Origin of the sequence: Halalkalibacterium ligniniphilum (assembly GCF_000334155.1) — a bacterium.
GTDB classification, from domain to species: domain Bacteria; phylum Bacillota; class Bacilli; order Bacillales; family Bacillaceae_D; genus Halalkalibacterium; species Halalkalibacterium ligniniphilum.
In genome coordinates, this window is record NZ_ANNK01000144.1 from 1 (window position 1) to 57671 (window position 57671).

56 protein-coding genes and 2 pseudogenes (1 of these 58 running past the window's edge) are annotated in these 57671 nt (G+C 40.5%); 19 read left to right on the forward strand and 39 right to left on the reverse strand.

The annotated features are described in order from the left end of the window. Positions 1–77: 77 nt before the first annotated feature. The 15 genes and pseudogenes from BLT_RS0117480 to BLT_RS0117545 form a co-directional block, all read right to left on the reverse strand. Entirely contained in the window at positions 78–1121 is a 1044-nt protein-coding gene (locus BLT_RS0117480) for a TRAP transporter substrate-binding protein (RefSeq protein WP_017729036.1), read from the reverse strand. 284 nt (positions 1122–1405) lie between these two features. Continuing rightward, on the reverse strand, positions 1406–2197 hold the full coding sequence (locus BLT_RS0117485; protein WP_017729037.1) for an enoyl-CoA hydratase/isomerase family protein: 792 nt from the start codon (positions 2195–2197) through the stop codon (positions 1406–1408). A 20-nt stretch (positions 2198–2217) separates the two neighbouring features. Next, the gene (locus BLT_RS0117490) at positions 2218–2703 is read right to left on the reverse strand and encodes a (2Fe-2S)-binding protein (RefSeq protein WP_017729038.1); all 486 of its coding nucleotides are present in this window, start codon (positions 2701–2703) and stop codon (positions 2218–2220) included. Positions 2704–2708: 5 nt separating this feature from the next. Next, positions 2709–3578 (reverse strand): FAD binding domain-containing protein, encoded by an 870-nt coding sequence (locus BLT_RS0117495; RefSeq protein ID WP_017729039.1) that lies wholly within the window; start codon positions 3576–3578, stop codon positions 2709–2711. Between the two features lie 52 nt (positions 3579–3630). Next, the gene (locus BLT_RS0117500) at positions 3631–6054 is read right to left on the reverse strand and encodes a xanthine dehydrogenase family protein molybdopterin-binding subunit (protein WP_017729040.1); all 2424 of its coding nucleotides are present in this window, start codon (positions 6052–6054) and stop codon (positions 3631–3633) included. Between the two features lies 1 nt (position 6055). Continuing rightward, the gene (locus BLT_RS0117505; protein ID WP_017729041.1) at positions 6056–6661 is read right to left on the reverse strand and encodes a nucleotidyltransferase family protein; all 606 of its coding nucleotides are present in this window, start codon (positions 6659–6661) and stop codon (positions 6056–6058) included. Then, complete coding sequence (locus BLT_RS22290) at positions 6658–7770, reverse strand: XdhC family protein (protein ID WP_017729042.1); 1113 nt, start codon at positions 7768–7770, stop codon at positions 6658–6660. Before BLT_RS22290 ends, BLT_RS0117505 begins: the two co-directional genes overlap by 4 nt. Before the next feature lie 37 nt (positions 7771–7807). Further along, positions 7808–8587 carry a response regulator transcription factor gene (locus BLT_RS0117515; protein ID WP_017729043.1) on the reverse strand — a complete coding sequence of 260 codons (780 nt, stop codon included), beginning with the start codon at positions 8585–8587 and terminating at the stop codon, positions 7808–7810. 419 nt (positions 8588–9006) lie between these two features. After that, positions 9007–9179, reverse strand: a pseudogene (locus BLT_RS24565) (transposase); the annotation flags it as partial. Between the two features lie 210 nt (positions 9180–9389). Beyond that, positions 9390–10181, reverse strand: coding sequence for an enoyl-CoA hydratase/isomerase family protein (locus BLT_RS0117520; protein WP_017729044.1), 792 nt, complete (start codon positions 10179–10181; stop codon positions 9390–9392). 41 nt (positions 10182–10222) lie between these two features. Beyond that, positions 10223–11782, reverse strand: a complete 1560-nt coding sequence (locus tag BLT_RS0117525; protein ID WP_017729045.1) for a class I adenylate-forming enzyme family protein — start codon at positions 11780–11782, stop codon at positions 10223–10225. Positions 11783–11818: 36 nt separating this feature from the next. Further along, a complete protein-coding gene (locus BLT_RS0117530; protein WP_017729046.1) occupies positions 11819–12274 on the reverse strand; it encodes an SRPBCC family protein in 456 nt (151 codons plus the stop codon). Between the two features lie 240 nt (positions 12275–12514). Next, a complete protein-coding gene (locus BLT_RS22295; RefSeq protein ID WP_017729047.1) occupies positions 12515–12919 on the reverse strand; it encodes a PaaI family thioesterase in 405 nt (134 codons plus the stop codon). Between the two features lie 484 nt (positions 12920–13403). Then, entirely contained in the window at positions 13404–13949 is a 546-nt protein-coding gene (locus BLT_RS0117540; RefSeq protein ID WP_017729048.1) for a chromate transporter, read from the reverse strand. 9 nt (positions 13950–13958) lie between these two features. Then, positions 13959–14525: a chromate transporter gene (locus tag BLT_RS0117545; RefSeq protein ID WP_017729049.1), complete on the reverse strand. Its 567-nt coding sequence runs from the start codon at positions 14523–14525 to the stop codon at positions 13959–13961. 244 nt (positions 14526–14769) lie between these two features. On the opposite strand from BLT_RS0117545, the gene BLT_RS0117550 reads away from it, so the two are divergent. Further along, the gene (locus BLT_RS0117550) at positions 14770–15219 is read left to right on the forward strand and encodes an Lrp/AsnC family transcriptional regulator (protein WP_017729050.1); all 450 of its coding nucleotides are present in this window, start codon (positions 14770–14772) and stop codon (positions 15217–15219) included. A gap of 254 nt (positions 15220–15473) precedes the next feature. Here the strand turns inward: BLT_RS0117550 and BLT_RS0117555 are convergent, their stop codons facing one another. Continuing rightward, positions 15474–17093, reverse strand: a complete 1620-nt coding sequence (locus BLT_RS0117555; protein WP_017729051.1) for a gamma-glutamyltransferase family protein — start codon at positions 17091–17093, stop codon at positions 15474–15476. A gap of 355 nt (positions 17094–17448) precedes the next feature. On the opposite strand from BLT_RS0117555, the gene ureA reads away from it, so the two are divergent. Genes ureA through BLT_RS22300 form a run of 7 tightly spaced genes read left to right on the forward strand, consistent with a single transcriptional unit; the run spans position 17449 to position 22487 of the window. Then, positions 17449–17751 (forward strand): urease subunit gamma, encoded by a 303-nt coding sequence (ureA, locus tag BLT_RS0117565; protein ID WP_017729053.1) that lies wholly within the window; start codon positions 17449–17451, stop codon positions 17749–17751. Between the two features lie 12 nt (positions 17752–17763). Further along, positions 17764–18132 carry an urease subunit beta gene (locus BLT_RS0117570; protein WP_017729054.1) on the forward strand — a complete coding sequence of 123 codons (369 nt, stop codon included), beginning with the start codon at positions 17764–17766 and terminating at the stop codon, positions 18130–18132. Then, positions 18132–19847 (forward strand): urease subunit alpha, encoded by a 1716-nt coding sequence (ureC, locus tag BLT_RS0117575; protein WP_017729055.1) that lies wholly within the window; start codon positions 18132–18134, stop codon positions 19845–19847. Before BLT_RS0117570 ends, ureC begins: the two co-directional genes overlap by 1 nt. An 11-nt stretch (positions 19848–19858) precedes the next feature. Beyond that, positions 19859–20308 (forward strand): urease accessory protein UreE, encoded by a 450-nt coding sequence (locus BLT_RS0117580; protein ID WP_017729056.1) that lies wholly within the window; start codon positions 19859–19861, stop codon positions 20306–20308. Further along, a complete protein-coding gene (locus tag BLT_RS0117585; protein WP_017729057.1) occupies positions 20241–20984 on the forward strand; it encodes an urease accessory protein UreF in 744 nt (247 codons plus the stop codon). The genes BLT_RS0117580 and BLT_RS0117585 overlap by 68 nt, the downstream gene beginning before the upstream one ends. A 19-nt stretch (positions 20985–21003) precedes the next feature. Then, positions 21004–21630, forward strand: coding sequence for an urease accessory protein UreG (gene ureG, locus BLT_RS0117590; protein WP_017729058.1), 627 nt, complete (start codon positions 21004–21006; stop codon positions 21628–21630). After that, positions 21627–22487, forward strand: coding sequence for an urease accessory protein UreD (locus tag BLT_RS22300; RefSeq protein WP_017729059.1), 861 nt, complete (start codon positions 21627–21629; stop codon positions 22485–22487). Before ureG ends, BLT_RS22300 begins: the two co-directional genes overlap by 4 nt. A gap of 311 nt (positions 22488–22798) precedes the next feature. On the opposite strand, the pseudogene BLT_RS23370 reads toward BLT_RS22300, so the two are convergent. The 3 genes and pseudogenes from BLT_RS23370 to rnhA all read right to left on the reverse strand — a co-directional run. Then, a pseudogene (locus tag BLT_RS23370) lies at positions 22799–23058 on the reverse strand (catalase); the annotation flags it as partial. 73 nt (positions 23059–23131) lie between these two features. Next, a complete protein-coding gene (locus BLT_RS0117605) occupies positions 23132–23521 on the reverse strand; it encodes a hypothetical protein (protein ID WP_017729061.1) in 390 nt (129 codons plus the stop codon). Positions 23522–23741: 220 nt separating this feature from the next. Then, a complete protein-coding gene (rnhA, locus tag BLT_RS0117610; RefSeq protein WP_017729062.1) occupies positions 23742–24362 on the reverse strand; it encodes a ribonuclease H in 621 nt (206 codons plus the stop codon). Positions 24363–24515: 153 nt separating this feature from the next. Between rnhA and BLT_RS0117615 the strand changes: the two genes are divergently transcribed. Continuing rightward, on the forward strand, positions 24516–24710 hold the full coding sequence (locus BLT_RS0117615; RefSeq protein WP_017729063.1) for a hypothetical protein: 195 nt from the start codon (positions 24516–24518) through the stop codon (positions 24708–24710). A gap of 177 nt (positions 24711–24887) precedes the next feature. Beyond that, positions 24888–25142 carry a hypothetical protein gene (locus BLT_RS0117620; protein WP_017729064.1) on the forward strand — a complete coding sequence of 85 codons (255 nt, stop codon included), beginning with the start codon at positions 24888–24890 and terminating at the stop codon, positions 25140–25142. Positions 25143–25299: 157 nt separating this feature from the next. Here the strand turns inward: BLT_RS0117620 and BLT_RS0117625 are convergent, their stop codons facing one another. Together BLT_RS0117625 and BLT_RS22305 are read right to left on the reverse strand one after the other, a co-directional pair. Further along, positions 25300–26661, reverse strand: a complete 1362-nt coding sequence (locus tag BLT_RS0117625) for an MATE family efflux transporter (RefSeq protein WP_017729065.1) — start codon at positions 26659–26661, stop codon at positions 25300–25302. Positions 26662–26818: 157 nt separating this feature from the next. Continuing rightward, positions 26819–28540 (reverse strand): putative bifunctional diguanylate cyclase/phosphodiesterase, encoded by a 1722-nt coding sequence (locus BLT_RS22305; RefSeq protein WP_017729066.1) that lies wholly within the window; start codon positions 28538–28540, stop codon positions 26819–26821. A 406-nt stretch (positions 28541–28946) separates the two neighbouring features. Between BLT_RS22305 and BLT_RS0117645 the strand changes: the two genes are divergently transcribed. Further along, positions 28947–29942 (forward strand): NADPH:quinone oxidoreductase family protein, encoded by a 996-nt coding sequence (locus BLT_RS0117645; protein WP_017729069.1) that lies wholly within the window; start codon positions 28947–28949, stop codon positions 29940–29942. 85 nt (positions 29943–30027) lie between these two features. Here the strand turns inward: BLT_RS0117645 and BLT_RS0117650 are convergent, their stop codons facing one another. Continuing rightward, positions 30028–30975: a bile acid:sodium symporter family protein gene (locus BLT_RS0117650; RefSeq protein WP_017729070.1), complete on the reverse strand. Its 948-nt coding sequence runs from the start codon at positions 30973–30975 to the stop codon at positions 30028–30030. A gap of 147 nt (positions 30976–31122) precedes the next feature. Here BLT_RS0117650 and BLT_RS0117655 point away from each other — a divergent pair, with 147 nt between their 5' ends. Continuing rightward, positions 31123–31314: a hypothetical protein gene (locus tag BLT_RS0117655; protein WP_017729071.1), complete on the forward strand. Its 192-nt coding sequence runs from the start codon at positions 31123–31125 to the stop codon at positions 31312–31314. Between the two features lie 196 nt (positions 31315–31510). Here BLT_RS0117655 and BLT_RS0117660 read toward each other — a convergent pair whose 3' ends face one another. Both BLT_RS0117660 and BLT_RS24125 read right to left on the reverse strand, forming a co-directional pair. Beyond that, positions 31511–32599, reverse strand: a complete 1089-nt coding sequence (locus BLT_RS0117660; protein ID WP_017729072.1) for a S8 family peptidase — start codon at positions 32597–32599, stop codon at positions 31511–31513. A 312-nt stretch (positions 32600–32911) separates the two neighbouring features. After that, a complete protein-coding gene (locus BLT_RS24125; protein WP_017729073.1) occupies positions 32912–33052 on the reverse strand; it encodes a hypothetical protein in 141 nt (46 codons plus the stop codon). 167 nt (positions 33053–33219) lie between these two features. Between BLT_RS24125 and BLT_RS0117670 the strand changes: the two genes are divergently transcribed. After that, on the forward strand, positions 33220–34125 hold the full coding sequence (locus BLT_RS0117670; protein ID WP_017729074.1) for a helix-turn-helix domain-containing protein: 906 nt from the start codon (positions 33220–33222) through the stop codon (positions 34123–34125). A 68-nt stretch (positions 34126–34193) separates the two neighbouring features. Here BLT_RS0117670 and BLT_RS0117675 read toward each other — a convergent pair whose 3' ends face one another. Both BLT_RS0117675 and BLT_RS0117680 read right to left on the reverse strand, forming a co-directional pair. Then, positions 34194–34538, reverse strand: coding sequence for a hypothetical protein (locus BLT_RS0117675; protein WP_017729075.1), 345 nt, complete (start codon positions 34536–34538; stop codon positions 34194–34196). A gap of 190 nt (positions 34539–34728) precedes the next feature. Then, positions 34729–35130 carry a thiol-disulfide oxidoreductase DCC family protein gene (locus BLT_RS0117680; RefSeq protein ID WP_017729076.1) on the reverse strand — a complete coding sequence of 134 codons (402 nt, stop codon included), beginning with the start codon at positions 35128–35130 and terminating at the stop codon, positions 34729–34731. A 564-nt stretch (positions 35131–35694) separates the two neighbouring features. On the opposite strand from BLT_RS0117680, the gene mreBH reads away from it, so the two are divergent. Next, a complete protein-coding gene (mreBH, locus tag BLT_RS0117685) occupies positions 35695–36702 on the forward strand; it encodes a rod-share determining protein MreBH (protein WP_017729077.1) in 1008 nt (335 codons plus the stop codon). A 200-nt stretch (positions 36703–36902) separates the two neighbouring features. Here the strand turns inward: mreBH and BLT_RS24770 are convergent, their stop codons facing one another. Continuing rightward, positions 36903–37028, reverse strand: a complete 126-nt coding sequence (locus BLT_RS24770) for a hypothetical protein (RefSeq protein ID WP_268871140.1) — start codon at positions 37026–37028, stop codon at positions 36903–36905. Positions 37029–37257: 229 nt separating this feature from the next. Between BLT_RS24770 and BLT_RS0117690 the strand changes: the two genes are divergently transcribed. Beyond that, the gene (locus BLT_RS0117690; RefSeq protein WP_017729078.1) at positions 37258–37581 is read left to right on the forward strand and encodes a YbjQ family protein; all 324 of its coding nucleotides are present in this window, start codon (positions 37258–37260) and stop codon (positions 37579–37581) included. 141 nt (positions 37582–37722) lie between these two features. On the opposite strand, the gene BLT_RS0117695 is transcribed toward BLT_RS0117690, so the two are convergent. Both BLT_RS0117695 and BLT_RS0117700 read right to left on the reverse strand, forming a co-directional pair. Continuing rightward, positions 37723–38451, reverse strand: coding sequence for a 5-formyltetrahydrofolate cyclo-ligase (locus BLT_RS0117695; RefSeq protein WP_017729079.1), 729 nt, complete (start codon positions 38449–38451; stop codon positions 37723–37725). Positions 38452–38546: 95 nt separating this feature from the next. Next, positions 38547–39041 (reverse strand): hypothetical protein, encoded by a 495-nt coding sequence (locus tag BLT_RS0117700; protein WP_017729080.1) that lies wholly within the window; start codon positions 39039–39041, stop codon positions 38547–38549. Between the two features lie 497 nt (positions 39042–39538). Between BLT_RS0117700 and BLT_RS0117705 the strand changes: the two genes are divergently transcribed. Beyond that, positions 39539–41959 (forward strand): S8 family serine peptidase, encoded by a 2421-nt coding sequence (locus BLT_RS0117705; RefSeq protein WP_017729081.1) that lies wholly within the window; start codon positions 39539–39541, stop codon positions 41957–41959. Between the two features lie 107 nt (positions 41960–42066). On the opposite strand, the gene tnpA is transcribed toward BLT_RS0117705, so the two are convergent. The 5 genes from tnpA to BLT_RS0117730 form a co-directional block, all read right to left on the reverse strand. Continuing rightward, the gene (gene tnpA, locus BLT_RS0117710; RefSeq protein WP_017729082.1) at positions 42067–42522 is read right to left on the reverse strand and encodes an IS200/IS605 family transposase; all 456 of its coding nucleotides are present in this window, start codon (positions 42520–42522) and stop codon (positions 42067–42069) included. 227 nt (positions 42523–42749) lie between these two features. Then, a complete protein-coding gene (locus BLT_RS0117715) occupies positions 42750–44633 on the reverse strand; it encodes a PTS fructose transporter subunit IIABC (protein WP_017729083.1) in 1884 nt (627 codons plus the stop codon). Positions 44634–44638: 5 nt separating this feature from the next. Then, a complete protein-coding gene (gene pfkB / locus BLT_RS0117720) occupies positions 44639–45559 on the reverse strand; it encodes a 1-phosphofructokinase (RefSeq protein WP_017729084.1) in 921 nt (306 codons plus the stop codon). Further along, positions 45556–46311 carry a DeoR/GlpR family DNA-binding transcription regulator gene (locus BLT_RS0117725; RefSeq protein ID WP_026105187.1) on the reverse strand — a complete coding sequence of 252 codons (756 nt, stop codon included), beginning with the start codon at positions 46309–46311 and terminating at the stop codon, positions 45556–45558. Before BLT_RS0117725 ends, pfkB begins: the two co-directional genes overlap by 4 nt. A gap of 313 nt (positions 46312–46624) precedes the next feature. Beyond that, entirely contained in the window at positions 46625–48535 is a 1911-nt protein-coding gene (locus BLT_RS0117730) for an ABC-F family ATP-binding cassette domain-containing protein (protein ID WP_017729086.1), read from the reverse strand. A gap of 239 nt (positions 48536–48774) precedes the next feature. Between BLT_RS0117730 and BLT_RS24775 the strand changes: the two genes are divergently transcribed. Next, the gene (locus tag BLT_RS24775; protein WP_017729087.1) at positions 48775–48906 is read left to right on the forward strand and encodes a hypothetical protein; all 132 of its coding nucleotides are present in this window, start codon (positions 48775–48777) and stop codon (positions 48904–48906) included. Between the two features lie 566 nt (positions 48907–49472). After that, complete coding sequence (locus tag BLT_RS25030; protein WP_081599691.1) at positions 49473–49730, forward strand: GNAT family N-acetyltransferase; 258 nt, start codon at positions 49473–49475, stop codon at positions 49728–49730. A 149-nt stretch (positions 49731–49879) separates the two neighbouring features. On the opposite strand, the gene BLT_RS0117740 is transcribed toward BLT_RS25030, so the two are convergent. Both BLT_RS0117740 and BLT_RS0117745 read right to left on the reverse strand, forming a co-directional pair. Then, the gene (locus BLT_RS0117740) at positions 49880–52021 is read right to left on the reverse strand and encodes a PAS domain-containing sensor histidine kinase (protein WP_017729088.1); all 2142 of its coding nucleotides are present in this window, start codon (positions 52019–52021) and stop codon (positions 49880–49882) included. A 318-nt stretch (positions 52022–52339) separates the two neighbouring features. Then, positions 52340–53662, reverse strand: a complete 1323-nt coding sequence (locus BLT_RS0117745; RefSeq protein ID WP_017729089.1) for a polysaccharide biosynthesis protein — start codon at positions 53660–53662, stop codon at positions 52340–52342. Between the two features lie 168 nt (positions 53663–53830). Here BLT_RS0117745 and BLT_RS0117750 point away from each other — a divergent pair, with 168 nt between their 5' ends. Further along, on the forward strand, positions 53831–54544 hold the full coding sequence (locus BLT_RS0117750) for a class I SAM-dependent methyltransferase (protein WP_017729090.1): 714 nt from the start codon (positions 53831–53833) through the stop codon (positions 54542–54544). A gap of 140 nt (positions 54545–54684) precedes the next feature. Here the strand turns inward: BLT_RS0117750 and BLT_RS0117755 are convergent, their stop codons facing one another. The 3 genes from BLT_RS0117755 to BLT_RS0117765 form a co-directional block, all read right to left on the reverse strand. Continuing rightward, positions 54685–55248 (reverse strand): FAD-dependent oxidoreductase, encoded by a 564-nt coding sequence (locus tag BLT_RS0117755; RefSeq protein WP_017729091.1) that lies wholly within the window; start codon positions 55246–55248, stop codon positions 54685–54687. A gap of 139 nt (positions 55249–55387) precedes the next feature. Further along, the gene (locus BLT_RS0117760) at positions 55388–57226 is read right to left on the reverse strand and encodes an ABC transporter ATP-binding protein (RefSeq protein WP_017729092.1); all 1839 of its coding nucleotides are present in this window, start codon (positions 57224–57226) and stop codon (positions 55388–55390) included. Continuing rightward, a protein-coding gene (locus BLT_RS0117765; RefSeq protein ID WP_017729093.1) for an ABC transporter ATP-binding protein crosses the window boundary here: on the reverse strand, positions 57207–57671 show its final stretch. Its footprint extends 1278 nt past the window's final position; 465 of the gene's 1743 nt are visible here — the last part of the coding sequence; its start codon lies off the right edge, out of view — the gene reads right to left on this strand; it ends in the stop codon at positions 57207–57209. Before BLT_RS0117765 ends, BLT_RS0117760 begins: the two co-directional genes overlap by 20 nt.

Below are 57671 nucleotides of genomic sequence, written 5' to 3' on the forward strand. Positions count from 1 at the left end.
GCCATGCATCAACGATCATGACGTTCGGATTTCTCATCAATAAAATCTCTTTTGTCCTAGACTCTAATTTAAAAAATTTATTGGTTTTTTATTTGATTCACCGTTTCAATAAATTCTGCAATAAGGGGGTCTTTTTCTGCATACTGTTCATAAATAGGTGTTACCATTTCAATAAATGGCTCAACGTTTTCAAGCTCAGCAATATTTTGTCCACTCTCTCTCAATGTCTCTAATGATCCATTATCCACTTCTACTAACTGCTCAACAATCCATAGCGATGTTTCCTTTCCAGCTTCCTGTAGAGCCGTTTGCTGCTCTTCAGTAAGCGATTGGAATGTAGCTAAATTCATTACATTAATATTTGGAAAAGGAAAATGATTTGTTAATGTAATGTATTCCGTCACTTCATAGAAATTTTCATCATTATAAGCTGGCAAATTCGCTTCGTGGGCATCAATGACCCCTGTTTGCAATGAACTATAAATTTCACCATATGGCATTGGTGTTGGGCTTGCTCCAAGTGAATTAAAGATGTCAAGCATTAACGGACTTTCCACTACTCGGATTTTTAATCCTTTAAAATCTTCTGGCGATTGAATCTCTGAAACATTGCTTCCGAGTTGGCGCATTCCACTCTCATTAATACCAAGACCCTTTAAACCAAGACTTTCTAAACTGTCTAACATTTTTTGCGCCGTTTCTGATTCCACAGCTTTCCCAAATGTTTCATAGCTATCAATTAAAAACGGTAACTGCAAACCATCCATAACTGGAGTAGAACCACTAAAGACACCAGACGTAATCAATCCAGCATCAAGTGATCCGTTTTGAATCATTTCAAGCATATCCAAATCTCCACCTAGCTGACGGGCAGGATAAATCTCAAAATTAATCGTCCCTCCCGTTTTCTCGTGAACAAGCTCAGCGAAATGCTCTGCAGCCATATGATATGGATGACTCGTTTGTGTAACGTGACCAAGCCGAAACGTTACTGCCTCTTCATTTTCTCCATCAGAAGCTGTCGCATCATTGGAACCGCTTTCATTTGTTAGCTCACTATTACATGCCATTAAAAAGATCAAGCCAAATAGTGCAATGAAACCCCACAATTTTTTTCTCATTTCTGCCCTTCTCCCCTTTATATTGTCTAAGTAGCTTTTTGAAAGACTTTTAAAAATTTTCTTACTTTTTAAATAATAAAATGAAATTATACACTTTGGTTTAAATTTTTTATTTTTGTATCTTTAAATTCATTCTTTATAAAAAAAATGAATCGCTATTTTTTTGTAAATCATCAACTAAAGAATCATTTTTCTAAGCCCTTCCTGTTCCTCCATGGAAGATCTGTCTCTTTTTCACCACAAAAAGAACTGCTGATATCATCAACAGTTCCTTTTTCAAATAATTATTTCCCTTTAAAAACAGGCTTGCGCTTCTCAATGAATGCATTGACGCCTTCTTTAAAGTCTTCAGTTGTCCGTAACAAGCCATATGCTTTTCCTTCAAGCTTAAGTCCTGAGCTGAGCGGGCTTTCCTCTGACGCATTCAGCACTTCCTTCGCCACTCGCTGAGCAATTGGTGAAAAACCGACTAGCTCTGTCACTAGAGCGTCTACGGTTGCTTCGAGCTCTTCTTTTGCCACAACCTTCGTCAACAGGCCCCATTGATACGCCTCATCAGCTGGAATTCTTCTTGCACGCATGATCATATCCTTCGCTCTTGTCAGACCGACGATTTTCGCAATCCGCTGCGTTCCACCGCTGCCCGGAATCATTCCAAGGTTCATTTCTGGTAGCGCCATCAACGTATCTTCTGCCGCAATCCGGAAATCACACGCCATCGCTAGCTCTAGACCTACGCCAAAGGTGTACCCTTGAAGCTGGGCGATCACAGGCTTTGGCGAACGTTCTGGTGCCGCAACGTTTTCTGCCAAATGAGAAAGCTTCTCTTGATGCGTCGTCATGAACTCTGGAATGCTTCCTCCTGCTGTAAAGCACACATCCCCTGCACCTTTAATGATGATCACTCGTACGTCGTCATCTTGGTTTAACTCATCGAAAATTTCAGCAAGCTGTTCCCGGCCAAGCATGCTGATGTAATTCATCTTCTCCGGCCGATCGAGGATAATGGTTCCCGTCTTCTTTTCTACATCTTTCTCTACTCGTATATGATCGTATTGTTTTTCTGTCACTGACATGTATTATACCCCTTTGCCTATTAAGATGAAACGGTCGTTTTATTGTCTTCGATTGTTTTTTCGATCGCTTTCACAATACCATCATATCCTGTGCAACGGCACAAATGTCCTGACAGCATCTCTTTAATTTCCTGGGTCGACGGCTCTGGTTTTTTCTTAAGGTAATCTTCAGTTGAGACGATGATTCCAGCTGTACAAAAACCACATTGCAGCCCGTGACATTCGATGAAATTCTTTTGTAATGTTGTCAACTCACCGTTCTCTGCAATACCTTCAATCGTCTTGATGTTCTGACCATCTGCTTGTACTGCAAACATAAGACAGCTTCTTACCGCTGCTCCCTCAACGTTCACTGTACAAGCTCCACAAACACCATGCTCACAACCTACATGAGTGCCTGTTAGTCCGCACACATCTCGAAGAAAGTCGCTTAGCAACATACGTGGTTCAACTTCTTCTTCATAAACCTTTCCGTTAATCGTTACTTTAATTGAATGGCGTGCCATATTCCTTACCCCCTTGCTCTTTCATACGCTTCTGTCAATGCACGTTTCGCTAAAACTTTCGCTAGATGAGTACGATATTCTGCTGATGCATGAAGGTCAGATTCTGGCTCTACTTCATTTTCAATCGCTTCTGCTACTTCCTCTAACAACTCATCAGATAATGTTTGACCAACTAAGACATCTTCGAAATCCGCGATCAGTAGAGGAACCGCTTCAACCCCTCCAAGCACGAGTCTTACAGAGGAAATCTGGTCTTCATCATCCACCGTCAAATGACAAGATGCTGCGACTAATGCGAAATCACCATGACGTCTCGCAATCTCTTGGAACGAGTAACCATTCCTGCCTTCCGTAATCGGGAACGAAATTTCGGTTACGATTTCGGTTGGCATAATATCCGTTGTCAAATAGGTGATAAAAAAGTCTTCCGCTTCAACCGTTCGATACTCATCCTTTGAGGCAATTTGAACCGTTCCATTTAGCGTGAGCAAAACAAGTGGTAATTCTGCGCTTGGGTCAGCATGAACAATGCTACCACCAAATGTTCCTCTGTTTCTTGTTTGTACGTGACCGATTTTAGGGATCGCTTCCGTAATCAAGCCACAATATTTTTTAACTTCCTCGGAAGTCTCTACAACACTTTGTCTTGTCAATGTACCAATTTTCAGGACATCGTCTTCTCTTTTAATATAGTCAAGCTCTTTGATTCCGTTAATATCAATCAAGCACTTAGGAGTGGCAAGGCGCATATTCATAATTGGAACAAGGCTTTGTCCACCAGCAATAATTTTACCATCATCGCCAACTTCTTCTAAGAGATCTAACGCTTCTTCAAGTGTTGCCGGTTTATAATAATCAAATTTTGGTGGTTTCATGATTTATCCCTTCCCTCTTCATGCTAGCAAACAAGCATGTTACATCTATCGTTTATAAAGTCGTCTCCACTTTCTCCTTTACCTCTTGAAGTCGTCCCCAAATGCGGTTAGGACTTAATGGTAATTCATCAATGACAATGTCAAATTGAGAGAGTGCATCATTCACAGCATTTGAGATTGCAACAGGCGCACTCATTGTATTTCCTTCTCCAAGTCCTTTCGCTCCTAATGGCGTGATAGGTGATGGGGATTCAGTGTGTTTGATCGTGACATTCGGAATTTCCGGAGCCGTTGGGCATAAGTAATCCATAAAGGACCCTGTTAAAAATTGACCTTTATTATCGTAAGCAAGCTCCTCATAAAGAGCTCCACCTAAACCGTGTGCTAATCCACCCATAATTTGTCCATCAACAATTAAAGGATTTAATAGCTTACCAGCATCGTGAATCGTAACATAATCAATGATTTTTGCTTCAGCTGTGTCAGGATCGATTTCAACAGTGACCATATCAGCAACAAATCCATATGTCACAGAAGAGTTAACTAAATCATTATCATCTGGTGGCTCAGCAACCGTTGCTGTATAGTAGTAGGTTTCATAGATGCCTGGCTCCATTCCACTTGGTAATGAAAGCGGATGCCAGTGAGCAAGCCCTGCCGCACGTTTAACGGACATTTTTTTCGATGGATCATTTTTAACAAAAATGCTTCCCTTATCTTGATCCAGTTCAGCTACGTCCACTCCGAATTCATGGGCCACAATGTTGAAAAGCTTTTGACGAACTTTGTGTGCTGCATAGTAAACTGCACTAGAACCTAATGAAGCAAAACGGCTAGAGTAGCTTCCTGATGCAATTGACCAAGCACTTGTTGATGTGTCAAGCTCAGCAACGACTTTAATTTGCTCTTGTGGAATTCCTAATACTTCTGCAACAATTTGCGAAGCTACTGTTTCATGTCCTTGTCCCGACGGCGTTGTACTGATTCGCACATTCACACTACCTAATGGATCCATTGAAACGGTAGCGGCTTCTGCACATCCTGATTTCGGAAGGGATTTTGCACGTTCTTCCGGCGTTAATGCAACGGTAATATAGCCCATGTTCGAGCCAGATGGTTCAACAATACAAGCAAGTCCTACCCCTAAAATCTTTCCATTTTTCCGGGCCTCTTCCTGTTTCTTTCTGAATTCTTCATATTTCCCTGTTATTAGAGCAAGCTCAAACGATTGTTCATAATCACCACTATCATAAATTCCTCCTGAAGCAGTTGTGAACGGGAACTGCTCTTTCTTAATTAAATTTTTACGAATAACGTCGGCGTGATCCAAATCAAGCTCTTTCGCAATCCGTTGCATCATCCGCTCTAGCGGGAAATAAAGCTCTTGTCCACCATAGCCACGGATAAGCCCCGTAGGAGATTTGTTCGTCATAATTGCGTAAGCATCAATATCTAAATTCGGAATGTCGTAAGCACCTGTTGTGTTAGCATGGGTACGATACAGACATGCTGGCTCTGGTGCGCGAATATATCCTCCGACATTGTCAATCATTTTCATTTTTAAGCCCGTAACCTTACCGTCGTTCTTTACCGCAGCCTCAATATACGTAACACGGTCTGTTCCACTTGCACTTGAAGATAAGTGCTCTTGTCTGTCCTCAATCCATTTGATCGGACAGCCGATAAGCTTACTTGCAATGGCGCATAGAACAATGTACGGAAAAATACCCGCTTTGATTCCATAGCTTCCACCAATGTCTTTTGGAACAATAATTCGCAATTTATTACTTGGAATTTGCAGTGCTTGTGCCATAATGGCGTGAATAACAAAAGGACCATGGAAGTTCGCATTGACCGTAAATTGGTCTTCTGCAGGATCATAATTAGCAATGACACCGTACGTTTCAACAGGTGTCGCCGTATATTTCGGAAAATTAAACTTGTGTTTGATGATCCGATCAGCTTCCTTAAAAGCTTGTTCTGTATTTCCATAACGGAACTCTCTATGGTTTGCAATATTAGAACCGACATTTTCATGAAGAATTGGTGCATCATCCTCCATTGATTTCTCAATGTCTACGACTGGTTGCAAAGCTTCATATGAAACTTTAATTTTTTCAAGGGCATCTTCAGCAATATAGCGATCCTTGGCAACAACAATCGCGACAGGCTCTCCTACATATCTCACCTTATCAATGGCAAGGGGATAATATTTCACAGGTGCAGTCACACCAACACTAAATGGTTGAAGTAAATCCTTAATGTCTTGTCCAGTTACAATTCCTTTGACACCTGGTACTTTTTTGGCTTCCTCGATATCAATGGATTTAATATATGCATGTGGGTACGTACTACGTAAAATCGCCGCGTGACCACAGTCTACAGTCGTACCTAAATCATCAATGTATTTACCTTGACCTGTAAGCAGTCTCTTGTCTTCTACCCTCGGTATCGCCTTTCCAATTACCTTACTCATGTCAAACCTCCTTTTCATTCATCAAACGCTCATAATCCTCAACTGTATCAATATCTTTACTATTGCTTTCTTTTATCTCCGCATAAACAATCTCGTCACGAAACTGTTGAATCACTGATTTTCCACCTGTATCCCCATTCATTTCAAATAGAGAGGGGAACACGTCTCGTTTAAATAAAACGGGATGTCCTTTTTCATGATTCAAATAAAGAGATTGGACAATCAGTGGCTGATTGGCTTGAAGGTAGGTCTCCAACACCTGATTGATTGAGGTTTCAGTCACTTTTGGTTGGTCGCCTAAGAGAATGACCACTGCCTCTACGTCTTGAGGGAGTGCCCTCAACCCTTTTTTAATTGACGTTGCCATTCCTAAGTGTGTTTCCTCATTTACGATAAAGGATTTAACACCCGTCACTTGAATCGTCTTAAAAAATTCAACCTCAAGGGGATTGATTACAACAAGAACTCCATCAAGGTTTGATCGAAGCGCCTTATCAATCACATGGCGGACGATCGGCTTTTCTTGGTAGGGCAAAGCTAATTTTGACCTGCCCATTCTCCTTGAAAATCCTGCGGCTAAAATGATTCCCCAAATTTCCTTTTTCACAGTGATAATGAACAACCTCGCTCCCAAGTCTGCTCTTGATTTGTTTGCGTATGTCCCTTTGTCTGCTTTAAGTGCAAGGAACGTCCCCCTCGATAAACATTAATTAACTCTGACGTTATACTTAATGCAATTTCTTCAGGTGTCTTTGCATGAATATCAATTCCGACAGGACTATAGATGCGCTCAAGATTCAATGTCTCACTCTTATAATTGCTTAGGAGTGGTTCTAATAATTGATTTGTTCTTCTAGAAGGTCCTAACACACCAATGTATGGAACCGTTGACTGAACAAGTGTTTCAAGTACGATTTGGTCTTGATTAAAGTTATGACTCATGACAACGGTATACGTGTTGTCATGCAAAGTAAGCTCTGGGACTTGATCTCTTGGGTAACAAATTAATTCATCGGCTAACGGGAAAATGCTTGGATTGACAAAGCCAGGTCGGTGATCGACCACCTTCACTCTCCAGCCCATTTCTTTTGTTAATTTTACAAGTGGCACTGCATCAGGACCTGCTCCGAAAATAATTAGCGTCGGAATGGGTTCAATAAAATCGATGAACAGCTCGGTATCATCGGCCAATGTTACCAATCTAGATTTTGTTTTTCTATGGTGTACGTTTTTATCTTTATCAGATAAAACGAATGATAGGAATTCATCATCAGAAGCTACAATCCATTTTTTACCTAATCTGGATTCTTCCTCAGCTTTTACAACTGTTGCTATGATTTGTGGAATTTCAGCTACCAAGGTCTTTTCCATCAGCATGCTTTTCTCTGGATATTGCTGTGGATCATACAACTCAAGGAAAATTTCAATCGCCCCATTACAACCGACACCTAGTCCCCATACCTGATCGTCTTCGTCTCTAAAATCGTAATAGATTGTTTTTGGTTTTCCCTCTTCCAGTACTTCTTTTCCATGTTCAATGACATCGCTTTCAACACAGCCTCCACTTAACAAACCAATTAAAGCACCATCTTCAGCAAAAAAGCATTTGGTCCCTTCCTTTTGATACGAAGACCCTTCGACACGAATAATCGTAGCAAGTACCCCTCTTTTTTTCTCCCTCCTGCAACGCGCCATCTCACTTACAATTTTTAGCACAAAGACCACTCCTAAAAGTTATAAAATCTTACTCATCTCATAATAACTTTTTATTTTTCTTCGTCTGCTCCCAGAAAAAAAGCTCTCTATATTGGGTTGGGGTCTTCCCTTCTACCTTTTTAAAGGTTGTTGCGAAATAACTAGAGTTTGCAAATCCAGTATTATTCGCAATCACATCAATGGGTAATGACGACATTCTTAGCATGCTTTTTGATTTTTGCACACGAATCCAAGACAAATACTCGACAAAGGTCATTCCCATTTCTTCCTTAAACAATTTGCTAAAGTAAGAAGGGCTCAAATACACCTTATCTGCAAGTCCTTTTAACGTAATTGATTCATTGTAATATAGCTGAATATACTGCACGGCACTTTGGATCGGCTTGCGTAGGTCAGAATCAAAGTTCGTCCCTTGATGAGTGATCGCCTGATTTACCTCTTTTTTGAGCCCTGGTTTTAAGACTCTTTCAAACGTACTTAATAATTCGAATTTAGAAAGCGGTTTCAATAAATACGCCGAAAACCCTTCATTAATCGCCGCTTGAGCAATTTCAAACATCTTCAATTGAGTAATCACAATAACAGGCATATCCGGGTAAAGCTGTAGCGCCGTTTTCCCAAAAGCAATGCCATCCATGTCTGGCAGTGAAGCATCAATAATTAAGGCGTTCGGGGGATTTTGCCTAAGCAGCATCATCGCTCTCTCAACAGTACTTGACTCATATATTTTAAGGTAGTTGTAGTCACTGTTTTCTACAATATCACGTACATCTTTCCTGCTTCTTTTGTCCGTATCGACAATCAAAAGTTCCGCCATAGGACCCCCTCCTAATGTAATATTGCTAGACATTCATGACTCCAGTAACAAGTTTAGTTATTATAATAAGTGAAAGAGCTAATAACGAGTTATAAATTTTTAAGATAAATTTTTTAAAATTCAATACTATTGAAAGAATATGAGTGAAAAATAAAAGACAATCCTTTTATCATTCGTTCAAGTAGAAAACCAACATCGGTATAAACAGGAAGTTACCAACGTTCATTTTCTATGTCAATTATAAGCTCTTGCTGTCGTAAAAGATAGATTGTCTTCATTGTGAATATTCATTCATTTGTAAATCAAAGAGGCCGGGACAAAAGAGTTTTATTGATGAGAAATCCGAACGCAATGATCGTTGATTTATAGCATTCGCTTCGGAAATAGACTTCGCTAAGGTTGTGGATTGTTCGCATTTTCGCTGACACACTTATCTTGGGCGGAAAACTTACTAACATATGTAATGTCTTTACATGCCGTTGCTTTTATAATTTCTACTCCTTTTCTTTCACGTAATTCCCTCAAAATTCCTCATATAACTTTTTTTACTTTCCTTATATCGCTTATCTCTAAATTTCGGTGCGAATACAATGTGATACTTACACTTCCATTTCGTATGGGCTAAACTGTTAAAAAACTCCTCCGTAAGCTATTATATTGGTTGGCGAACCCCATCTATTTTAGCACCTTGGATGAGTTTTTTTATACCTCGCTGTAAGCTACCCGGAACCCTAGGCCGAGCCTTAGGTTTTCTTTTTACAAAAAAATAGTATCCCATCAGCTTAGCCGATGGGATACTTGATTATTTCCCTTTAAAAACAGGCTTGCGCTTCTCAATGAATGCATCGACGCCTTCTTTAAAGTCTTCAGTTGTCCGTAACAAGCCATATGCTTTTCCTTCAAGCTTAAGTCCTGAGCTGAGCGGGCTTTCCTCTGACGCATTCAGCACTTCCTTCGCCACTCGCTGAGCAATTGGCGAGAAGCCGACTAGCTCTGTCACTAGAGCGTCTACGGTTGCTTCGAGCTCTTCTTTTGCCACAACCTTCGTCAACAGGCCCCATTGATACGCCTCATCTGCTGGAATTCTTCTTGCACGCATGATCATATCCTTCGCTCTTGTCAGACCGACGATTTTCGCAATCCGCTGCGTTCCACCGCTTCCCGGAATCATTCCAAGGTTCATTTCTGGTAGCGCCATCAATGTATCTTCTGCCGCAATCCGGAAATCACACGCCATCGCTAGCTCTAGACCTACGCCAAAGGTGTACCCTTGAAGCTGGGCGATCACAGGCTTTGGCGAACGTTCTGGTGCCGCAACGTTTTCTGCCAAATGAGAAAGCTTCTCTTGATGCGTCGTCATGAACTCTGGAATGCTTCCTCCTGCTGTAAAGCACACATCCCCTGCACCTTTAATGATGATCACTCGTACGTCGTCATCTTGGTTTAACTCATCGAAAATTTCAGCAAGCTGTTCCCGGCCAAGCATGCTGATGTAATTCATCTTCTCCGGCCGATCGAGGATAATGGTTCCCGTCTTCTTTTCTACATCTTTCTCTACTCGTATATGATCGTATTGTTTTTCTGTCACTGACATGTATGATTCTCCTTTGTCTCTCAAATAGGTTTTCTTTCGGTTTAACTTATAGGCTCACTTTGTCCACGACTCGTTTCAAACTCCCCGTCCCGCAACTTTCTACGAAGTATTTTTCCAACTGGGCTTTTCGGAATTTCTTTAACAAAGGTATATTTGCGTGGTCTTTTAAAATTAGAAATCTTCGCATAATTTTTGCAAAATTCATCTAGCTCTTGTGCTGTGACTGAATCATCCGCTGCCACGATATAAGCAGAAACGATTTGACCCCATCGTTCATCAAGCTCTCCGACCACGGTTGCTTCTTTCACTTTTGGATGCTGCGTCAAGCAATCTTCAACTTCAAGCGGGTGAATGTTTTCCCCACCTGAAATAATCATATCGTCAACTCGTCCAACAACGAATAGATCTCCATCCTCATCAATCATGCCTAGGTCACCTGTGAAGTACCAGCCATTTCGAATCGCCTTTGCCGTTGCATCAGGCCGATTCCAATAACCTTTAAACGCTTCAATCGAATCTAAATTCACAATAATTTCTCCTACTTCACCTTTGTTTACAACATCTTCCGGCAAAGAATTTCCATCAGGATCTGGTGTTACTAGACGAATATTTTGATGGAGGCCAGCTTTTCCGGCACTTCCTGGTTTATCAGGAACATGCGGACAAATCGTAAACGTATAGACCTCCGTACTCCCATAATGATTCACAAACACATTTGGCTTTAGCAAATTCATGCATTTATTGACTAAAGAAGTCGTCATCGCCGCACCTGCATAGCCGATCTTTTTTAGAGAAGATAAATCATACTTTTCGAAATTCTCATGGGACAAAATATCATGGTAAAGCGTCGGGACTAAATAAACAGATGTAATTTTTTCTTGGTCTAATATTTTTAACGCTTCTTCTGCATCAAAATCTGGAAGAAGAGCTAGTTTTCCATTTAAAAAGGTCATTGAAAGCATTGAACGTATGCCCATTGTATGATAGAGCGGCATGACACCTAGCGTGCTTTCCCATAATTGATATTGATTTTGAATAATGTGTGCCATCGCTGATGCATATTCATTTCGGTGCGTTCTTGGAACCCCTTTCGGCTTCCCTGTCGTACCTGATGTATAGAGCATGAGGGAAATATCATTTTCATCTAATTCTGGTTCTTCATATCCGTTTGGTGCACGCTCCACAAGCTCATTGTAAGAGATATCAACGCCATCACTATTTTCCACACCAATTAAAATTGGTTTTTTCGCATAGGTTGCTGATAATACAGCATTGTGGCTAGAGGATTCAAACACAATCGCCTTTGCCTCTGCATCATTTACACAGTATTCCACTTCTTTTGTTGATAACCGATGATTAATTGGTGTATAAATAGCCCCTAATTTTTGTAGTGCCCAGTAAATCATAATATTTTCAAATCTATTTTTTAAAATGACCACAACTCGGTCTTGCTTTTGGATCCCTAATCGTTGCAAAGAAGCCGCTACTTTTTCTACTTCCTTTGCTAACTGATTATAGGTATAAGTTTTGTCTCCTTGGACAAGCGCTACCTGATTTGGGTAGCGCTCAACCGAAAAATCGAGCAATGTGCCTAGTTTCATGTTAAATACTCCTCTCTTCCAGGTTTAGAAAAATGGCTATGCTTGGGCTTCAGCTTGCTTTACTTCTTTAGCAAATTTCTTGAAGAAATCTTTAATGATCAATTTTGCTACACCGCCTAGCATTCGTTGACCAACCATCGCCACTTTGCCACCTACTTCTGCTTCATAGGTGTAAGAAAGCTTTGTCGTGTTTTCATCAATTTCTTCGAGATTAATAGCTGCTACCGCTTCAACACTACCAGGTCCACCCTCGCCTTTTACTGTCATCTTATAGTGATATGGTTTTTGAATGTCTGATAATTCGATGGTAGAGGAATAGTCGCCTTTAACCGCTGCAACACCCATTGATAATTCAGCTTGATATTTATTTTCGCCGATTAGCTCGATGCTTTTGCAACCCATAATACATCTTTTTAATACCTCAGGGTCTTGTAAAACGTCCCATGAAGTTTCTACATTTGCTGGTAATTTCAAATCTCCTTTACCTTCCATCTGCCTTACCTCCTATGTCATTGCATTCATTCGCTCAATCTTCATTCACCTATTTTAAGTAAGCGATTTCAAGAATGGGAAGATGCGTTTTCAATCTCTACCTTTAGAATATAAGTATTTAACTCTCAATTGTTTTAAAAAGTCATTTTATTTTTTTAAATATTTTATAATTTTTATCTTTTTTACTTTTATTGGTAAATAGAAACCCCAATCCTACATCAAAATTTTGAGCAATATTATTTAATTTTTATCAAGGATCATAAAATTTCCTGTTGCTGATGCAATTTGTTTACCTTCCTCATTATATGCTCCTGCACTAGCGACTGTAATCCGTCTTCCTCTTTTTACAATGCTTGCTTTTACACTCATCGTCTCCCCAAGCATTGGACGAAGGTAGTTAATATGAAGATCGATCGTATTACTATATTTATCTTGATCTAATGTAGAAGAAATAGCAGCAGCCATCCCCATATCAAGAAGGGTCGCAATAATCCCCCCATGTACAGTTCCAAAAGATTGTGTGAACTCTTTTTTTACGTTAAGCTCAAGCTCGCACTCTCCTTCGTTTCCTTTAAGAACGTTAACACCTAATAGCTTCCACACATCTCCTTGTGCTAGCGCTTCTACTCTAGGATGAATACTCATACACAACTTCCTCCTCTAATCAGTACAATTACTTTGTTTTTTAAAAAAAATTATTTTAATAAGCATTAAAATGGAAACAAGAAAATGGAAACAAGATTGATAACGCTTACATTTGTATATCTCAGAGGTAAGCACTAAGATCAGAAATGTCATTGAAATCCTTATCTTGTTCTTTTTATACTTTTAATTTATCTACTAACTGAGCACGTTTTGTTTAAAAATATACTTTAAACGTTTTAAATTTTTTGCCTAAAGTTCGCCTTAAATACTCGTTTTTTGTGTGGAAAAGAGGGCGGAGCTTCAGTTCAAGTTAATGAAACAATCTAGCGCTTCCGCTCACACCTCTTCATTGAAAGGTTGCTCAGTGATACTTTGACGAACTCGTTTCCATCCAAGTAAAAGGAGCGATCCGCTCATGCAGGTTTCTGTTATATTGATGAACAACAGAGAGCCCTTGCCCCAAAATAGATTACGCTTCTTTCGGTCAACCGATTGGTGTTTGACCAAGAAAAATTGCACCATAGAGTAACGCTCCAGCAATAACAAAGGCAGGGTGGGTTTTCCATTTTTCAAGAAGAAGGAAGCTAATTATAATTAGAAATGTCGTTTGTAGCCAACCTGCTGCTTCCCATGATGTAACAAAAAATTGTAGCGCTAGCACGCCTAATAAAATTCCAATCGTCGGCCGAATAAGAGCGGTCATTTTCTTTACTTTCGGGGAATCTTTAAACCTATAAAGAAGCCCTAAAAGAAAAACCATCGCAATTAATGAGGGAGCAACCGTGGCAAACAAAGCAACAAAAGCGCCAAAAAAACCTCCAATCTCATAGCCAATATAGCCTGCCATTTTTGTAGCAATCGGACCTGGAAGGGCATTCCCAATTGCGAGCAGCTCACCAAATTCTGAAACACTATACCAGCCATAACGGTTCACAACCTCTTCCTGAATAAGAGGAATGGTGGCAGGTCCCCCTCCATATCCAACGATACCTGGTATAAAAAAAGCTAAAAAAATGTCCCAATAGATCATCTGGTCCTCCTACGTTGAGCGTTTCTTCAACTTTTTGGGGTTTCGGCTCAACATTCCATATAATAGCAAAATCCCAATGATGATAGCAGGGTGGATCATTAAAAATTGATAAGCAACAAGGCTAACGATCGCTAGAATGACCGTCTGAAGCCAACCGATCCCCTTTTTTGATTGCTTCATAAAACCGTATGCCAGCGAAAAAAGCATAACACCAACTACAGGTGCAACGGCCTGTGTCATTCCTGCTACAACCCGGGAGTCACGAAATGTTGATAAAATCCCGATCAGTCCAATCATCAAAATAACCGTCGGCATAACTGTAGCCAGAACCCCATTCAATAATCCACTCCAACCACCGACTCGATAACCAATATAGCCAGACATTTTTGTATTAATCGGGCCAGGGAGTGTGTTTGCAAGCGCAAGCACGTCTGCGAATTCTTCGTCTGTCATCCATTTGAAGTGCTCAACCACTTCTTTATGTACAAGGGGAATTGTTGATGGGCCACCACCATAACCCAGCATTCCAGAGCGAAAAAACGCTATAAAAATATCTTTGTGTAGTTTCCAGTCCATCTTCCCACCCCCTTTTCAATTTGTCTTATAATCACTTACATCTTATCATTTTCGGAAACAAAATAGTAGAATAAACCTTACAAATGTCCGAAAAAGAACGGAGAAACTTCCTTTCGTTCAGTTGCAATAGAATTCTATATATAATCCGCAAATTAGACATGACTTCTTTCACAAACCGTCACATGACATCGGTTCTTTTCTTCTTATATAATAAACATAGTCTATAGGGTAAGTGGTGAGGCAGATGAAAATTGATGCAACAGATCGAAAAATCTTGAAGTTGTTGACCGAAAACGGTCGTATGTCTTATGTAGATATTGCAAAAGAGCTTGGCTTATCTCGTGTCGCAATAAGAGAACGAATTAACCAGTTGATGGAAGAAGGCGTCATTGAAAAGTTTAGTGTCGTCATTAATTCAGATAAGGTTGGAAAAAAAGTATCGGCTTTTTTTGAGGTTGATTGTGAGCCAACATCCCTTGTAAAAGTGGCTGAAACACTTGTAGAGAATCCCAAGGTTGCGAGCTGCTATCAAATGACGGGCCCAAGCACATTGCATATGCATGTCCTTGTTGAGGATTTTGATGAGCTTGAGCATTTTATTAATGAAGAGCTATATGCCTTACAAGGGATTACCCGAGTTGAGAGCCATATTTTGTTACGACGGTTTAAAAGTCGAAGTGGTTTAAATCTTTAATTGAATGGTGGGGGCTGGGACAAAAGAGTTTTTATAGATATTGATGCATAGCATTCGCTTCGGAAATATACTTCGCTAAGGTTGTGCATTGTTCGCATTTTCGATCATACATGTTCGTTATGTCCCAGCCTCTTCTGTGATAGGTCTGAATTGCAGTGGAGTTATAAATGAGACGTTTTTACGCTGCAAGCATAGGTGTTTCGATTCGATAGGATAAAAAACAGAGCACAAGTCCGCTTGCGCTCTGTTTTATTTTACCAAGCTGCGACTTCCCCGTCTGTCCGTGGCTCGGTTCCACCTGCAAGGACTCCAGTTTCTGGATCACGCCAAATGATCTGACCTCTACCAAAACTGCCTCCATCTAACGCTACTTCAATTTGATGGCCTTTTCGAGCAAGCTGCTGGGCAATGTCATTCGGAAACGTCGGCTCTACTAAAACCTTTTTATCATTCAACCACTGCCAACGTGGTGCATCTAAAGCTGCTTGAGGATTTAAAGCAAAATCGACCGTGTTCATTACGACCTGCACATGCCCTTGTGGCTGCATAAAGCCTCCCATGACACCAAACGGGCCAATTGGCTGATCTCCTTTTGAGAGAAACCCTGGAATGATCGTGTGATAGGTTTTCTTCCCAGGCTTTAAGGCATTGTCATGGTTTGGATCAAGAGAAAAATTATGGCCACGGTTTTGCATCGAAATTCCGGTTCCTGGAATAACAATCCCAGAACCGAAGCCCATGTAATTACTTTGAATAAAGGAAACCATATTCCCGTCTCCATCTGCTGTGGCCAAATACACCGTACCTCCACGAGGTGGTGCACCAGGCTCTGGTGTTAGCGCCTCATCCCCGATTAAGCTGCGACGCTCTTGGGCATATTCATCTGAAAGAAGCTCCTCAACCGAGACAGACATCGCTGTTCTATCGGTAATGTATTTCATTCCGTCCACATATGCGATCTTGAGCGCTTCAATTTGTTTATGGTATGTATCCACACACTCTTTACTCTTAAACTCAAATCCTTTTAATAGATTTAATGCTTCAAGAGCCACAAGTCCTTGTCCATTCGGAGGGATTTCCCACACATCATAACCACGATAATTGACTTTGATTGGCTCAACCCATTCAGGATGGAAGGCGGATAAATCTTCCTTTGTTAAAAAGCCCCCATACTTCAGAAAATACGTGTCAATTTTGTTAGCTAATTCGCCCCGGTAGAAAGACTCCCCATTTGTTTCAGCAATTGAACGAAGAGTCGCCGCATGTGCTGGTGATTTCCAGATCTCCCCTGCCTTTGGTGCTCGCCCATTTGGAGCAAATATCTCGAACCACGGCTGGAACACTTCATCCTTAAAAATGTCTTGATATTTTTTGAAGGCAGCCTGCCAAAACGTCGCAAGGGTAGGGGATAATGGATAGCCTTCTTCAGCATATGCAATCGCTGGTGCTAACACTTTTGTTAAGGGAAGCTTGCCAAATTTTTTTGATAACTCCGCCCATGCACCAGGCGCTCCCGGCACTGTAACGGGGATCACACCGAAAGCGGGAAGCTCTTTTTCATAGCCTGCCTTCCTCACTGCTTCAATGCTTAACGCTTGTGGTGCCTGTCCGCTCGAATTAAGACCGCGTAGGGTGTCACCTGTCCAAACAAGAGCAAATGCATCGGAGCCAATCCCATTTGATGTTGGTTCAACAACCGTTAGACATGCAGCGGTAGCAATCGCTGCATCTATAGCGTTCCCGCCTTCCTTCAACATTTGCAATCCAGCCTGTGCTGCTAACGGCTGGGATGTAGCTACCATCCCTTTTTGTCCATACACGACATTTCGACGTGATGGATACGGATAAGATAAGGCATCATACATTACAGTCATAGGTCCTTCCTCCTCTAACGAAATCAATATCATCTTTTTATTTTCATTTCACAATAAAATCGGCTAATTCACAAACAAAATGTATATTTTTCATTATAATTGATGTTCTTTTGTCAGTCCAACAAGTTTTCTAAATGTTCGTAAAGTAACTAACGTAAGCTGCTGTTCAAGGTTATTCGTTCCATGTAGAGAGTAAACCCTATTAATCATTTCCAAGAGGCTTGTCAGGATTTTTCCCGTAAGATAATCTGACACACTCATTGAGGTGTCACTTTATTTGACGATATGATGTGTAATAATTCAAATCATTCGGCGAATGGCAGCAGAGCGTCGAAAGCAAGAGGTGAGCCTTAACTTGAAACTAACACCAGTCGAAAAAGAGAAGCTATTTTTATTTATGGCAGGGGAGCTAGCCAAACAGCGGAAGGAAAAAGGTTTAAAGCTAAACTATCCAGAAGCTGTTGCCATCCTGAGCTGTTTTGTTCTTGAAGGGGCAAGGGAAGGGAAATCGGTTGCCACGCTTATGAAAGAAGGCAAGCATGTTCTACGAGCTGAGGAAGTCATGGAAGGCATTCCAGAAATGCTTGATCATATTCAAGTAGAAGCGACCTTTCCTGACGGTACAAAACTAGTGACGATCCATGACCCGATTCAATAAGGAGGCAACAAAATGATACCTGGAGAAATCAAAACAGCCCAAGGGTTTATTACATTGAATGAAGGCAGATCAACAATGTCAATCCTTGTCGCCAATACGGGAGACCGCCCCATTCAAGTCGGTTCCCATTTTCATTTTGCAGAAGTGAATCGTGATCTTTCATTTAACCGAGAAAAAGCATATGGCATGCGCTTAAACATTGCAGCTGGAACCGCAGTGAGATTCGAGCCTGGTGAAGAAAAGCAAGTCGATCTTGTAGCCATCGCTGGATCAAAGGAAGTGTTTGGATTAAATGCACTAACGGAAGGGTTGCTTGAAGAAAAAAAGAACGCCTTTCTTGAAAATTATCAATTTTCAGGGTTTAAAGGAGAGAAATTGTGATGAAGTTATCTCGTGCACAATATGCGGCGCTTTACGGGCCAACAGTCGGTGACAAAGTTCGCCTAGCAGACACGGAGTTGTTCCTTGAGGTTGAGAAGGATTTCACGGTGTATGGAGACGAATGCAAGTTTGGCGGCGGAAAAGTTTTACGCGATGGAATGGGGCAAAGCGGTGTTCATACGCGAGATCAAGGTGTCCTTGATCTTATCATAACAAACGCAACGATTGTTGATTATACCGGAATTATCAAAGCAGATATCGGCATAAAAGATGGTCGAATTGTAGGAATCGGAAAAGGCGGCAACCCAACTATGATGGATGGCGTTGATGAACACATGATTGTAGGGGCGAGCACAGAGGCCATTGCTGGTGAAGGATTGATTGTAACAGCTGGTGGAATTGACGCCCATATCCATTTTATTAGCCCGCAGCAAATTGACACGGCGATCTCATCTGGCGTTACAACAATGATCGGTGGTGGAACTGGGCCGGCTACAGGAACCAATGCGACGACATGCACACCAGGATCATGGAACATCGAACGAATGCTAGAGGCAGCAGATTCTTTTCCCGTGAACCTTGGCTTTTTAGGAAAAGGGAATGGCTCTGCCCATGGTCCATTGCGTGAACAAATTGAAGCAGGTGCCATTGGCTTGAAGCTTCATGAAGATTGGGGGACAACGCCAGCTGCCATCGACACATGCTTAACCGTTGCTGATGAAATGGACGTACAAGTTGCGATTCATACAGACACATTGAATGAAGCTGGATTTGTCGAAGATACGATTGCTGCTATTGGTGATCGGGTGATACACACATACCATACGGAAGGTGCTGGCGGTGGACACGCTCCCGATATTATGAAAATTGCAGCCTTCCCAAACGTACTCCCGTCTTCTACGAATCCAACTCGTCCCTTTACGGTTAATACGATTGATGAACATTTAGATATGCTGATGGTTTGCCATCATCTCGACCCTCGTGTTCCTGAGGATGTGGCTTTTGCCGATTCACGCATTCGCCCAGAAACGATCGCAGCGGAAGATATTCTCCATGATTTAGGTGTGATCAGTATTATTTCCTCTGACTCCCAGGCAATGGGTCGGGTCGGAGAAGTCATTATTCGCACATGGCAAACAGCTGACAAAATGAAGCAGCAGCGAGGTCCCTTACTGGAGGACCATGGACTCGAACATGACAATACTCGGATTAAGCGGTACATCGCAAAATATACGATCAACCCTGCCATTACCCACGGAATCAGTCATGAGGTCGGGTCAATCGAAGTTGGAAAATTAGCCGATCTTGTTCTCTGGGACCCCCGTTTTTTTGGTGTAAAGCCTGAGTTGGTCTTAAAGGGTGGGATGATTGCCCACGCACAAATGGGCGATCCAAATGCATCCATCCCTACCCCACAGCCCGTTTTCCAGCGCCCAATGTTTGCAAGCTTTGGCAAAGCAAAAAATTCGACGTCATTAACCTTCCTTTCAAAAGCAGCATTCGACAGGGGTGTACATGAAAAACTTGGGTTAGAAAAGAGAATAGCGGTCGTAAAAAATTGCCGAACGATTGGAAAAAAATCGATGAAATACAATGACGGCACTCCATCCATCGAAATCCACCCAGAAACATACGAAGTGAAGGTTAATGGCTCGATTATTACATGCGAGCCATTTGATAAGGTTGCGATGGCTCAGCGATATTTCTTATTTTAGGAGGAAACAGAATGCGAGTGCAAAAGGTACTTGGCAATATTGAATCAATTGATACCTGTGAAAACACTGTCGAATGGGTCGAATTAGACTGGGACGAACTAAATAAACGTATCTTACGAAAAACAACTGACAAGGGCCGTGACCTCGCCATTGTGATGGACGAACAAGGCTTACGCTACGGAGATATTTTACATCAAGAGTCTAGCAGGGTGATTGCGGTACGAACACGGTTAGAACCTGCTTATGTTATTACACCTGACTCGATGACACAAATGGGAAAGGTAGCATTTGAATTAGGAAACCGACACACACCTTGTGTAGTGGAGGAGAACCGGATCATTGTTCGTTACGATTCTACGCTTGAGGTTTTGTTTAAAGAGATAGGGGTGGATTATGAACGGACTGAGGAACGATTCAAACAACCATTCAAATACAAAAGCGATCACCACCATCACACTTGATCCGATTGAATTTTTAGAGCTAATGCAACTCCACGATTCAGCTTTTCCAATCGGTACATATACGCATTCATTTGGGCTTGAGACATATATTCAGCGTAATCAAGTTTATGATAAGAAATCTTTGCTTTCATGGTGTCGAACATATTTACATGGAAATCTCGCTTATGGCGATGGCATTTTGTTGAAAGAAAGCATGGCAAACCCAGACTTGAGCATGCTGCTTACTCTTGATCAGCTAGCTCACGCCCAAAAACTAGCAAAAGAATCGAGAGAAGGTAGTCTTAAAATAGGAAGACAGTTTCTACAAACGGTAAAGCCCCTCTCTTCTCATACACTAGTTCTTTCATGGATCGACCTTGTTCAAAAAAAGAAAGCAAAAGGTCATTTCTCAATTAATTATGGGGCTTACGCTGCTAGTCGTGGGTATTCAATTGATGCTGCACTTGTGAGCTTTCTCTATTCATCGGTTGCAAGTCTCGTTCACAACGCTGTACGCTCCATCCCGCTCGGGCAAACAACCGGAGTTCAAGTTATTCATGCGCTATTACATGATTGCAAAAGCCTGGCGGAAACCATTATGCAGCGAACTTTAGAAGATGTTTCAAATCAAGCCTTCGGAATTGAACTTGCTTCAATGGAGCATGAACATCTCTATTCCCGTCTATTTATTTCTTAGTGAAAGGAGCAACACTATAATGAAACCCGTACGTATTGGAATTGGCGGACCTGTTGGTTCCGGTAAAACCCACCTTGTTGAACAACTAACACGTGCTATGCACCGTGACTACGAGCTAGCCGTTATTACAAATGATATCTACACAAAGGAGGACGCACAATTTTTAACAAAGCATGGGGTCCTCCCTCAAGAACGTATTATTGGTGTTGAAACAGGTGGTTGCCCTCATACTGCTATTCGCGAGGACGCTTCGATGAATTTTGAAGCGATCCATGAGCTAAAGCAGCGCTTTCCAAACCTTGATATTATTTTCGTCGAAAGCGGAGGCGACAATTTATCCGCAACTTTTAGTCCTGAATTGGTTGACGGCTTTATTTATGTCATTGATGTCGCTGAAGGCCAGGATATTCCCCGGAAAGGCGGGCCAGGTGTCACTCGCTCAGACTTATTAGTCATAAACAAAATTGACTTGGCTCCTTATGTTGACGTGGATTTAAAATTAATGGAATTGGATACGAAACAAGCTCGTGGAACAAGACCCTTCGTGTTCACGAATCAAAAAAAGGGAGTTGGCATTGACAGCGTTATCGACTGGATTCGAAGCCAGCTCTTACTAGAGGATTTCGTTGAGGAGCCATTATCATGATGGCTTCTCCTCGTCTCCAACAGCTTAATGGCAAGCTCGATCTGCAATTTCAATATCGGAGAGGAAAAACAAGAATGACCGAGTGCTTACAGGAGCCTCCTTTGAAAGCAAGTCGTGTGCTATATACGGATCATCCTCAAAGGGCAACCGTCTACCTTGTGGAAACGTCTGGCGGAATGGTCGGTGGCGACGAGCATTCCATTTCTGTGACCGTTGACCCAAATGCGCAGGTTGAGCTTATTCCTCAAGCAGCAACAAAGGTCTATCCGGTGCGGATCCCCTTACAAAAAACAAAACAAGTAATTAAAATGGAAATCAAGGACTACGGTTCGCTTCTTTGGAAGCCAGAAACACTGATCCCATTTATCAATACGAGGTTTCAGCAACGAGTCACCGTCTCACTCACGGCCTCCTCTACCTTTTTTTACGGGGATATTCTTGCCCCTGGAAGAACACATCATGACGAACGCTTCCTTTATCAAATGCTAGATAATCGCTTTGAACTTTTTCTTGATGGCCAGCTTATCGCTTTTGATCGCATAAAATTAGAGCCTCTAGAAAGTGATATTAGCAAAATGGGGATGCTGGATGACTATGCATATTTGGGTTCAGCCTGGTTTTCCCCCCCTCCCTCCATCGATTTTGAACAAATGAAACAAAAGCTTCATCCCCCTAACGAAAACACAACTCGTTTTGCTTTGACCGAGCTAGAAGGTGGAATTTTTCACGCTCGCTGCTTAAGTCATTCAAACCAAGAAATAAAACAAGTCATGCTAGATCTTTATGAAGTCTTTCTATCACTAACTCAGCAAAAGCGAGTAGTCTTTGAGAACAATGCCCTCTCAAATCATTCGTAAAACCGATGATAAATAAAGTTCTTCCCACAAAGAAAAGAGCAGGCACCTTGTTCAACAGCTGGAGCTAGACAGCTTTGACATCGTATCCTTTCTTATCTTTCTTTCAAGAAAAACGAGGCTGGGACATAACGAACGTGTATGATTGAAAATGCGAATAATGCACAACCTTAGCGGAGGATATTTCCGAAGCGAATGCTATCCATCAACGATCATGACCTTCGGAGTTCTCATCAATAAAAACTCTTTTGTCCCAGCCTCGTTTTATTCGTTTTCTTTTAAGTGCTCTAAGCACAGAGTAGCATCAACCTTCAAGGTAGGTTGTTACCAACAAAATCCCAGTTCCCTTCTTCCGGATAAAATTTCACTGAAAACCCGCGTGATCACGTAATGTTTCCGGTGAATGCTGGCTGTGAATGACCGTTGAAAAACGAACAAAAACTGGAGTTTCCTTTCCTTCCCCCTGAAAGAGTGCTGCTTTTTTGTACCTTTTTAAACTGTTTTTCACTTTAAATACACCATGAGCACTAGCACCACAAGCATGAACTATACGTTCAGGAATACGCTCACTATCAGCAAACTAGAAAAAGTCGACCTTTATTAATCATGATTTCAATTTAAAATTATTCTCTTAAAAAAGCAAAATACTATTCCCTTTCCCTTAATTCTGTTTTCTGCCAATATCTCTTTTTTATGACGACGACATTCGGTTGGGCCGTCCGTATATAGGGCCGAATCCAGCTTCGAAAGGCAACAGCTATGATAGGGTATACAAGCAAGAGTACAACAAAGGGATACACATACGCCTTAATAAATACCTCTCCCCAGCCCCTTGCACGAAGCTGTCCCCCGACAATACCGATAAAAGCAACATATGCTGTACTATAGACCATCAAAGTGAACATTACATTTGCAAAGTGAAGGACGAACGCCTGCTTTCGGTTATTGACTTCTCGTTCAAGACGCCACTGAACAACTAGAGCAACAGACAACGCAAAACACGAAAGCAGAATAGCAAGAACTTGCACCTCTATCAACCTCGTCCTTCTTATTTTTTTTAATTTGATGATGACCACGAAAACTGTTGAAATACTGAATTCCGTTGGATCGGGTACACATCCTTTTTGGCGATTGCATTAATCATTTTAAGTGCAACATTCACAATGTCTATACGTATTTTCATGTGAAATTTTGAAAAGGGCAAAATTAGGTCATGAACTGATATAAAAGGATTTATTAATTTGCCTCTTTTTTTGGTTAGCTCTTCCGTCCATAATCCGCTTTAATTTCGCCCCATTTTTCTGTCCGCCATTTAAGAATTTGGTTTTCGTAAGTATGTTCATGAAGCCATTGCTCTGCTTCTTTAACAAGTGACCAAATATAGGCCGTCTCTTCGTTTTGAACAAGGGTTGATTTGGCCTTTTTTTGCTGTACCCATTTCATTGCTGTTTGTGAATCGGAGTAAATCGGCTTATTGCTGTTACGCTCTTGTAAATAGCGAAGCCCGTGAACAATGGCCAGAAATTCCCCCATGTTATTTGTACCAACAGGAATCTCTTCATGAGCAAAAAGAACTTCACCTGTTTTTGTATCAACACCTTTATATTCCACAATTCCGGGGTTCCCCCGGCTCCCCACATCAACAGAAATGCTATCCCAAATGACCTCTTCATTTTCTTGATTGCTTGCGTGACGTTCCTGCTTCTTTCCTGTCACGATCTCTTTACCTGAAAAAGCAGCCTTTGCTTCTCCTTCTGTGGCAAACGATTTAAATTTCGCCCCGGGAAAACCTTTTACTTGAGCCTCACACTCGGCCCAGCTTGTATAAATACCCGGCTTGCGCCCTTCCCATACAACATAATATTTTGTTTTTGCCAATCTTGTCACCTCGTTTAGTTGATATGAAACATTTATGCTGTAATCGATCCACGTTAAATAAAGCAAGTTGTACAAAAAATCTCGGATAAAAGAATGCTTCTAAAGAGATAGTAACAATGTTATCTATTTCAGACAATGGAGGGAGGAATCTTCTTGGCAAAACGGAATCAACAAAGAGGAAAAGCTTTAACAAATAACAAGACACCAAAAGAATCAATATTTATGATGAAGTGGCAAGTGAAATGCTTGATAACGGAACCAACAAAGCCAATAAGAAAACTACTTGAGCTACTCTCTCTCCCACATGGATGTACGAATCGCCAAGTCTTTTGGTCACCCTTCCAATGAAGGCGGTGTGAGCGGAAGCGCTTCTTTGATTCCTCAACTTGTACTGGAGTTCCGTCCCCTTTTCCACTAAAAAGAATGGAAGCGAGGATTTTACTTTCCCTTTTGTATAAAATCTAGTAAATTGTCATAGACTATAGAAGCATTTTTACTAAAAAAAGAAGGAAAGGAGTTGCTCATATGGATGTAATTATTAAGCGAAGGCGGTCAGTAAAAGAGGCTGGGGATTTAATTTGCACCAAAAAAAAGAAGCTTTATGCAATTGTTGTTGATGAAGACGAGCGAGGGTTTCCCTATCATCTTATTAGCTTAAAAAACTTTACGGTCATTCAATCCTATGACTGCCTCCCTACCAACAAAGAGCTAGAAGAAGACATTGGCGAGAAAATCACTGGCATTTATGAACATTCAGATTCGCAAATTACCCTCAATTAATCATATTTTAGAATACCCTAATCGCTCACTAAAAATGAAACGCTGCCTTCATGAAAAGAAAGCAGCGTAATTTTGTGGAAAAGGAAGGGCTTACTCCATTTCACTAAAGGTGGCACATGATTTTGTCCATTCCTTGCAGGAGACTGACAAAAGGGTTCTATTGTTTCCCTAAATTCATTTCAAGCCGACGCTGCACATTCAGCAAACGCCATAACAGCCCAAGGGCACAAACAGCTAGTCCTGTTATCAGTCCAATCCAGTAACCATAAGCACCAAGACTCGTGTAATTTGCTAAAATAAAACCTGTAGGTAAGCCGATGACCCAAAAAGAAATGAGCGCCATAACAAAAGGTATGTTTACATCTTTATGACCTCGTAGCACCCCTTGAATAGGCGTTGCGATCGCATCAGATAGCTGAAAGAAAATCGAGTAAATGAGAAACTGTTGAATAAGCCAAGCAACATCTGGATCATTTGTGTAAAGCACAGCTACAGAGCCCCGAAGTGCATAGATGACTAAGCCAGCAAAAACCCCCATAGCGATGGCAAGACCCATTCCAAGATAGCTGTATTGTTTGGCATCCTTAATCCGATGTGCCCCAACCTCATAGCCAACTGTAATCGTTAGTGTAAAAGCAATACTAAGTGGAAGCATATAAAGAAAGGACGCAAAATTAATCGCTGCTTGATGGGCTGCAATTGTCGCTGTATCAAAGCTGCTCATAAGAAGTGTCACCGCAGCAAAAATGCTCGTCTCGAAAAAAATCGTAAAGCCAATTGGCAAGCCTAATCGTAAAATTTCTTTCCATTTCGAAAAAGAAACACGATAAAATGTACCAAATAAATGATAAGTTGCAAATCGTGGAATACGTAGAAGTACATAGATTGTGATAAAGAAAATAAACCAATACGTAATGGCTGTTGCATATCCAGCCCCCACCCCGCCTAAGCGCGGGAACCCAAAAGCACCGAAAATTAATACATAATTAAAAAACACATTCACTGGAAGAGATAAGAGTGTAATGACCATTGACACTCTCGTTTGTCCAAGAGAATCAATAAAGCAGCGTAGAGCTGTATACATAAATAAAGGAACAATCCCAAATGAAAGACCAATTAGATATTCCCTAGCGATTCGCTCCACTTCACCCTCAAGTGACATAAGAGACAAAATCGGATTTAACACAAAAAAACCAACGATTACAATCGCTGCAGAAACGGCTATCGATAAATAGACACCTTGTATTAAAGTGAAAGGAACATCCTCACGCTGTTTTGCACCTATGCTTTGAGCAATCAAAGGTGTTAAGGCAAGAAGGATGCCGCTTAAACCTGTGTAAATTGGGACCCATAAGCTTGAACCAATCGCCACACCAGCTAAATCAAATGAACCCGCTTGACCTGACATCATCGTATCAAAGAAATTCATTGCATACATGCTGAGCTGTGTAATTAAGATAGGTGTCAAAATGACAATAAAAAGCCGCAGCTTCTCAGCTATCGTCTTTGTCGGTTGCATGGCGATACTCTCCCTCTTTATAACATTAACCCTCTCTATTAAGCCTTATCGATTATATCATGTTTTCTTCTTAGAAATGCAAATCGGCCTCGTTTTTTCTACAAGCTTACATAATCTTGAAATAGCCCAATCGTCCAAACAAAAAAGCCCAAAAAAATCAGGCTTTAGCTATACGTTCAATATATACCTTTCCAGCTGGATGCTTCTCTAAGAACAAAGACATCTCCTCTTTCGTCAATGGTTTTGACACAAAGTACCCTTGAATTTCATCACAATCTCGTTCCTGTAAATACCGAAACTGTTCTTCTGTTTCCACCGCTTCTGCAATGACTCGCATTCTTAATGCATGAGCAAGATAGATGGTAGCATTTACAATTGCTTCAAACTGGTCATCTTTCTTTAACTCACGAATAAAGGTACGGTCAATTTTCAAGACATCCACAGGAAAGTTTTTCAAATATGCGAGTGATGAATATCCAGTGCCAAAATCATCAACGGATATCTTCACCCCTAGCATTTTTAAATCCTCTAATATGGAGATAACGAGCTTAGAGTCATGCATACTTACGCTTTCAGTGATTTCTATGTCTAGCAAATGGGGAGATAGATCTACCTCCTTTAAAACATTTGAAATTTTTTCAACCAAGTCATGCTGTAAAAATTGTTTGGCTGATAAATTCACACCTATTTTCAAATCAGAAAAACCTTGGTTCACCCATTCCTTGCAAGTGGCACATGCCGTTTTAAGCACCCAATCGCCAATGTCAGTAATCATATTCGTCTCTTCAGCAAGTTCGAGAAATACGTCTGGGGATACAATTCCAAGCTTAGGATGATTCCAGCGTATAAGTGCCTCAGCACCTAAAATCTTCCCAGTTTTCAGCTCGATTTGTGGCTGATAATACAATTCAAATTCCTTATAATCAAGAGCTTTATTTAAATAGCTTTCTAGCTCAAACCGCTTCATTGTACCTTCATTCATTGTAAAATGGTAATAAACCGCTTGACTTTTCCCTTGTTTTTTCGCCACATACATCGCTGTATCGGCATTGCGAATCATCTCTTCAAGCGTCTCTCCATCTGAAGGACAACTAGCAATGCCAACACTTGCTTTAAGAAAGATTTCATATCCATTTATTACGTAAGGAGTTTTAAAGATCTCTTTTAATCGCCCAAGATTTTTTTCAATCACTTCTTGTTCAGTGACCCATGGAAGAAAAATTAAAAATTCATCGCCACCCATTCGACAAACAAAATAATCGGAAAATACTTCTTTAAGATCTGCACTAACTTGTTTTAAAAGTTTGTCGCCCATCGAATGACCAAGACTGTCGTTAATATATTTAAAATCATCTAAATCAAAATAGATAAGCGAATACCCAGTCTGTAGAAGGTTTTTCATTTTATGCAAGTAGCTTTCTAAAAAATAACGGTTATACAATCCTGTTAACGTGTCTCGAATCGTAAGAGCCCTTAATTCCAGGGTGTAGTTTAGGAATTTAGCCATCGTCATCAGAAGAAGAGAATGAGAAGAATGTAATGGTTTATCCCCAGCAAACTCAACAGTTAAAGTACCAAATAATTCTTTTCCAGTTCCATATAACGGTTTACAAACATGACGTTGTCCATTGTTAATAATTTCAAGGCTGCGTTCTTCAAGCTCCTCCCGACCGTCCCAAGCTAACAAACGATCCAAATTTTTATTTTCAACCAATTCTGCTGTAGAGGAGTATTCAATAAGGTTTGATTGATGAATACCATAAAGAAAATGAAAAACACTTCCATCTCGTTCTGATATATAAATTTTCTTTGCTTCAAGTGTTTCATAAAGCAGTGTTAAGATATCGTGGGCTACATTGCGAAACGTCATTATATCCATACGTAAACTCTCACCTTTATTCAGAGAAGCTTCCCTTTTATATAAAGCAATAAATATAACTTTTGAATTTTATCGTTTATGTGGGAGGAATGTCGTTCATGTGGTATATTTTAAAAGTTATGAGGTCATTGAATCAAACGATAAATATTATGAAGGTTCTTAATCAAATCAAGCTTATTATACATGATTCAACGTATTTTCACAAAATCTTCTTAAATTGACTTATTTTTACGAATATTAACTTGTTTAAAGTTAGATTTATTTTTAAAATGAACGTCTATCTTCGTCCCCTTTTTGTTTTTCTAAAAGACAAGCAACGTGGCTATGATTTAATCCAAGTAAAAGCGTTTTCATCTTCTTCCAACCTTTAGTACAATAACAGTAGATCGGAAGAGGAGGGATTTAGGTGAACGAATCGTTTCAAGCTTTTGTCGTGAATAAAGAAGGAGACAATTTTACAAGAGAAATCCTAAAGCAAACCATTAATGACTTGCCTGAAGGAAATGTTACTTTTAAGGTCGCCTATTCTAGTGTTAATTTTAAAGATGGCCTTGCAAGCATTCCAAACGGAAATATTGTCAAACAATATCCCTTTATACCAGGGATTGATGCAGCGGGTATTGTAGTCAATTCTAGTGATCCACGCTTTCAAGAAGGAGACCAAGTGTTAGTGACAGGCTATGATTTTGGCGTCAGTCATAAAGGGGGGTACAGTGAGTACGCACGTGTTCCTGGAGATTGGCTCGTACCACTACCTGAGGGATTATCCTTGAAAGAAGCGATGACTGTTGGAACTGCAGGCTTTACGGCTGCCCTTTCCGTGCAAAGATTGGAAGAGAACGGTCTCACACCAGAGAAGGGTCCCGTACTGGTAACAGGCGCTACAGGTGGCGTTGGTAGTATGGCCATTTCTATGCTTTCTAAGCGCGGCTATGAGATTATCGCAAGTACTGGAAAAGAATCAGAACATGAGTATTTGCTCTCTTTAGGTGCAACGTCGATTATCCCCCGGCAAGAGCTAACACCTGAAAAAATCCCCCCTCTTGGCAAACAACAATGGGCTGCTGCAGTCGATCCAGTTGGTGGTGAAACATTAGCGTTCGTACTTAGTGGCATTTTGTATGGAGGCTCTGTTGCAGTAAGCGGATTAACTGGGGGGACTAAGGTTCCTACGACCGTATTCCCATTCATTCTTCGGGGAGTGAATCTACTTGGTATTGATTCCGTGTACTGTCCAATGGATGTGCGCAAACTTTTATGGGAACGTATGGCAACGGATCTACGCCCTGAATCAGCATTAGAACACAGCAGCCGAGAAATTCAATTAGATGAGCTACCTCAGCAGCTGGACGAGATTTTAAAAGGCGGAGCAAAAGGAAGATCGGTTGTTAAATTACCATAATGATGCTTAACTAAACAAAGGACGATGGGTGATCAAGCTCATCGTCCTTACTCTATCAGCGATACTTTCATTTCGAATTAGGCCTTTACAACACATCCTGTCCCCCTTTGGTTGGACGTCGAGACCAAAAGCTCGCAAGAAATGGCCCTGAAATATTATGCCATACGGAGAAAATCGCACTTGGTAATGCTGCTATTGGTGAAAAGTGTGCCATTGCTAATGAAGCGCCAAGCCCAGAATTTTGCATTCCAACTTCAATTGATATGGCTCTTCTTTTCGATTCATCTAATCCAACAGCTTTTGCAATGAGATAGCCCATTAACAGACCAAGTAGATTGTGTAGCATGACAGCTGCAAATAATATTAATCCTGATGAAGCAAGGTTCTCCTGGTTTACTCCAACAACTGCAGCAACTATGGCTATAATTGCAACAATTGAAACTAGCGGAAGCGCTTCAGTCGTCTTTTCAACTGTTTTTGGTAATAGTTTTCGAATGAAAATGCCTAAAGCTATTGGAATAATGATTACTTGTACAATTGACATAAACATTGTAGCTGGATCTACTGGAAGCCACTGTCCCGCAAGAATTAACAAAATTAAAGGAGTCATAATTGGTGCAAGTAACGTTGAAATCGACGTCATCGCAACGGATAATGGCAAATTACCTTTTGCTAAATACACCATCACATTGGAAGCTGTCCCTCCAGGACATGCTCCAACCAGTACTAGACCTGCAGCTAGTTCTGGAGGTAAATCAAAAAGAATAGCAAGTCCAAACGCACCAAGTGGCATAACTACATATTGAGCTGCAACGCCAACGATTACTGGTATCGGTTTTTTCGCCACAAGCACAAAATCTTGTAGTCGTAAGGTAAGCCCCATTCCAAACATAATAATCCCTAGTAAAATCATTATGTAGGGAGCTATCCAAACAAACATATCTGGCTGATAAAATGCAATGATGCTTATGAAAACAACAATAATAGCAAAGTACTTGCTAGCAAACTGACTAAATGATTGAATGATTGCCAAACTTTCCATCCCCTAACGATAAATGTAATTGTTGCAATATTATTATCATTCTAGAGACTGTTGGTAAGAAAATCAATCATTTCTTGTAAGTCTTATCTTTTACAATCATGCTCTATAAATGGCTCTCCCCATTTCAAATTGAAAATCATGGAACAGAGCATCGACCTTTATCTGTTACTGGACAAAGCGCTTGAAGGGACGAGTGATCCTGAAGGTGTTGTACAAGAAGTTCTTGAAAACCAATATAAAATTGAGGCATTAATGGGGGAATTAGGGGTCGTAGGAAAGCTCCAGAAACAGTGCTTCATTCTCGACAATCCAGCGCTGATTCACGAATAATCTTCTCTTAAAAATGCTATTAAATCTTCATCATACCCATATAGAAAAATAACTAAAAAAAACAAACTCGTAGTATGAGCTTGTTAAAGAAAAGTGAGGATCTTACTAGGTGACCAAGTAAATGTTATTCAGACAGACCTTACAAATTTGCTTTCTCTCCATCTCGGTAGAGTAACGCTGACGAATTTATCTATAGTTATTGGGCTGCTTTTTCAGCGTTCACTAAACCGTTTCCGTAATAATTAGAATCTCCTAAATAGGTTGCAGTTGAATTTATTCGCTGACGGATTTGCGTATTTGATAAATCTGGGTGCTTGTTTTTTATTAGGGCAGCAACACCAGCAACATGTGGAGAAGCCATAGAAGTTCCACTTAACGTCGCATAGCCATTTAGTAAGTAGGTACTATGAATATTAACGCCTGGTGCCATAATTTCTAGTTCTTCACCATAGCTTGAAAAACTTGCACGGTTACTATCGGAATCTACTGCACCAACTGCCATCACAGTAGAGTATCTTGCAGGGAAGCCCATATTATTTGTTCCACCTGACTCACCTGAATTGCCTGCTGCTGCTACAAGTAAAATCCCACTATTGTACGCGCTCTCTGCAGCTTCTTGCAGCGTATCAGAACCGGACGTCCCTCCTAAGCTCATGTTTATAATATCCATATCATTTGAAATTGACCAATCAATTCCCCTGGCAATAGAAGAGAGCGTCCCACTCCCAATAGCATTGAGCACTTTTACTGCATACAGTTCTGCCGCAGGTGCCACACCCAACACTCCAATTGAATTATCAAGCGCTGCAATTGTCCCTGCTACGTGTGTGCCATGTCCGTTATAATCAGTGTAATTTCTTTCTGTTAAGACAAAGCTTGCTCCTCCTCTAATTGATAAATCTGGATGAGGGGCAATACCTGTATCTAAGACTGCAACCTTTACTCCTTGACCAAAAAAGCCTTCGTTATGCACCTCAGGAGCGTAAATAAAAGGAATGCCCCAAGGTACTGTTTGAGATAATAGCTCTACCTCTTCATTTTTTTCGATAAATTCAATGTTCGGGTTTCTCTCAAGACCTTCCACTGCATTTTTCGGTAACTCTACGAAAAGGACTGGGAAATTATCAAATTCATGCTGGACTTCACCTTCGAACTTTTGAGCATCCCCTTTGTTTTTAAACCCTATTAAGTATTCACCCTTCTCAGCACCACCAGCTGCTGCCGTTCCGACCATAAGAAGAAAGACGATAATAAATGACACCATCACCTTAAAACTATGTCTCATCTTCGAACCTCCTCTTTCTTTGAGTAAGATTAGATAAGCCCTTACAGCAAATCTAGCAGGACCGCTTAAAAGACGTATTTCTTATTAAAAAGGAAATCTTTTTGCAAGACACAAACATCCTCAATGTTTTAAAGTAGGCTATATACTTCGATAAACATATTTATCTATTCATTAATTTTAAAAAAAGAGAGCTATCTCATTCGATAGCTCTAAGGAAAAGGACAATAATGTGGGTAAAATTAAGTGAATGATGAAGATTAAAATTTAAGCTGGTTCATACGGTAAATCTAAATAATTATTAATCCAAGTTAATTATAAGTACTCATTTGGAGATCCATGATGCTCATAAGGTAATACTTGTAAAAAACTATCAGTTAACAATGATGAAGCATTAACGTCTGCCAATATTAATCCTCCAACCACCACAAGACCTAAAACTAGTAATTTTTTCATCTGAATCCTCCTTTTGATTACTTTACTTAATAGCATTATGACAAAAGTAATTTATCTTTGCTTTTTGCAATATTAGAGCAAATTGTTATAAAAGATTAAGATTTCTTAGAATATTGACTTTTTATATGATGTTAGATAAACATATTTATATAGGGGGAATTTTATAAATGAACTACTTTATTGGCAATAAACTTCGTGACCTTAGGGAGTACTATAACATTTCTCAAAGAAAATTAGCTGAAAATATTTGTACCCAACCTTTAATATCACAAATCGAAAATGGGACTTCAGAGCCAACAGCAAGAATTCTTTTTGAACTCTCACAAAAGCTGAGTGTAGATATTAACTATTTTTTTAATGAAGAAGAATTTCCAAAAGAAAGTCACGTAAAAGAAGTTAAAAAATCAATTATAGATTATGTACGTACTCAAAATTATCAAGCTGCACTTCGCGTCATTAAACGTGAAAAAAAGCACCCTTTATTTCGGTCCACTCAAAACCTTAAGTTTTTAATTTGGAATGAGGGAATCTGTTATTACTATTTAGAAAATGACTTTACCAAAGCTATTTCTCATTTGAATGAAGCTTTAACTACAGGAATCCAATCTCAAACAATCTCAGAAATAGACATTGAAATAAAGATAAGTATGGCAATTCTCTATAGTGAAGAACTTTATTTTCACGAAGCGCTTTCCGTATACGATAATATTCACAACATTTTAAAAAGTATACCGAACCAACCTAATTATCGACTTCTTGTTCGTTTTTATTATAATTATGCCAAAATGCTCCAAATACATCACAATTATAAAAAATCTTTAGAAGCATGCGAGGAAGGAATTATACAATGTAAAGTAAACGAAAGTATGTACTTACTTGGTCAACTATATTATCAAAAAGGTGCAAATCATTATCTTATATCTGATCATCAACTTTTTAAAACTTATTTCAAAAAAGCTATCTTTATATTTAATGAGCTTGGTTTAACTTCTAAACGTTTGTACTGCCAATCACTTCTCGAAAAGTTTGAAGCTGGCACCCTTCAAAAGGAAGAATTTTTTGAGCGTCATTAAAAAAGACCTAACATCCTCAGAATACTACTTTATCTGAGGATATTAGGTTTTTACTGTTCGTTTTTCATTTATTCATTCTTTGATGGTTGCTCTGTCTCAACCTCTTCTTCTTGTACTTCATACCAATCATCGAGCACTTTGGCATCTAGAACTTTCGAATTGATAAAAGCAACTTGCTTTTCAAGAAAGTCTGACGTCCAATCAACATCTAAATCTGTGGCGATGGAGACAACGGTTAACAGTTCTTGCCAAGCAACATAACGTTTGTACCAGAAAAATTGTGGCTGCTCTGTCATATATGGATACAAGTCATCAAATTCCGTATGCTTACAGTCAATGGTTCGTTCAAACTGACTTTTCGCGACGTGGAGTTTTTCTTTAAAATACGCTTCCATTGAGTTGTTACTTGTCATCTCATTCTCCCTCCTATTGACATGCTCATGCTGGCAAATTTGTATTCTCTTATCATAGCACGAATCGCTTAATTTCTGAATCCTTTCACTTCGAGAAAGTTTTGTCAATTTTTCACCAACGAAAGTGGTTTTATTATTAAACACTCTTACCTAGGCTGCCTTTTTCGAGTTTTTATAAAAAACATCGAATTTATAAGAATCGTTTCCTCTCATCAGGCGTTAGTAAGCGGCACGCTTCTTTTTTGCCAAAAAAACGATAGCGATTAGTAGCCACAAATTTGTAGACGATATCTCTTAACGGGCGGGGAATGCTCTTGAATATCTTAAGCCACTTCCATGAGCCATTTAGTTTCGCAGCAATCTTCAAGGCTGCATCTGAATACATATAGACATTTTCTCCATCAATCAAAATGACTGAGTCTACCCCATCTTTTATTGAATATTGATGTCTTAATTCCATCCCAGCGTCAGACTGTAAAGAGGCAAATTGGAAGCACTGTTTGGTATCATGCTTTAAAATGAATTGCACCCAATAGTCACAAAAATTGCATCCCCCATCAAATAAAACAATGCCCTTTTGTTTTGATTCCATGGCAAGCCCTCCTTTACTGACACATTTCCATTATACACATCATTTTCATCCCCTAAAAATAGTTAGATCGCCCATTATCCATTTATCAAAATCGACATCTGGTCTACAAGTGCACATTCACACATGTTAAAAAGCAAAATGTTTTTAACATGTTTCAAAGGGGTATATACATATTAAAGGATGCAAGGAGCCATATACTTGTTATTTTCTCGTTATGGCATAAGCATCATTTAAACACCCCTTTCCCCCATCTTGAGAGGCACCCGCTTGGGTGTCTCTCATTTTGTATGGAGACTGATTGCTCATACTACACCTTATCTCCACTCTTTTCCACAAATATCACTCTTCTGACCCTAAGACTTATGAAACGGGTGAGATTCACCACGTATGGCTTTTAAGTGGTACAATTTTCATCAACTATGTGTATCATCTCCTATTTTTCAATCATAAAGCTAAAATTCTCACATGAAATTACACAGAAGTTATGCAATCTGAACCTTTTCCCATCGCTTTTCTCTTGTTAAAATAGCAAACAGTCAAACAATCTATAAAGTTGGTGAATGTATGTTTTCAAATGCAGAGCTTGGAATCGATTTAGGAACCGCAAATCTTCTTGTATATAGTAAAGATAAAGGAATTATTTTAAATGAGCCTTCAGTCGTAGCATTGAATGTAGAAACGAAAGACGTTCTGGCCGTTGGGACTGAAGCAAAGAGCATGGTAGGTAAAACGCCAGGAAATATTGTTGCCGTTCGTCCCTTAAAGGATGGAGTTATCGCAGATTTTGATGTGACGACCGCCATGTTAAAGCATGTCATGAAAAAAGCTAGTAAAAAATTAGGCCTGTCTCTCAGAAAGCCAAGTGTTGTCGTATGTGCCCCTTCCGGCTCAACATCCGTAGAGCGACGAGCCATTTTAGATGCCATTCGCAGCTGTGGTGCTAAAAATGTAGAGATCATTGAAGAGCCTGTTGCTGCTGCAATTGGAGCGGACTTGCCTGTTGATGAACCTGTTGCAAATGTGGTGGTTGATATTGGTGGTGGTACGACCGAAGTTGCCATTATCTCATTCGGAGGTGTTGTTTCAAGTAATTCCGTTCGCATTGGTGGAGATAAGCTTGATGAAGACATTATTCAATACGTTCGAAAAGCCTACAACGTCCTGATTGGTGAGCGAACAGCCGAGCAAATAAAAATTGACATCGGCTATGCACCCGTTGAACATCAAGAACTGACAATGGATGTACGTGGACGTGATCTCGTAACAGGATTGCCGAAAACAATTGTGCTCCGCTCAACTGAAATTCAGCATGCAATGAATGAATCACTTCTTCAAGTATTAGAAGCGGTTCGTGCAACTTTAGAGGATTGTCCTCCAGAGCTAAGTGGTGATATTGTTGACCGTGGTGTGATTTTAACAGGAGGGGGTTCCCTTCTTAATGGCATGCAGGATTGGTTAAGTGACGAAATTGTTGTTCCCGTTCATCTTGCCCCAAACCCGCTTGAATCTGTGGCAATTGGTACAGGTCGTTCCCTTAAAATGATCGCCAAACTTCAAAAGGCATCTGTGTAATTTAAGTGAGGCTGGGACATAACGAACGTGTTTGATTGAACATGCGAACAATGCACAACCTTAGCAGAGGAAATAGACGTAGACTCCTGCGGAAAGCGACGTCTATTTCCGAAGCGGTTGCTATGCAGCAACGATCAGGAAGTTTGGAATTTTTTTTATCAATAAAAACTCTTTTGTCCGAACTTTTGCTATATCCACTATTACTCCTTCTTACTTCTCCTTCGACTAAAATAGTACTCTACTAAATCTAATTCTTTGTTCAGTAAACGCTCCATTTCTTGAATCAGCAATCGTAGCGACGGGATCTGCTTCGGACCAACGAACAATAATATCCTCCCACCCGACTAAAGTTGACTGGAGAATGAGGAAATAAGTCAAAATGGGCTTTTCTTCAATTTTGCTTCGTGTGCGACAGCTTTCGTAACTTCATCGTTGACTACCATCCCACATAATTTTTAAATCATTCCCCTTTGAAAAAAAAAACACCGAAACATGAAACGTTTTCCTTATATCAATCGTATTAATAATAGGAATAGAATAAAGGAGGCATTCCCCATGCTTGTTGTGAACACTGAAACAATCCCAGGATTAAAAATCACTCGAACTTTAGGCGTTGTAAAAGGCAACCGCGTTCAAGCCAAGCATATCGGAAAGGATATTATTGGCGGGCTTCGAAATTTGGTCGGTGGACGGATGAAAGAATACGAGGAAATGTTCGTAGAATCACGAACAGCAGCTGAAAAGGATATGATTCATGAGGCAGAAAAATTGAACGCAAATGCCATTATTAATATTCGTTACTCAACAAGCTCAATTACAGAAGGCGCTTCTGAAGTACTCGTCTATGGGACGGCTGTCCAAGTAGAACCATACGAGTAACCATCGAATCTCACAAGCATTCATGAGTAATTCAATGTTTAAAATATGTCATTTTACGAAAACAAAACGACAAGCACTAAAATAAAGAAAAAATGAAGCTTGCCCAGCCAAATGTGTAGAAAAAAGAAAAAGCATCCTCATTCAATCACGCTTTTTCTTCGTTTTTGTCAACTCCCAAATCTCTTTTAATACCGGCATTTCTTCCATCTCTTCTTCTGAAACCTCTGACCAAACAATGCCTTTAGGCTTCTCATACTCTCCCTCTGTTTTGAGAAGGCCTTTTTCAGTTGCAATCCAATCAACCGTGACATCGTAAGCGTCTCTCGGTAGCTCTTCCTCTACAAGCTGCCTACTATGTACCGTTGTTACCACAGGCACTGGGCGATTCCCTAGCTCGCTAATAATCGCATATTCTCGGTCCGCATACCCTTCTCCTTTTCCAAGACGACGTCCTTTTTTATCAACAGCAACAGATCCCATTACAATCAGATCGATTTCTGGCATCTCTACAAGAGCAATTTCTTTTCCATATGCCTTCATATGCGTTAAGCTTGCTGCCTTTCGTTCTTCCCCACTTGGGACCCATTCTGGCTTTATTTTAATAAATCCTGCTTTTAAACGTGGTGTTGGCACAAGCAACGTCTTCCCATCAAGCAGCACTTGCATGCGAAGTGGGAGCTGGGGAGCATCTGGGTTTACTTTTACGACAGATGCTTCTTTGTATGCATCCAACGTTATAATATGCTTCACCGCTTGCTCCGCACCTTTGAAATTAGGGATTCGCCCTTTGAGAGGGAAGGGAAATCTCCCTACTTTGTTTTCAGTCATATCTGCCCATACAGATTCTCGAATGATTCCCTTATCTCTCACTAGTCTTCACCTCTTTACAAATATACCTTATTTCTATCATATCACCACATATTCATTTTCTTACCCTCTTCATTCATAATTGGTAACACACTCATTTATAAAATCGGTCGATAACCATTTATCGCCGCTACTAACGCTTTAACCGTTTCTACACTTTTATTTGATAGAATCTCCTTTTGTACGAACGGTTCGCTTTTTAAATGAATTTCGGTCTCACCCGTTTCTGTTTCACGAATAAGAATAGCGATGCGTTCCCCCCATGTTTTCCAGCTAGCTTTTGTTTTCGCCAGCACTTCACCCGTATGTTCATTACTCATAACGACGATCGCATCGACCTTTTGCAAAGCTTGTTTTGTCGCTACGAGGGCTTCTTTTGCATTCAGGTCGAGCGTCAAAACTGCTTCTCCCACTTCGGTTGTCAAACCTCGTCTAATTAAATATTTTTCATAGGTCCACATAATGAGAAACGTCATGAAAAGACCGAACACGGCTCCAAAAAAGATGCCGCTTGTATAGTTAGTAGTAACCAATCCTTTGACTAGCCCAAAAGGAAAGGCTGTTGTCATAAATAGTAAAAAAGGAAGCATCATCGTTTGTTCAACTCCTACTTTTTAATAAAGTTTGCACGTATCACAGCTGACGAAATGGCAGGATTAAGGTTTGCTTCAATCTCGTTATTTATTATTACGAACGTTCCCACAAATGCGTTTCAAAATTTGAGCATAAAATTTTAAAACCTTAAACATTAATCATAACTTTAGAACGATGACTATAAATGGACAACAATGCTCGAAATCTATCGCTGATTCAAATTTCACAACTTTACAATTTAAAAAAACTTTTATCATCCTTGACAGACTTGCACCAACTTATCATGTATAAAAAAGATAGTAATTCCCTTTTTTTCCTTTGTTAAAAGGATTCCTCTGATACATAGAGAATATTTTCTTCAGCTGTTCTAAAATTTTGGCATAAAAAGGAGGTTTCTGTGAGAAATGCTGTTTCTTGACGCACAGCAGTCATGAGTTGTTCGATTTTTCCACATGGAATGGAAGCCTTACGTAAAAAAAAGGAGTGATTGAAAGCAATGAAGTATGCATATCTACATAAGGTTGTCTTGTTTTCTCTTATTTTCCTACTCTCGTTTTCAGGGTTTACTTCAGCGGCTGCTAATACAACAAGTGGACCACCTGAGCTTGCTCCATTGTATGGAGAAATTGATACGTCAAATTTTCTTGAAAAAACCGTAATTGTTGAGCTAAAAGAAGAATCATTAATTGAAGCTAAGCACAGAGGAAAAAATCAAACGAAAGAAAAACTCAAACAGGAAAGAAGGCAAGTAATTGAAAACGTTCAAGCCTTGACTACTACCAGTGAGGTTGGTCAGGAGTATGACTATGTTTTCTCTGGATTTTCTGTTGCCCTCCCTGCGAATGAAATTCCTAGCTTACTCACAGTTGAAGGGGTTAAGGCCGTCTACCCTGACGTTACGTATCAAACCACTGCTGTTGATGAAGGAAAACTAATTGAAGCGGATGCTTTCAATCCAAATATGCTCGAAAGTGCTTCTTTCATCGGTTCTAATACAGCATGGGAGGCAGGATTTACTGGCCGTGGCGTGACCGTAGCTATTATCGACACAGGTGTTGACTATACACACCCAGATCTTCGCCATGCTTTTGGCGACTACAAAGGATGGGATTTTGTCGATAATGATAACGACCCTCAGGAAACGCCTGTTGGTGATCCTCGAGGTCGACAAACCAATCATGGTACCCATGTTGCCGGTACGGTAGCAGCAAACGGATTAATTAAAGGCGTCGCACCTGAGGCGAACCTCCTTGCATATCGTGTCCTTGGCCCTGGCGGAAGCGGGACAACAGCTAATGTCGTAGCAGGAATTGAGCGTGCAGTTCAAGATGGTGCTGATATTATGAATCTATCACTAGGAAACTCATTAAATAACCCCGATTTTGCTACGAGTATTGCCCTAGATTGGGCGATGGCGGAAGGAGTTGTTGCCGTTACGTCTAACGGCAATAGCGGGCCGAACAACTGGACGGTGGGCTCCCCAGGAACATCTCGTAGTGCCATCTCTGTTGGTGCAACCCAACTTCCTTTTGATGTATATCATGCAAGTATTTTTACTTCAGAAGGCGTAAATTATCCGAGCGCAGAAGTAATGGGGTACAGTTCAGCTGATGATTTACTTGCCTTAAGCGGCAATGAGTACGACATTGTCTATACAGGACTCGGTTACCCGGAAGATTTTGAAGGAATTGATTTTGAAGGAAAAATCGCCCTTATCCAGCGTGGGGAAATTCCATTTACAGAAAAAGCGATTAATGCAGCCAAAGCTGGGGCAGTCGGTGTTATTCTTTTTAACAATGTTGCTGGTGTCCAGCCAACAATTCCTGGCATGAAACTCCCAACGGTAATGCTGACACGTGAAGACGGAGAGAAAATGTTAGCCGAGCTAGAAGCAGGTAATAACACAGTGACATTCACCTTTAGCTTTGCTCAACGGGTTGGGGAAACGGTTGCAAACTTTTCATCTCGTGGACCTGTTATGGGAACATGGATGATAAAACCTGACGTGGTTGCACCAGGTGTAAACATTACAAGCACGGTTCCAACCCACCAATCAGAAGAACCTCACGGATATGCTGCCCTTCAAGGGACAAGTATGGCCTCCCCTCATGTAGCTGGAGCTGCCGCTCTTCTACTTGAAGCGCATCCACGTTGGGGTGTGGATGAGGTGAAGGCGGCTTTGATGAATACGTCTGAGACGCTAACAAGCCCAAATGGTGAGCGCTATGCTCATAACACGCAAGGTTCTGGAAGTATTCGGGTTCCAGAAGCAATCAATACAAAAACGCTCATAACACCTGGCAGCCATTCTTTCGGAACGTTCACAAAGAAACACGGACGTCAAACCGAACGACAATACTTTACGATTCGTAACCTTTCAAATGAACGGAAAGCGTACTCGTTTGATGTAACGTTTGTTGGAAACCCAGAAGGTATTAAAGTCAATACAAGCAATAATCTTCGCGTTCAACCGAATCGTACACAAAAAGTAAACTTTAATGTTCAAGTTGACACAAGCAAGGTAGAACCAGGTTATTATGAAGGCACCATAACTATCGGCGATGGCATAGAAACGATTGAAGTGCCCACCATTCTATTTGTTTCTGAACCAGATTATCCTCGCATAACTAGCTTTGGATTTGATGTCAATAATCAGGATAGGACATTTACCGGTAGCGCATACCTACCAAATGGAGCCGAACGATTTGGTTTATGGATTTATTCCGTTGAAACATTTGAATTTGTAGGTGAGGCTGCTGTTACAAAAAATACACCTCAAGGCTTTTATGATTTCACGTGGGACCTAACATTGAATGGTAAACCTCTGGCATCTGGCCAATACCACGTTTTTGCCTATGCCACAAAGGCTGGTCAACTAGATTATCTGTACGGAGGGGAACTGACTGTTGGTGAATAGTAAATATCCGCCGGTAGAACCGGCGGGTTTAATTTCGCCCTATAAGGGCACTTTACCGACAACCCCCTAAAGGGGACTCGAAATTGACCGTCAACCGTTCACTTCTATTACTTATCTTTAAATGGATCGACGTACTCTCTCTTCGTCATTTGGTCGCGTAATCGATCCTCCGCTTCCTGATTACGTATATAATTCTCTATCGTTTTTTGATTCAATCCTACAGTACTCACATAATATCCTTTTGCCCAAAACGTACGATTCCCATGGTTATACTTTAAATTGGCATGCCGGTCGTGGATCATTAACGAACTTTTTCCTTTTAAATAGCCCATAAAATGTGACACAGACAATTTAGGTGGGATTTTCACTAACATATGAATATGATCCTTCATCGCATGTGCTTCAATGATTTCGACATCTTTCATTTCACATAACCTTCTGAGAATAGCACCTATATCTTTTCTCAGTTTTCCATAAATGACTTTTCTTCTGTACTTTGGTATGAATACGATGTGATACTTACAATTCCATCTTGTGTGTGATAAACTATTGTCACTCGACATGAGTAGATCTCCTTTCGTTTTTTAGAAGTTGGTTTGACGGCCATCTTCTATTATAACGATTGGAGATTTTTTCTGTCACTTTACCACTCTAGAAGTTTTATTTTCACACGTGTAGAACACGTGGTTTTAAACCCATATAATCAAAAGTCTGGCTCAAATACTCTGAGCCAGACTTTTCCCTTTTTGTAAAACTAAATAGGATGGGATCCTCCTACCGCTTTCCTCAATTATTGTTGGGCATCTTTTTTCAAGAAGCCTAACATAAGAGCCGTAATGATTGCACCAATTAATATGGCTAGGATATAAAGCCAGGCACTTCCGTAAACAATTGGAATGACGAAGAGTCCGCCATGAGGTGCAGGTAAGCCAACATTAAACAGTGCCGTTAGTCCGCCAGCTACAGCAGAACCGACAATAATGGACGGAATGACACGACCAGGATCAGCGGCAGCAAACGGAATGGCACCTTCTGTAATGAAAGAAAGCCCGAGAACATAGTTCGTCTTCCCAGCGTCTTGTTCCTGCTTCGTAAATTTCTTTTTAAAGAACGTCGTCGCAAGGGCAATCCCAAGCGGTGGAACCATCCCGCCTGCCATAACAGCAGCATGAGGACCATAGTTTCCAGCATCGATCATAGCGATTCCAAACGTAAAAGCCGCTTTATTAATCGGACCACCCATATCTACCGCCATCATACCACCAAGGATAATTCCAAGAATCAGCATATTCGTTGTCCCCATACCGCCAAGCCAATTCTCAAGTCCAGTATTAAAGGTTGATAACGGGCCAACAAGCCATAGCATAATCATACCTGTCGCAAAAATATTAAGCACAGGGTAAAACAAAATCGTTTTGATTCCATCTAACGTTTGTGGTAAATTCTCAAGCAGTTTTTTTACACCAAGAGCCAGATAACCTGCTAAAAAGCCTGCGATTAAGCCACCAAGAAAGCCCGCTTCACCTGTTGCAGCAATTAAACCACCAATCATCCCTGCAGCAAAGCCTGGTCGATCAGCAATACTCATAGCAATAAAGGCTGCAAGAACAGGTATCATTAACCCGAATGCATTCCCTCCACCGATCTCCATGAGCATCGCCGCAAAGGCATTATAATCTGGAGAGTCTGGATTCGCCGATTCAATTCCAAACATAAAGGAAATCGCGATTAAAATACCGCCCCCGACAACGAAAGGAAGCATGTTTGAGACACCATTCATCAAATGCTTATAAAAGCCAACCCGAGGTTTCTCTGTTCTCTCCGATTCAATACTTCCGTTTCCCTTACCTTGCCCAGCTTTATAAATCGAGACCTCTCCAGACAACGCTTGCTCAATAAGCTCTTTTGGTCGACGAATCCCGTCTGTCACACCAACTTGAAGCACCTTTTTACCCGCGAAACGATCCATCTCGATTTTCGTATCGGCGGCAACAATAATTGCATCCGCTTCTTCAATTTCTTGAGCTGTTAAACGGTTTTTCACACCACCTGATCCGTTGGTTTCAACCTTAATTGATACACCTAGCTCTTTTGCTTTCTCCTTTAAAGCATCTGCAGCCATATACGTATGGGCAATTCCTGTTGGACAGCCTGTAACAGCTAACACTTTTCCGCTTGAAGCAGTAACCGTTGTCTCTTCTTCGTTATCTTCCTGTTGCTCTGCTTCTTTGTGATCGATGGCAGCCAAAATTTCTTCCAAAGAAGTAGCTTCCAGCAATGTTTTGCGAAACGCTTCATCCATCAAAAAAGTGGATAGACGTGAAAGTGTTTCTAAATGCTCATTGTTCGCCCCTTCGCTTGCAGCAATCATGAAAAACAAGTGGCTCGGTCGCCCGTCAAGAGATTCGTAATCAATCCCCTCTTTTGAGCGTCCAAAGGCAATTGCTGGTGTTTTTACAGCTGCTGTCTTAGCGTGAGGGATCGCAATCCCTTCCCCTACTCCCGTTGTACTTTGGGCTTCCCTTGCTAAAATGGCCTCTTTGTATTGATGACGATCGTTTAATCTACCGGCTTCGTCTAGCTTCAGAACCAATTCATCAATGACATCTTCCTTTGACGCTGCGCGTAAATCAAGAATCATTGTATCCTTCTTTAATAACTCAGAAATTTTCATTTTCCTCACCCTTCCCCTAGCATCGTTATTTTCGTTTGACCTAGTAGACTCTCGATTTTTGACCTCGTACAAAATCCATCAGAAAAGGCTGTAGCACTTCCAGCTGCAATAGCGTATTGAAAAGCTTCGGGAACAGAAAGCGCTGCAAGTCTAGCAGCGATATAGCCTGCTACGGTTGAGTCTCCTGCACCCACAGAGTTTCGCACCGTTCCTTTTGGTACATTTGCAACATAAAGACCGTCCTTTGTCCCAAATAATGACCCGTCTCCTGCAAAGGATACGAGAACATTTTCAACACCTAATGCTAAAAGCTCTTTCACATGAGGAACTGCTTCTTCTATGCTTGCAATCGACTTACCTACTAATTCTTCAAGCTCATGGTGATTTGGCTTGATGAACGTTGGCTTCGCATGAATGGCTTTCTTTAACGCTTCTCCACTCGTATCTACAACAACCTGAGCTCCCTGCTGTTTTCCTTGTTGGATGAGCGCCTGATAGATCGAGCTTGGTAGACTCGAAGGCACGCTCCCTGCTAGTACGAGCACATCCTCTTTCTGTAAATCAGTTAATTGCTCAAGAAGTGCCTCTACATGTTGAGGTTCAATGGTTGGTGCCATTCCGTTAATCTCTGTTTCCTCTTCTCCTTTTACTTTCACATTAATTCTTGTATCCTCGTTTACCTCAATAAATGAAGTTCCAATTCCTTCTTTTTCAAGCATTTTTTTTACAAAGGCTCCTGTAAAGCCTCCAATAAAACCAAGCGCTTGACTGGAATACCCTAGCTCTTTTAATACCCGGGAAACATTAATTCCTTTCCCACCTGGTACCTTTCGATCTTGTGTGGAACGATTGACATGACCGAGCTTTAAAGAATCTGTTTGAATGATATAGTCAATGGATGGGTTGAATGTCACGGTGTAAATCATGCTGTCACCACCTTTACTGTTGTCCTTTGTTTGTATTTTTCTAGATGAGATTGATCAGTTTCTGCACTAGTAATAATGGTTGCTTTATCTAGCGATGCAAAATGGGAGAACGCTGTTTCTCCGAATTTTGTATGGTCAGCAAGTACGAAGCTCTCTCTCGCTAGCGAAATGGCCGTTTCCTTCACAAACGCTTCCTGGGGGTCAGGAGTTGTAAAGCCGTCTTCCAATCCGATTCCATTTGTTCCAATAAACGCTTTATCAAAACGAAATGTTTGCAGCATTTGAACCGCATGCCTTCCGACAAACGCTCTCGTACCTCTCTTTACTGCCCCGCCTAGCACATATGTTTCAATATCATGCTCTATAAGGGCGGATAAGCTATCTAAGCCGTTTGTTACCACCACCACTTTTTTGTTCGTTAAAAAAGGGATCATTTCAAAGGTCGTTGTACCAGCATCTAGAAAAATACAGTCTCCTTCTTCCAAGATGTCGGCTGCTTGTTTGGCGATAAGCTGCTTTTCATAATTGTTTTTGACTGTTTTCTCTGCAACGGTCGGCTCTTCTGAACGGCGTTGCAATGCAGACGCACCACCATGAATTCGCTTCAATTTGTTTGCGCTTTCAAGTTCAGTCAAATCACGACGGATTGTCGATTCAGACGCTCCTGTTTCTTCAACAAGCTCATGAATGGTCACAACTTTTCGTGCTTTTACCATCGATAAAATGAGTTCTTGGCGTTCAACTGTTAGCATCATCCACACCCTCTTCAATCTCTTACTAAAAGTATAAGTGTTTTTTCAATCAAAATCAATCAAAATTAATTATTAATAATCAAAAACATCCAAAATGAATCATCCCCTTCATAATTGTTTTCGCATTTATATATGATTCTCTTTTTAGAAAACATAGCATCCACATTGATTAAACAATCATTTGTCTTTTCGCCACTCCCTCATAGCCCAAACCTTCGTTACTGTAATACCGGGACCTTCAGATTCGTAACTTTATCGAACAACACCCGTGTTAAAAAACGCGCAAAAAAGACCCTGAGCTTTTTTCAAGGCCTTAATCAAGCTTCTTACTATCGTTTGCCGCGTCTTCCATTAATAGCGAAAGCTCCGTCCAGCGTTCAATCGCTTCCTCAAGTTTCTTCTCGACAGTCTCTTGCTCTGCATAAAGCATTTGAATACGGCCAAAGTCACTACCAGCTTCATGAATCTCTTTTTCTAACTCGTCTTTTTTCTCTTCTAAGGCTGTTATTTTACCTTCAATTTCATTCCATTCTTGCTGCTCTCGATAGGAGAGCTTCTTTTTCTTTTCCTTTTTACGTGGCTGCTCTGTTTCCTTTTCCTTTGTAGCGAAAGCTTGCTCTGCCTGTTGTTGCTGCTTGTGCTCCATATACTCGCTATAGCTTCCTTGAAAGCGGGTAATACGTCCATTTCCTTCAAAAACAAGCAAATGGTCCACCACTCGGTCAAGAAAGTAACGATCATGGGAGACGGTTAAAACAACACCTGGAAATTGATCTAAATAGTCCTCAAGAACTGCCAAGGTTTGCGTATCAAGATCATTTGTTGGTTCATCAAGAAATAATACATTCGGCTCTCCCATCAATACTCGTAGCAGATAGAGCCTACGTCGCTCCCCTCCTGAAAGACGACGGATATACGTCCATTGCATCGAACGAGGGAATAAAAATCGCTCTAGCATCTGTTCAGCTGTAATCGTTTCACCTTTTGAGGTATGGACAATCTCAGCGACTTCCTTAATGTAATCAATCACCTTTGCGTTCTCGTCCATCTCTTGGTCACCTTGAGTATAGTAGCCAATTTTCACCGTTTCCCCGATTTCAACCTCGCCGTAATCCGGCTTTGCTCGTCCAGAAAGAATCGATAGCAGGGTTGTTTTTCCACTCCCATTTGGACCTATGATCCCAAGTCGTTCCCCTGGGACGATTAGATAATTTAAATCCTCAAAAAGATTCTTTCCTCCAAACTTCTTAGAGATTTGCTTTAACTCAATCACTTTTTTACCAAGTCGAGTTGAACCAATTGCAAAATCAACATCACCGCGGACTGTTGGAGCGCTCTGGTCTTGAAGTGCCTCTACTCGCTGAATTCTTGCCTTCTGCTTGGTTGTTCGTGCTTTTGCACCTCGTTGCAGCCAAGCGAGCTCACGTCGGAGGAGGTTCTGCCGTTTTTCTTCACTTTGTTGTGCCTGAATTTCCCGATTTGCTTTTTGTGCAAGAAACATCTCATAATTCCCTGCATATTCATAGAGCTTTCCACCATCAAGTTCATAAATATGATTCGTCACACGGTTTAGAAAGTAACGATCGTGAGTGATGACGATAAAAGCTCGGTTATACTGGGCAAGAAACCCTTCAAGCCACTCAATGGTGTCATGATCTAAATGGTTGGTCGGTTCATCTAAAAGGAGTAAATCGGCGGGTTGGATAAGCGCTTTGGCAATAGCCACTCGCTTCTGTTGTCCACCTGAAAGAATTCCTACTTTTTGAGAAAAATCAGTAATACCAAGCCGTGTGAGCACTGTTTTTGCAACAGTTTTCGCTTCCCATGCTTCTGCTTCATCCATTTTTTGTTGCATTTTTAATAGGTTTTCCTGAAACCGTACATTCTCTGGTTCAGCTTCTAATTGAAAAAGAGCTTGCTCATATCCGCGCATGACTTTCATAATGGTCGCATCACCATAATAAATCTGTTCGAGTACGGTTAACTCTTCATTTAGGTTTGACTGCTGAGGAAGGTATTCAATTTGAAACTGATTGGCATGAATAAGCTTACCTTGCTCCATTCCTTCCATTCCGGCAAGCACCTTCAATAAAGTTGATTTTCCTGTTCCATTGATTCCAATAAGACCAATCTTTTGCTTTTCAGCAATTGTAAATGAGAGATGGTCGAACAACACTTTCTCACCGTATGTTTTAAATAGATTTTCAACTTGTAAAATGCTCAATCCTACTCATCCTTTTTCAGGTTATGCTTACTTTTGAATGTTTCTATTTTACTCTAGAATGGTCGAAAAAAGCGAATTCATCGTTTCCTTTTATTACTATCACTTTGCTCCTACTAGCCAGCACTCTATTCATTAATTTTTAGTAAATTAAGACTATTTTTATAGATTTCGGTATAGTTTTTGTCATGACAGGGTACTCTTCTACCAAGCTAGTAAATAAATAAAAGGGAGTGTTAAATATGACCATGCAACAATACATCGAATCGTTAAATGAATTACTTGAAGAGGCAAAAAATCAGACAGCGGACGAAGAATTAGTAACCTTGTTTGGACAAGCTCTCTTAAATAATGAAAATAGCTCCACTAATTAAAAAACAGTTTCCTTTACCATAATGATCTTTTATTCCATTTGCATATTGTAGCATATTTATAGGTTACCCTATAAAGCGTGGTGATAATGAAGAATCAATTGGTTGATAGATTGTCATTATAGCCTCCTATGTTTCTCTCTATATTTCTATTTTTATCAATTTGAAAAATAGTTAAAGCTTTAGTTAGAGGAAAGGGGCTGTCACATAACGAACGTGTATGATTGAAAATGCGAACGATGCACAGCCTTAGCGGAGGATATAGACGTAGACTCCTGCGGGATCAAAGGCAAGAGTGGGACCCCACAGTGCGAAAAGCACGAGGAGGCTCACCAGCCGCCCGCTGATAGCGAAGGATAGTTCCGAAGCAATTGCTATGCAGCAACGATCATGACGTTCGGAGTTCTCATCAATAAAAACTCTTTTGTCCCAGCCTCTCTCCTCGATTCTTTCACTTTTTATTTCCATTTTCATTTCTAATGTTATTGAACAGAGCAATCACATCGTCCATGACGAAAAGGGCTTCTTCAAGCTGTCCGTCAGTAATGACAATGGGCTTTAAAATGTGAATGATATTTCCATATGGCAGGACCGTTGGCTCGGTAAGAGGATATGAAGAAAACGATACATGCTATGTAGAACGATTAATGGTTCATCCAAATTATCAGAGAGTGGGCATTGGAAAAAAACTTATGCTTGAATACTTTCCGACTTGTCATCGTTTTGAATTGTACACAGGAGGGAAAAATTTAATCAACATTCACCTTTTTTTCACATATAAAGGAACCTGTGTCCGCTTGAAAGGCGACAAACTCTCAATTCCCTAAAAGATTAGAAAAACTTAGCTTTTCGCTAAGTCCTCCATAGGGAAAGCCTTCGTTGCAGTTATACGTAGATGTCGATAAACTCAGGTTGAAAGAACGTACAAAAACACCCTTCCATCCTTTTCGATGGAGAGGGTGATATGCGTGGTTTCCTACGCTTCATCTTTTGGGAGCTCAATATACACGGTTGTTCCTTTTCCAACTTCACTTTCAAAGTAAATGCTGCCTTGATGCTTTTCGATGATTCGAAAGCTTACCATGAGGCCAAGTCCAGTCCCTTTTTCTTTCGTGGAATAGAACGGCTCACCTAAGCGGCTAATTCGTTCTTTTTCGATTCCTTGCCCCTCATCCTCGATCTTCACAACGACCGAACCTTTTTCATCCTCATAAAGTTGAACCGTGATCTTCCCTCCATTAGGCATAGCCTCCGTGGCATTTTTTAAGAGATTCACAAAAACCTGTTTCAACTGATTTTCTTCACACATGACAGGTAGGACTTGATTTGGGGAATGTGTTTCGATTTGAATGTTTTTCAAATTGGCCTGTGTTTCAAATAAATCGACCATTCGTTGGAAAATCTTTCGTAAATCCTTACGCTCTCGGTGTTCAACCTGGGGCTTTGCTAGAAATAACAGTTCGCTAACAATTACATTAATCCGCTCCAGTTCTGACAGCATAATTTCAAAGAAATGCTTTTCATCATGGTTCGGTTCAATAAATTGCAAAAACCCTTGAATGCTTGTTAATGGATTGCGAATTTCATGGGCGACACCAGCTGCTAGCTCCCCAGCGACTGATTGTTTATCCGTTTTTCGAATGACATCTTCCGCTAGCTTACGTTCAGTCAGATCATTAGCTACACACAGAACTTGCTCAACGCTCCCTTTTGAATTAATGAGTGGGATTTTCGTTGTTTGCATCCAGCGTATATCTCCATTATGATTCTTAAACCATTCCTCGTGGTTAAACAGCTCTTTTTGAGAGCGAAAGACCTCTTGCTCTTCGTCTTCATGCTTTTTAACTTGCTCAATATCCGGATTAACCATCTTTTCTGTCTGATTTAAAAAGTCTTCAACAGAAAGACCATAAAAGGATGACATTGAATGATTGACAAAGGTATACCGTCCTTCTCGATCCTTCGCATAAATAAAATTCGGGCTAAGGTTTACAACATTTCGTAAAAATTCCCGTTGTTCCAATAAAAGCTGCTCTTTTTCTTCAAGAGAATTTTGTGCTTCCTCCATATAGGCAGTCATCACATTAAATCGCTTGGAAATTTGTCCAACCTCCGTTTTGTCCGTTTCAGCAATGCGATAGTGAAAATTCCCTTTCGCTACTTGTTCAACTGCTTTTGAAAGCTTTTGCAATGGCTTAATGATTTGTTTCGCATAAAGAGCCGTAAAAATTGATAAAAACAAAAAGGATACCATTGAGAAAATTAATAAAGATTGTTGAAACGACTCAAAGTACACATACGTATAAGAAGCTGGTACTTGAGCCACAATGACCCAATTTAATACAGGAACATGCGTATAAGAGGCGTACATCTCTACACCTTCTGTATTAACAACCATTTCATAGCCTGTTTGGTGTGCTAACGCTTTTCGTACAACCTCATTCGAACGAGCCACATCTCCTATGCGATTTTTATCAGGGTGAGAAATGATCTGACCGTAGCGATCAACAATATAGGCATATCCATCCCCTAATTCAATGCTTTGAATAATCGAACTTAAAACAGAATTCTCCTCGATTCGCAAGGCAAGATTGACGACGCGCACCACTTCCTCAAACTCATCCAAAATCGGAATAGCAATCGCAATAATGTAGCGGTTACTGCCCGCCTGGAGAACATCACTGATATAAATTTCTTTCATTCGAACGGCCTCTTGAAAATATTGGCGATTACCTAAATTATAATGTTGAATGCTAGATAAGTCCTCAGGATAATAACCAATAACATTCCCTTCTCGGCTTATAACAGTGCCGCTATCAATAAAAGTTGATAGCTTTACAATATCTTCAAGTTCCTTTGTTAACGTGGCTGTATCTTCTTCTTGGAAAAATTGTCGGTTTTGAATATGGGTTCCAAGAACTTCAATATCGGTCAAAATGTTTTCAAGCTGAGCTTTTAATCTTAACACCGTTTCATCGGTAATTTGTTTATATTTGTCTTTTGCGATTTCTGGAAGGGTGTTTTCAGCTTTGAAAAGGATAAGACTGATGAGCGCAAGCATTACGACTAAACTAACCGCATATATCTTCCAAAAAATAGATGATTGTAATGTTTTCATGCTTTCACCTAACTATCATTCGGTTGTGTCCATTTTATTTCTGCTCCCTAAGCTTATCACTTTTTCTTACTCTCGTGCTTGAAAGCTGCCAATCAATTTGAAATAACTCTTTCATTTTCTCGAAATAACAGTAAAAAGGAAGTGAATATTTCATAAAAAGGGGATAATTAACTATTTAACCACACATCTGTTAGCTTCCTCCGTTGTTTTTTCTCATCACCTGTTAATTGATTCCACTTTCCGCGCTGGGTTCTTCGTTCGTACAATTCCTTCTCAGTTTTGATTATTTTTCAATGCCACCTACAGCAAAGTAATTTTTTAGCGCACGTCCGAAAGTCTCCAGCTTAAAGGTTCACTCATTTTATGACGGATCGTTAAATAATGCATGAGAGTGAGCAACACAGCCCCTGTATTCATACCAATAATGATACCATCCATCTGAAGCCTTGGCATTGACCCTAGCACAAACATGAGAATAAAGGAAATGGTTGTTGCCCAGACAGAGTGAAAAAACGCATCCTTTACCATCCCGAGTCCAATTAGAAATGCTTGCATTGGGATGACAAAGAAATGAAAAAAAAAGTAAGGGACGAGCAGCTTTAAATAGACAGCAGCTGGCGATGCTTCAAAAAAGAGGTTTGTTAATGAATCTGAAAAGAAGTAAAACACGGCAATAGACGGAACTGCATATATAAAGGTAATGAGCATAATTTTTTGTAGCAGTCGCCAAAGCCCATCTATATCTTTTTTCGAATAGGATTCCGAAACGGTGGGAATCAGAATAATTAGAAGGGAATGAGCAATAAATGCTGGAAAAAAACCAATCGTAAATGCGACCCCAGCAAGCTTACCATACTGAATCATCGCCATTTGTTCAATCATTCCCGCACGAACGAGAGCCTCTTTAATCAAAAAAGGCTTAATCGCAAAGGAAGCTGCATGAAAGATTCGCAATCCTGTAGTTGGTAAAGAAACGGCTAACAATGTTTGACGAACTGTCTTTCCACTTATCGGAGTATAAGGCTGGCTCTTCAATTTCTTTGCTGCTACGAAAAAGTTTGCAAGCAAATATAATAACACAACTAGCTCTGTTGCGATCAACGTACACAGGGCAATAAAAATGGCAAGCTCTGTCTCAAAACTAAAAAATTGATAAACCATAATGAGTAAAATCAATTGAACAGCTCTGCGCAAAAAGTTCGCAATTGCGATTTTACCCATGTGTCGTGCTCCCATAAAGTATCCTCTTGCAATGGAAGAAAAAGAGATAATCGGAATAAGCAAGAGAAGGCCCCAACGAATCATAGGGTGGTAATCGTCAAACACAGGTAAGATGGGCAAAATAATCAGGGCGACCAGAATACACGCAACCGTAAAAGCGGCTGTTAATCGAACAGTGTGTTGTAGCATGCTTCTATGATAGATCTTTTCTCTTTCAGCGATAAACTTCGATACAGAAATCGGCAGCTCCATACTCGCAATCACAACAAGGAATACAATTGTCGGCAATATGGCCATATATAGACCTAGTCCTTCTTCTCCCAATTCCCTTGCAAGTACCATGTTTACTAGAAACTCTAAGCATTCTCCGATAAAAGCTACAACAATTAACAAAGTCGCTCCTTTTACAAAGGTATTCATGTAGTCTCCCCTTCTCTTCATCATTCTTTTCTATTTCTATGAGACAAGTTCGGAGATTATTTGAAAAATGTATTTTTACGCCTGATTCCCTCTTTCGTTTTATATGCAAGCTCGAATTAAAAAAAGCTTCATATACTATTTTATCTCACAGTAGGGGGGAGATTTCGTTTGTCTTATCTTGAGTTATTAGCAAAGCTCGGTGTTGGAAGTGCACATCCTGGTGGCTTTTCCTTAACGAAAAGAATTTTGAAAAATGAGCAGATTCAACCAGGTTCAACAGTACTCGATGTAGGCTGTGGAACAGGGAAAACAGCGTCTTTTTTAACAACGATTTATGGCTGCAAAGTAGAAGGAGTTGACATCCATCCAGTCATGATCAAAAAAGCAAAAGAACGATTTCTTAAGGAAAAACTGAATATACCAGTTACAAAAGGAAACGCAGAACAGCTTCCTTACCAAACAGAAACCTTTGATTTTGTTGTAGCTGAATCGATCACACTTTTTACAGATATGTCTCAAGCAATTCCAGAATATGCACGAGTGTTAAAAAAGAATGGGGTGTTATTAGCCCTTGAAATAACGGCAGAGCCTACTCTTTCGAAAGCTGTACAAAAAGAAATAAGCAGTGTTTACAACATCAAACGTATCCCAACAGAAGAAGAATGGCTACAAGCATTTAGAAGCGGAGGGTTTTCCAAGGTTACAGTTACCGAAAAGGGCGGGGTAGAACCCCCAACACCCAATCTTGATGAAGAAGAGTCAGAGTTCTCCCCTTCTATTTATATCGATCCACACCTATTCACTAGCTTTCAACACCATCAGGAAATCATTCAGAAGAACAAAAAACAGCTTGGTTACCGCGTGTTTCGAGCGGTTTTATAAGAGAATGACTAACTTTATTTGAGCACTCCAAAAAACCCTTTCTCGATGAAACGAAAGGGTTTTTTGGGTGACTAAACTAATTGACTAGAAAGTAAAGAAGCCCAAGGAAAAGGATCTCTCTCCGCTAATTAGCTTCATTATTATTTTTGTAAGACATCGTGGTCTACATAGCGTTCGCCGTTAATCTCACTAATCACATTGATTGCCACACGTGCCCCATCACCAGCTGTAATGATGGTATGAACACTTACACCTGCAACCGTACCTGCCGCCCAAATATTTTTTTTGTTCGTTTTACCGGCAGCATCAACCTTCACAACCTTATTAATTCTTGGTTCACTTCCATCTGTCGTTTCAACCTCAACTTTTTCTGCCAGCTGTGTTAGGGCACCTGTCGCTAAGATAATATGCTTAGCTTCGTATGTACCTTCTTCTGTATACACCGTATACCCTTCACCGTTAGCTTGTATATCCGTAACATCTTCCTTCTTTAATTCAGCACCAAACTTTGTCGCTTGATTTTGTCCGATTTCTAGTAATGCTGGACCTTCAATTCCTTCAACGCCATAATGATTTTCAACCCATGCTCTTGCTGTCATGCTCTTTCCATGATCAAAAAATACCGTTTTCTTCCCTGCTTTTGCTGTCAATAACGCAGCGCTTGCTCCCGCTGGTCCAGCACCAATAATTGCAACCTCATACATCTTCATTGCACCCTTTCTTTTCAATTATTTTATATGATTCATCTCCATCATATAAAAAATTTTGTTTATTTTGAAATCATTTGCTTAGACTTTTACACATAAAAAGTTTTCCCTACTTACATAGCCATTAATCGACCATTTAAACCATACTCTCTCCAAGCGTTCTTTCCCCCCCTTTCCGATTACGTAGACCATAATAAAGCCCTTTGTCCTTCAATAACTGCTCATGCGTTCCTCGTTCAATGATTTGTCCCTCTTTAAGAACCAAAATTTGATCTGCTTGTTGAATTGTATTTAAGCGATGAGCAATCACAAAGCTTGTTCGTCCTTTCATTAATCGCTGCAACGCCTCTTGAATTTTCATTTCCGTCACCGTATCTATACTACTTGTCGCTTCGTCTAAAACTAAAAGCGATGGGTTCGCAAGGATTGCCCGGGCAATTGAAAGCAATTGTTTTTGCCCTTGGCTAATGCCACTGCCGTCCTGTTTGAGCATTGTATCATATCTGCGAGGAAGCCTTTGTATAAACGAATCAGCATTCGCTAGCATTGCTGCGTACTCCACCTCTTGATCTGTGGCATTTAATCGGCCGTATCGAATATTTTCTCGAATCGTCCCTTCAAATAAAAACGAATCCTGTAGGACGAACGCCATATGAGAGCGCAGGCTCTCACGCTGAATGTCCTTCACATCAACCCCATCAATTTGTATTTGTCCACTATCTACATCATAAAACCGAGACAAGAGATTGATGATCGTTGTTTTTCCTGCACCTGTTGGTCCAACAAGAGCTACGGTCTCTCCAGGTGAAGCATGAAAGCTCAAATTGGAAACCGTTTTGCTTTCCTCCCCATATGAAAATGAAACATCTTGAAAAACGACCGTTCCTTTTATTGAAGACACTTCCTTTGCACTGCTTTGATCCGTTTCTTCTTTTTCATCTAATACTTCAAAGACTCTTTCAGCTCCTGCAACCGCTGAAAGGAGTGTATTAAATTGATTGGCTAAATCATTGAGCGGGCGAGTGAACTGCCTTGAATATTCAGCAAAAATAACGATCATCCCAATTGTCACCACTTCATTTACTGCCAAGATTCCACCGATTCCTGCGATGACTGCAAAGCTTAAATTGTTCAATAAATTCATTAGCTTTGGGATAAAACCAGAATATGTTTGTGCCCAAAATCCTGCCCCTTTTAAGCGTTCGCTTTTTTCAAGAAAATCAGAAACGACCTGTTCTTCACGTGAATACGTTTTGACAATTGGTTGACCAGTGATCGTCTCTTCGATATAGCCATTTAAGTCCCCTAAATGGCGCTGCTGTTCTTTAAAAAACGTACTTGTACGCCTTGTGATCCACTTCATGCCAAAGACCATTAATGGTACAACAGATAATGTAATCATTGTTAAAAGGGGACTTAGCCACAGCATGACAGCTGTCATGCCAATTAACGTAAGAACACTTGAAAAAATTTGAATAACCGAGTTATTTAACGTCGTACCGATATTCTCAATGTCATTAGTTACACGACTCATCAGCTCCCCATGCTGTCGTTTATCAAAATATGGAATCGGAAGCTTGTGCAAATGGGCAAAAAGCTGTGTACGAATCGTGAAAATCGTTTTTTGAGCAACACCAACCATCCAAAAATTTTGTAGCCAAACAGATGCCGAGTAAAACAAATAAATCAGTAGCAACCCTATTAACAAACGGAAAAGTCCGCGTGGATCTGCTTTGACTAGGTACTCATCGATGGCTGTTCCAATTAAAAAGGGACCAAGCAAGCTTAGAAAGGAACTAAGAACTACCAATAAGAATACAAAGGATAACTGTCCTTTATATGCTGCAAGATACATCCAAATTCGTTTTATCGTACGAAGCCAATCTTTCGCTCTTGGTTTTTTCTTCCGACTTTCTTGTTGAGGGTTAATGGGAATTCGCTTATACAAAAAGGGTTTAGTGAGTGGATTGGACATGGGAAAATGCCTCCTTGCCAAATTGGGAGCGATAGACCTCTTGGTACAAACGTGAATTTCTTAATAAGTGTTCATGGCTGCCTTGCCCAATGACACGCCCTTCCTCTAAAAAGATAATGGTATCCGCCTGCATTGCGGTCTCTAATTTTTGTGTAATGACAATCGTTGTACACGAATAGGTAGACAAAGCCTCGATTAATCGTGCTTCTGTTTTTAAGTCAAGGGCACTTGTACTGTCGTCAAGGAGCAAAATTTTTGGTTGACGAACCAAGGCCCTTGCAATGGAAAGGCGCTGCTTTTGTCCTCCTGACATGTTGACTCCTTTTTGACCAACTTTTGTCTCGTATTGATGTGGAAGCTTCTCAACCGTTTCATGAATTTGCGCATCTTTTGCTGCTTTGATGATTTCCTCCATCGTTGCATCACTTTTTCCCCAGGCAATGTT

Excerpts from the sequence above, each read along its gene's own strand:
- BLT_RS0117480 (WP_017729036.1), bottom strand. The coding sequence starts at position 1,121 with ATGAGAAAAAAATTGTGGGGTTTCATTGCACTATTTGGCTTGATCTTT.
- BLT_RS0117485 (WP_017729037.1), bottom strand. The coding sequence starts at position 2,197 with ATGTCAGTGACAGAAAAACAATACGATCATATACGAGTAGAGAAAGAT.
- BLT_RS0117490 (WP_017729038.1), bottom strand. The coding sequence starts at position 2,703 with ATGGCACGCCATTCAATTAAAGTAACGATTAACGGAAAGGTTTATGAA.
- BLT_RS0117495 (WP_017729039.1), bottom strand. The coding sequence starts at position 3,578 with ATGAAACCACCAAAATTTGATTATTATAAACCGGCAACACTTGAAGAA.
- BLT_RS0117500 (WP_017729040.1), bottom strand. The coding sequence starts at position 6,054 with ATGAGTAAGGTAATTGGAAAGGCGATACCGAGGGTAGAAGACAAGAGA.
- BLT_RS0117515 (WP_017729043.1), bottom strand. The coding sequence starts at position 8,587 with ATGGCGGAACTTTTGATTGTCGATACGGACAAAAGAAGCAGGAAAGAT.
- BLT_RS0117520 (WP_017729044.1), bottom strand. The coding sequence starts at position 10,181 with ATGTCAGTGACAGAAAAACAATACGATCATATACGAGTAGAGAAAGAT.
- BLT_RS0117525 (WP_017729045.1), bottom strand. The coding sequence starts at position 11,782 with ATGAAACTAGGCACATTGCTCGATTTTTCGGTTGAGCGCTACCCAAAT.
- BLT_RS0117530 (WP_017729046.1), bottom strand. The coding sequence starts at position 12,274 with ATGGAAGGTAAAGGAGATTTGAAATTACCAGCAAATGTAGAAACTTCA.
- BLT_RS22295 (WP_017729047.1), bottom strand. The coding sequence starts at position 12,919 with ATGAGTATTCATCCTAGAGTAGAAGCGCTAGCACAAGGAGATGTGTGG.
- BLT_RS0117540 (WP_017729048.1), bottom strand. The coding sequence starts at position 13,949 with ATGATCTATTGGGACATTTTTTTAGCTTTTTTTATACCAGGTATCGTT.
- BLT_RS0117545 (WP_017729049.1), bottom strand. The coding sequence starts at position 14,525 with ATGGACTGGAAACTACACAAAGATATTTTTATAGCGTTTTTTCGCTCT.
- BLT_RS0117550 (WP_017729050.1), top strand. The coding sequence starts at position 14,770 with ATGAAAATTGATGCAACAGATCGAAAAATCTTGAAGTTGTTGACCGAA.
- BLT_RS0117555 (WP_017729051.1), bottom strand. The coding sequence starts at position 17,093 with ATGACTGTAATGTATGATGCCTTATCTTATCCGTATCCATCACGTCGA.
- BLT_RS0117570 (WP_017729054.1), top strand. The coding sequence starts at position 17,764 with ATGATACCTGGAGAAATCAAAACAGCCCAAGGGTTTATTACATTGAAT.
- ureC (WP_017729055.1), top strand. The coding sequence starts at position 18,132 with ATGAAGTTATCTCGTGCACAATATGCGGCGCTTTACGGGCCAACAGTC.
- BLT_RS0117580 (WP_017729056.1), top strand. The coding sequence starts at position 19,859 with ATGCGAGTGCAAAAGGTACTTGGCAATATTGAATCAATTGATACCTGT.
- BLT_RS0117585 (WP_017729057.1), top strand. The coding sequence starts at position 20,241 with ATGAACGGACTGAGGAACGATTCAAACAACCATTCAAATACAAAAGCG.
- ureG (WP_017729058.1), top strand. The coding sequence starts at position 21,004 with ATGAAACCCGTACGTATTGGAATTGGCGGACCTGTTGGTTCCGGTAAA.
- BLT_RS22300 (WP_017729059.1), top strand. The coding sequence starts at position 21,627 with ATGATGGCTTCTCCTCGTCTCCAACAGCTTAATGGCAAGCTCGATCTG.
- BLT_RS0117620 (WP_017729064.1), top strand. The coding sequence starts at position 24,888 with ATGGATGTAATTATTAAGCGAAGGCGGTCAGTAAAAGAGGCTGGGGAT.
- BLT_RS0117625 (WP_017729065.1), bottom strand. The coding sequence starts at position 26,661 with ATGCAACCGACAAAGACGATAGCTGAGAAGCTGCGGCTTTTTATTGTC.
- BLT_RS22305 (WP_017729066.1), bottom strand. The coding sequence starts at position 28,540 with ATGGATATAATGACGTTTCGCAATGTAGCCCACGATATCTTAACACTG.
- BLT_RS0117655 (WP_017729071.1), top strand. The coding sequence starts at position 31,123 with ATGGAACAGAGCATCGACCTTTATCTGTTACTGGACAAAGCGCTTGAA.
- BLT_RS0117660 (WP_017729072.1), bottom strand. The coding sequence starts at position 32,599 with ATGAGACATAGTTTTAAGGTGATGGTGTCATTTATTATCGTCTTTCTT.
- BLT_RS24125 (WP_017729073.1), bottom strand. The coding sequence starts at position 33,052 with ATGAAAAAATTACTAGTTTTAGGTCTTGTGGTGGTTGGAGGATTAATA.
- BLT_RS0117670 (WP_017729074.1), top strand. The coding sequence starts at position 33,220 with ATGAACTACTTTATTGGCAATAAACTTCGTGACCTTAGGGAGTACTAT.
- BLT_RS0117675 (WP_017729075.1), bottom strand. The coding sequence starts at position 34,538 with ATGACAAGTAACAACTCAATGGAAGCGTATTTTAAAGAAAAACTCCAC.
- BLT_RS0117680 (WP_017729076.1), bottom strand. The coding sequence starts at position 35,130 with ATGGAATCAAAACAAAAGGGCATTGTTTTATTTGATGGGGGATGCAAT.
- mreBH (WP_017729077.1), top strand. The coding sequence starts at position 35,695 with ATGTTTTCAAATGCAGAGCTTGGAATCGATTTAGGAACCGCAAATCTT.
- BLT_RS0117690 (WP_017729078.1), top strand. The coding sequence starts at position 37,258 with ATGCTTGTTGTGAACACTGAAACAATCCCAGGATTAAAAATCACTCGA.
- BLT_RS0117700 (WP_017729080.1), bottom strand. The coding sequence starts at position 39,041 with ATGATGCTTCCTTTTTTACTATTTATGACAACAGCCTTTCCTTTTGGG.
- BLT_RS0117705 (WP_017729081.1), top strand. The coding sequence starts at position 39,539 with ATGAAGTATGCATATCTACATAAGGTTGTCTTGTTTTCTCTTATTTTC.
- tnpA (WP_017729082.1), bottom strand. The coding sequence starts at position 42,522 with ATGTCGAGTGACAATAGTTTATCACACACAAGATGGAATTGTAAGTAT.
- BLT_RS0117715 (WP_017729083.1), bottom strand. The coding sequence starts at position 44,633 with ATGAAAATTTCTGAGTTATTAAAGAAGGATACAATGATTCTTGATTTA.
- pfkB (WP_017729084.1), bottom strand. The coding sequence starts at position 45,559 with ATGATTTACACCGTGACATTCAACCCATCCATTGACTATATCATTCAA.
- BLT_RS0117725 (WP_026105187.1), bottom strand. The coding sequence starts at position 46,311 with ATGCTAACAGTTGAACGCCAAGAACTCATTTTATCGATGGTAAAAGCA.
- BLT_RS24775 (WP_017729087.1), top strand. The coding sequence starts at position 48,775 with ATGACCATGCAACAATACATCGAATCGTTAAATGAATTACTTGAAGAG.
- BLT_RS25030 (WP_081599691.1), top strand. The coding sequence starts at position 49,473 with ATGATATTTCCATATGGCAGGACCGTTGGCTCGGTAAGAGGATATGAA.
- BLT_RS0117740 (WP_017729088.1), bottom strand. The coding sequence starts at position 52,021 with ATGAAAACATTACAATCATCTATTTTTTGGAAGATATATGCGGTTAGT.
- BLT_RS0117745 (WP_017729089.1), bottom strand. The coding sequence starts at position 53,662 with ATGAATACCTTTGTAAAAGGAGCGACTTTGTTAATTGTTGTAGCTTTT.
- BLT_RS0117755 (WP_017729091.1), bottom strand. The coding sequence starts at position 55,248 with ATGTATGAGGTTGCAATTATTGGTGCTGGACCAGCGGGAGCAAGCGCT.
- BLT_RS0117760 (WP_017729092.1), bottom strand. The coding sequence starts at position 57,226 with ATGTCCAATCCACTCACTAAACCCTTTTTGTATAAGCGAATTCCCATT.